The 57,671-nt window shown below is 36.7% G+C and carries 43 protein-coding genes and 3 tRNA genes (1 of these 46 only partly in view); 12 read left to right on the plus strand and 34 right to left on the minus strand.

Annotated features, from left to right (window positions below; translation table 11 throughout):
* Together BXY75_RS05180 and BXY75_RS05185 are read right to left on the minus strand one after the other, a co-directional pair.
* Positions 1-142 carry the start of a DUF3822 family protein gene (locus tag BXY75_RS05180; protein WP_121906665.1) on the minus strand. It extends 683 nt beyond the left edge of the window, so only the first 142 of its 825 coding nucleotides appear in the window; its start codon is at positions 140-142; its stop codon lies beyond the left edge, outside the window.
* A complete protein-coding gene (locus tag BXY75_RS05185) occupies positions 120-782 on the minus strand; it encodes a hypothetical protein (RefSeq protein ID WP_121906666.1) in 663 nt (220 codons plus the stop codon). The genes BXY75_RS05180 and BXY75_RS05185 overlap by 23 nt, the downstream gene beginning before the upstream one ends.
* 127 nt (positions 783-909) lie before the next feature.
* Here BXY75_RS05185 and BXY75_RS05190 point away from each other — a divergent pair, with 127 nt between their 5' ends.
* The 4 genes from BXY75_RS05190 (at position 910) to BXY75_RS05205 (ending at position 5,434) form a co-directional block, all read left to right on the plus strand.
* On the plus strand, positions 910-2,337 hold the full coding sequence (locus BXY75_RS05190; RefSeq protein ID WP_121906667.1) for an ATP-dependent DNA helicase: 1,428 nt from the start codon (positions 910-912) through the stop codon (positions 2,335-2,337).
* Between the two features lie 4 nt (positions 2,338-2,341).
* On the plus strand, positions 2,342-2,920 hold the full coding sequence (locus BXY75_RS05195) for a DUF4126 domain-containing protein (RefSeq protein WP_121906668.1): 579 nt from the start codon (positions 2,342-2,344) through the stop codon (positions 2,918-2,920).
* Positions 2,921-3,047: 127 nt separating this feature from the next.
* The gene (gene kdsB, locus BXY75_RS17385; RefSeq protein ID WP_394347327.1) at positions 3,048-4,877 is read left to right on the plus strand and encodes a 3-deoxy-manno-octulosonate cytidylyltransferase; all 1,830 of its coding nucleotides are present in this window, start codon (positions 3,048-3,050) and stop codon (positions 4,875-4,877) included.
* A 20-nt stretch (positions 4,878-4,897) separates the two neighbouring features.
* Positions 4,898-5,434 carry a 1-acyl-sn-glycerol-3-phosphate acyltransferase gene (locus tag BXY75_RS05205; protein ID WP_121906669.1) on the plus strand — a complete coding sequence of 179 codons (537 nt, stop codon included), beginning with the start codon at positions 4,898-4,900 and terminating at the stop codon, positions 5,432-5,434.
* 223 nt (positions 5,435-5,657) lie between these two features.
* Here BXY75_RS05205 and BXY75_RS05210 read toward each other — a convergent pair whose 3' ends face one another.
* Genes BXY75_RS05210 through thrA form a run of 10 tightly spaced genes read right to left on the minus strand, consistent with a single transcriptional unit; the run spans position 5,658 to position 17,495 of the window.
* Complete coding sequence (locus BXY75_RS05210) at positions 5,658-6,380, minus strand: YebC/PmpR family DNA-binding transcriptional regulator (RefSeq protein ID WP_121906670.1); 723 nt, start codon at positions 6,378-6,380, stop codon at positions 5,658-5,660.
* Between the two features lie 44 nt (positions 6,381-6,424).
* Complete coding sequence (locus BXY75_RS05215) at positions 6,425-7,459, minus strand: hypothetical protein (protein WP_121906671.1); 1,035 nt, start codon at positions 7,457-7,459, stop codon at positions 6,425-6,427.
* A gap of 1 nt (position 7,460) precedes the next feature.
* On the minus strand, positions 7,461-9,530 hold the full coding sequence (locus tag BXY75_RS05220; protein ID WP_121906672.1) for a S41 family peptidase: 2,070 nt from the start codon (positions 9,528-9,530) through the stop codon (positions 7,461-7,463).
* Between the two features lie 19 nt (positions 9,531-9,549).
* Entirely contained in the window at positions 9,550-9,831 is a 282-nt protein-coding gene (locus BXY75_RS05225; RefSeq protein WP_121906673.1) for a 4a-hydroxytetrahydrobiopterin dehydratase, read from the minus strand.
* 60 nt (positions 9,832-9,891) lie between these two features.
* A complete protein-coding gene (locus BXY75_RS05230; RefSeq protein ID WP_121906674.1) occupies positions 9,892-10,755 on the minus strand; it encodes a sugar nucleotide-binding protein in 864 nt (287 codons plus the stop codon).
* Positions 10,756-10,783: 28 nt separating this feature from the next.
* Complete coding sequence (locus BXY75_RS05235) at positions 10,784-11,698, minus strand: glutaminase (protein WP_121906675.1); 915 nt, start codon at positions 11,696-11,698, stop codon at positions 10,784-10,786.
* A 1-nt stretch (position 11,699) separates the two neighbouring features.
* A complete protein-coding gene (gene gcvT / locus BXY75_RS05240; RefSeq protein ID WP_121906676.1) occupies positions 11,700-12,782 on the minus strand; it encodes a glycine cleavage system aminomethyltransferase GcvT in 1,083 nt (360 codons plus the stop codon).
* A 48-nt stretch (positions 12,783-12,830) separates the two neighbouring features.
* Complete coding sequence (gene thrC / locus BXY75_RS05245; RefSeq protein ID WP_121906677.1) at positions 12,831-14,132, minus strand: threonine synthase; 1,302 nt, start codon at positions 14,130-14,132, stop codon at positions 12,831-12,833.
* Entirely contained in the window at positions 14,129-15,055 is a 927-nt protein-coding gene (locus BXY75_RS05250) for a homoserine kinase (protein WP_211331809.1), read from the minus strand. Before BXY75_RS05250 ends, thrC begins: the two co-directional genes overlap by 4 nt.
* A 1-nt stretch (position 15,056) precedes the next feature.
* The gene (gene thrA / locus BXY75_RS05255) at positions 15,057-17,495 is read right to left on the minus strand and encodes a bifunctional aspartate kinase/homoserine dehydrogenase I (protein ID WP_121906679.1); all 2,439 of its coding nucleotides are present in this window, start codon (positions 17,493-17,495) and stop codon (positions 15,057-15,059) included.
* Positions 17,496-17,738: 243 nt separating this feature from the next.
* Here thrA and BXY75_RS05260 point away from each other — a divergent pair, with 243 nt between their 5' ends.
* Positions 17,739-19,280, plus strand: a complete 1,542-nt coding sequence (locus BXY75_RS05260) for an NAD(P)H-hydrate dehydratase (protein WP_121907356.1) — start codon at positions 17,739-17,741, stop codon at positions 19,278-19,280.
* Positions 19,281-19,328: 48 nt separating this feature from the next.
* On the opposite strand, the gene BXY75_RS05265 is transcribed toward BXY75_RS05260, so the two are convergent.
* From BXY75_RS05265 to BXY75_RS05275, 3 genes are all read right to left on the minus strand, one after another.
* Positions 19,329-20,159 carry an endonuclease gene (locus tag BXY75_RS05265; RefSeq protein ID WP_121906680.1) on the minus strand — a complete coding sequence of 277 codons (831 nt, stop codon included), beginning with the start codon at positions 20,157-20,159 and terminating at the stop codon, positions 19,329-19,331.
* A 14-nt stretch (positions 20,160-20,173) separates the two neighbouring features.
* Positions 20,174-22,681 carry a phospholipase D-like domain-containing protein gene (locus BXY75_RS05270; RefSeq protein ID WP_121906681.1) on the minus strand — a complete coding sequence of 836 codons (2,508 nt, stop codon included), beginning with the start codon at positions 22,679-22,681 and terminating at the stop codon, positions 20,174-20,176.
* Positions 22,682-22,939: 258 nt separating this feature from the next.
* Complete coding sequence (locus BXY75_RS05275) at positions 22,940-23,965, minus strand: TlpA family protein disulfide reductase (protein ID WP_121906682.1); 1,026 nt, start codon at positions 23,963-23,965, stop codon at positions 22,940-22,942.
* Between the two features lie 106 nt (positions 23,966-24,071).
* Here BXY75_RS05275 and hutH point away from each other — a divergent pair, with 106 nt between their 5' ends.
* Positions 24,072-25,583 (plus strand): histidine ammonia-lyase, encoded by a 1,512-nt coding sequence (gene hutH, locus BXY75_RS05280; protein WP_121906683.1) that lies wholly within the window; start codon positions 24,072-24,074, stop codon positions 25,581-25,583.
* Here the strand turns inward: hutH and BXY75_RS17105 are convergent.
* Positions 25,580-25,960: a hypothetical protein gene (locus BXY75_RS17105; protein ID WP_170152852.1), complete on the minus strand. Its 381-nt coding sequence runs from the start codon at positions 25,958-25,960 to the stop codon at positions 25,580-25,582. The genes hutH and BXY75_RS17105 overlap by 4 nt on opposite strands.
* Before the next feature lie 146 nt (positions 25,961-26,106).
* Here BXY75_RS17105 and BXY75_RS05290 point away from each other — a divergent pair, with 146 nt between their 5' ends.
* On the plus strand, positions 26,107-26,994 hold the full coding sequence (locus BXY75_RS05290; RefSeq protein WP_121906684.1) for a T9SS type A sorting domain-containing protein: 888 nt from the start codon (positions 26,107-26,109) through the stop codon (positions 26,992-26,994).
* Between the two features lie 9 nt (positions 26,995-27,003).
* Here BXY75_RS05290 and BXY75_RS05295 read toward each other — a convergent pair whose 3' ends face one another.
* Positions 27,004-27,333, minus strand: coding sequence for a TraR/DksA family transcriptional regulator (locus tag BXY75_RS05295; protein ID WP_245962919.1), 330 nt, complete (start codon positions 27,331-27,333; stop codon positions 27,004-27,006).
* Positions 27,334-27,533: 200 nt separating this feature from the next.
* Complete coding sequence (locus BXY75_RS05300; protein WP_121906685.1) at positions 27,534-30,086, minus strand: ATP-dependent Clp protease ATP-binding subunit; 2,553 nt, start codon at positions 30,084-30,086, stop codon at positions 27,534-27,536.
* Between the two features lie 260 nt (positions 30,087-30,346).
* On the opposite strand from BXY75_RS05300, the gene gyrA reads away from it, so the two are divergent.
* Together gyrA and BXY75_RS05310 are read left to right on the plus strand one after the other, a co-directional pair.
* Complete coding sequence (gyrA, locus tag BXY75_RS05305) at positions 30,347-32,896, plus strand: DNA gyrase subunit A (RefSeq protein ID WP_121906686.1); 2,550 nt, start codon at positions 30,347-30,349, stop codon at positions 32,894-32,896.
* 15 nt (positions 32,897-32,911) lie between these two features.
* Positions 32,912-34,174, plus strand: a complete 1,263-nt coding sequence (locus BXY75_RS05310) for a tetratricopeptide repeat protein (protein WP_121906687.1) — start codon at positions 32,912-32,914, stop codon at positions 34,172-34,174.
* Between the two features lie 111 nt (positions 34,175-34,285).
* Here the strand turns inward: BXY75_RS05310 and BXY75_RS05315 are convergent, their stop codons facing one another.
* Together BXY75_RS05315 and BXY75_RS05320 are read right to left on the minus strand one after the other, a co-directional pair.
* Complete coding sequence (locus tag BXY75_RS05315) at positions 34,286-35,035, minus strand: C40 family peptidase (RefSeq protein ID WP_121906688.1); 750 nt, start codon at positions 35,033-35,035, stop codon at positions 34,286-34,288.
* Between the two features lie 30 nt (positions 35,036-35,065).
* A complete protein-coding gene (locus BXY75_RS05320; protein ID WP_121906689.1) occupies positions 35,066-36,244 on the minus strand; it encodes an acetyl-CoA C-acyltransferase in 1,179 nt (392 codons plus the stop codon).
* Positions 36,245-36,449: 205 nt separating this feature from the next.
* On the opposite strand from BXY75_RS05320, the gene BXY75_RS05325 reads away from it, so the two are divergent.
* A complete protein-coding gene (locus BXY75_RS05325; RefSeq protein WP_121906690.1) occupies positions 36,450-38,495 on the plus strand; it encodes an HD family phosphohydrolase in 2,046 nt (681 codons plus the stop codon).
* 16 nt (positions 38,496-38,511) lie between these two features.
* Here BXY75_RS05325 and BXY75_RS05330 read toward each other — a convergent pair whose 3' ends face one another.
* Positions 38,512-42,462, minus strand: a complete 3,951-nt coding sequence (locus BXY75_RS05330) for a hybrid sensor histidine kinase/response regulator transcription factor (RefSeq protein WP_121906691.1) — start codon at positions 42,460-42,462, stop codon at positions 38,512-38,514.
* Between the two features lie 404 nt (positions 42,463-42,866).
* Between BXY75_RS05330 and BXY75_RS17110 the strand changes: the two genes are divergently transcribed.
* Complete coding sequence (locus BXY75_RS17110; RefSeq protein WP_170152853.1) at positions 42,867-43,004, plus strand: hypothetical protein; 138 nt, start codon at positions 42,867-42,869, stop codon at positions 43,002-43,004.
* A 298-nt stretch (positions 43,005-43,302) separates the two neighbouring features.
* Here BXY75_RS17110 and BXY75_RS05335 read toward each other — a convergent pair.
* From BXY75_RS05335 to tsaD, 11 genes are all read right to left on the minus strand, one after another.
* A tRNA-Arg gene (locus BXY75_RS05335) sits at positions 43,303-43,376 on the minus strand.
* Between the two features lie 86 nt (positions 43,377-43,462).
* Positions 43,463-43,537: transfer RNA gene (locus BXY75_RS05340), tRNA-Pro, on the minus strand.
* 99 nt (positions 43,538-43,636) lie between these two features.
* Positions 43,637-43,721 (minus strand) — tRNA-Ser (locus BXY75_RS05345).
* 174 nt (positions 43,722-43,895) lie between these two features.
* On the minus strand, positions 43,896-45,062 hold the full coding sequence (locus tag BXY75_RS05350; RefSeq protein ID WP_121906692.1) for a THUMP-like domain-containing protein: 1,167 nt from the start codon (positions 45,060-45,062) through the stop codon (positions 43,896-43,898).
* A gap of 7 nt (positions 45,063-45,069) precedes the next feature.
* Complete coding sequence (locus BXY75_RS05355; RefSeq protein ID WP_121906693.1) at positions 45,070-46,158, minus strand: AI-2E family transporter; 1,089 nt, start codon at positions 46,156-46,158, stop codon at positions 45,070-45,072.
* A gap of 34 nt (positions 46,159-46,192) precedes the next feature.
* Positions 46,193-46,693, minus strand: coding sequence for a TrmH family RNA methyltransferase (locus BXY75_RS05360; RefSeq protein ID WP_121906694.1), 501 nt, complete (start codon positions 46,691-46,693; stop codon positions 46,193-46,195).
* A complete protein-coding gene (locus tag BXY75_RS05365) occupies positions 46,693-47,337 on the minus strand; it encodes a DUF4159 domain-containing protein (RefSeq protein WP_121906695.1) in 645 nt (214 codons plus the stop codon). Before BXY75_RS05365 ends, BXY75_RS05360 begins: the two co-directional genes overlap by 1 nt.
* 42 nt (positions 47,338-47,379) lie before the next feature.
* On the minus strand, positions 47,380-47,592 hold the full coding sequence (locus BXY75_RS05370; RefSeq protein ID WP_121906696.1) for a hypothetical protein: 213 nt from the start codon (positions 47,590-47,592) through the stop codon (positions 47,380-47,382).
* 139 nt (positions 47,593-47,731) lie between these two features.
* Positions 47,732-48,442: a 16S rRNA (uracil(1498)-N(3))-methyltransferase gene (locus BXY75_RS05375; protein WP_121906697.1), complete on the minus strand. Its 711-nt coding sequence runs from the start codon at positions 48,440-48,442 to the stop codon at positions 47,732-47,734.
* A 29-nt stretch (positions 48,443-48,471) separates the two neighbouring features.
* Entirely contained in the window at positions 48,472-48,804 is a 333-nt protein-coding gene (locus BXY75_RS05380; protein WP_121906698.1) for a TfoX/Sxy family protein, read from the minus strand.
* A gap of 10 nt (positions 48,805-48,814) precedes the next feature.
* Complete coding sequence (tsaD, locus tag BXY75_RS05385; RefSeq protein ID WP_121906699.1) at positions 48,815-49,837, minus strand: tRNA (adenosine(37)-N6)-threonylcarbamoyltransferase complex transferase subunit TsaD; 1,023 nt, start codon at positions 49,835-49,837, stop codon at positions 48,815-48,817.
* A gap of 127 nt (positions 49,838-49,964) precedes the next feature.
* Between tsaD and BXY75_RS05390 the strand changes: the two genes are divergently transcribed.
* Positions 49,965-54,329 (plus strand): translocation/assembly module TamB domain-containing protein, encoded by a 4,365-nt coding sequence (locus BXY75_RS05390; protein ID WP_245962920.1) that lies wholly within the window; start codon positions 49,965-49,967, stop codon positions 54,327-54,329.
* 185 nt (positions 54,330-54,514) lie between these two features.
* Here BXY75_RS05390 and BXY75_RS05395 read toward each other — a convergent pair whose 3' ends face one another.
* Positions 54,515-54,895: a RidA family protein gene (locus BXY75_RS05395; protein ID WP_121906701.1), complete on the minus strand. Its 381-nt coding sequence runs from the start codon at positions 54,893-54,895 to the stop codon at positions 54,515-54,517.
* Between the two features lie 10 nt (positions 54,896-54,905).
* The gene (locus BXY75_RS05400) at positions 54,906-57,620 is read right to left on the minus strand and encodes a putative LPS assembly protein LptD (protein WP_121906702.1); all 2,715 of its coding nucleotides are present in this window, start codon (positions 57,618-57,620) and stop codon (positions 54,906-54,908) included.
* Positions 57,621-57,671 lie beyond the last annotated feature (51 nt).

A 57,671-nucleotide genomic window follows, 5' to 3' on the forward strand; every position in this document is an offset into this window, starting at 1 on the left:
TGGCAGAAAACCTTTTCTTTGTAAAGAATTGAGAAATTCCAGAATTAGTATCCGTCACTAAAAAAGAAAGTCCGGTCAATGAAACTTGAACGGACAATCTATTTGTATGTTTTAATATGTTATTGTTCTCCTGCAGCGTCATAGAGTTTTGGCCAGTTTCCACTGGTATTGACTTCTGTCATAGATCCTACTTTGATGTCAGGTCCGTTAACACCTTCTACAGATACTACCTGCTTTTCTTGTCCAATTAAATCTTTGTCTAAGCCAGCAAGTACAACGTCTTTGGACACTTTTGCTTCAAACACTGAATAAGTAGCATTACTTTTTACGATTTTTCCAGCTTTCAATTCAAATTTTGCATTTGCACCTTCAATTGGAACGTTCATCATAGTCTTATAACGATCACTTTTCTTATAAAGTGAATCTTTAACAGGTATAAAGCCTAATGTATCTAAAATCGTAGTTTCAATATAATAACCTTCAGAAATACCAAAAGCTTTATTCTTTGCAACATCTGCAAAACTTGTGTCTCTTCTTTCCACATTTGCAAAAAGCGCTGTGTCGATAAAACGAACCAGGCTATCGAAATCACCTGTAAAAGCACCTGTAATTTCCTTGTGAGCCAACTCAGCTGCTTTAATATCTTTTAAATTCTTGATAACCTTGGTATATCGCGTTTCTTTCGCTTCATTAAATTTAACCGGTCCAATAACAGATGAATAAAGCTTCCACCCAAGAAAGATAATGACTAGCCAAAGAAGTAACTGAATAATGTATTTCATTTTACGATAGTTTATGTGTTTAAAATGATAAAAGGTCTATCGCAAATCTACAATTTTTTTTTGTTCGTTAAAGTATATTCTGAAAAAATCATAGCTATCTTTAAACCCTTATAACTAATATAGGTGCATGGATGTTTCACATTTTTACGGTCTGTTAAAAACCGATTTTCCTCATAATACCACTATTAAACAAGATATTGCACTTCAATTACTCGCTAAATTTGTACTTAGTGAAGCCAAAAATGAAGTATTTCTTTTAAAAGGTTACGCAGGAACAGGAAAGACAACAACGACCGGAATATTAGTAAAAAACCTTTGGAAGGCAAAAAAATCGGCTGTTCTACTCGCACCAACTGGAAGAGCTGCAAAGGTGATTAGTAATTATTCCAATAAAGAAGCATTTACGATCCATAAAAAAATATACTATCCAAAAAGCGCAAAAGGAGGGGGAGTGACATTTACATTGCAGGCCAATAAACATAGGAATGTCATTTTTATAGTAGACGAAGCATCTATGATTCCAGATATCAATCAGGAGTCGAAATTATTTGAAAATGGTTCGCTGCTCGACGATTTAATGCAGTATGTGTACAGCGGTCATAACTGCAAGTTGATGTTAATTGGTGATACGGCACAGCTCCCTCCTGTAAAATTGGATATTAGTCCGGCGTTGGAAAAACAAATTCTAGAGGATCATTATAATAAAGTCGTTATCGAATTGGAATTGGATGAAGTGGTGAGACAACAGGTAGACAGCGGAATACTAGCAAATGCCACCCGATTGCGGGAATGTCTGGACGATGGTTTTTTCGAGAATTTTAAATTCACACAACTTGATTATCCCGATATTATTCGACCTATGGATGGCCAGGAGATCATGGATGCCATAAGTGATAGTTACAGTGAATTGGGAAATGAAGACACGGTAATCATTGTAAGATCCAATAAACGTGCTAATTTGTACAATCAAAGTGTTAGAAATCGAATTCTTTTTCAGGAAGAGGAATTATCTGCCGGAGATTATTTAATGGTGGTAAAGAATAATTATTTCTGGGTAAAGGCCGAAAGTGAAGCTGGGTTTATCGCAAATGGAGATATTGTTCAGGTATTAGAAATACTGGGGTTTAAGGAATTATATGATTTTAAATTTGCTGAAGTGTTGGTGCAAATGGTGGATTACCCAAAAATGAAGCCTTTCGAAACGGTGCTATTACTGGATACACTAACTTCTGAAACTCCTTCCTTGCCTTATGAAGATTCTAATAAACTGTATCAGAAAGTAATGGAAGATTATGCTTCTGAAAAATCGAAATACAAAAAATTTCTTGCCGTTAAGCAGAATAAATATTTCAATGCCTTACAGGTTAAGTTTTCCTATGCCATTACTTGTCATAAATCCCAGGGGGGACAATGGAACACTGTTTTTGTGGAACAACCATATTTGCCAAATGGCATTGATAGAGATTATTTAAGATGGTTATATACCGCAATTACGAGGGCAAAAGAAAGGTTATACTTAATCGGATTTAAAAATGACTTTTTTGTAGATTCGTGATAGTATGGAGTATACCGAAATAATCTTTAGTGTTTTTCTAGGCATCGGACTAGCCGCTGCTGTTGGATTTAGAGTGTTTTTGCCATTATTAGTATTAAGCTTGTCGGCTTTTTATGATATCATTCCATTAAATGAAAGTTGGGTTTGGGCTGGAAGTCTTTCAGCTGTTATTATATTGGCTGTTGCCACAATTGTTGAGATTCTTGGTTATTATATTCCCTGGTTTGATAATGCGTTAGACACCATTGCGATTCCTTTGGCCGCAGTTGCAGGAACGGCTGTTATGATGGCCACGCTGGCAGATATGGACCCTGTAGTTACCTGGGCGCTTGCAATAATAGCCGGTGGAGGTACAGCTGCCGTTGTAAAAGGAAATACATCTGCATTGCGATTAACTTCAACGGCTACGACAGGCGGTTTAGCAAACCCCGTAGTTGCCACTGTAGAAACGGGTACATCGACCCTAATGTCCTTAGTATCAGTTTTTATAGCGCCACTTGCCTTTTTGTTCGTTGTATTGATTTTCTTCGGAATTTATAAATTTTATAAAAAGCTTAAGAAAAAGAGGCCTCCAAGTGCATAATCTTTTTATTTTTGGGACAATTATCAAACTGAAGCACAATGAATCTGCTTCAGTTTGTCTGTTTAATGAATTATAAGAAGCAACCTTATATAATAAGAGACATCTTATAAATAATGTAAAACCTCACATGAAGATAATAGCAATGATTCCTGCGCGTTATGGCGCCTCCCGTTTTCCGGGTAAGTTAATGCAGGACCTCGGTGGAAAACCAGTTATTGTACGTACTTACGAAGCAGCTAAGGAAACTCAACTCTTTGACGAAGTCTATGTGGTTACAGACAGCGAGGTTATATTTAATGAAATAGAGCTCAATGGTGGTAAGGCAATTATGAGCCTTAAAGAGCACGATTGCGGAAGCGATAGAATTGCAGAAGCTGTAGAACATATGGATGTTGATATCGTGGTGAACGTTCAAGGCGATGAACCATTCATTAGCAAGGAAGGCTTAGAACAGGTGCTTAGTGTTTTTGATGACCCGGATGCGGATAAAATTGATCTTGCTTCATTAATGACCGAAATACATGATTGGAAAGAAATTAGTGATCCCAATTGTGTTAAGGTAATAGTAGACAAGGAAAATTTTGCTTTGTATTTCTCACGCTCACCAATCCCTTATCCTCGTGACAAAAATGCCTCTATGCAATATTTTAAGCATAAAGGAATATATGCTTTTAGAAAGCAGGCGATCCTGGATTTTTATAAACTCCCAATGCGATCGTTAGAAGCAGTAGAAAAAATTGAATGTATTCGATACTTAGAATATGGAAAAAATATAAAAATGGCGATTTCAAACACACAGGGGATCGAAATAGATACTCCCGAAGATCTGGTTAGAGCTAATAAAGTGCTCAAAGAAGAAAAAAAGATAGCAGTTAATAACAGGTATCGAAACTTTCCTATGGTTCCAAAAGTAGTTTTTGGACCAGGTTGTTTCGATCAATTGACTTCAATTTTGGCTCCGCAACGAAAGGATAAAGCACCATTTATCTTCTTGGTAGATGATGTTTTTAAAAATAACAGAGAATTTATCGATAGGATTAATCTTAGGTTTAACGATAAGTTGTTGTTTATATCTTCCGATGAAGAACCGAAAACAACCCAGGTTGATCAATTAGTGAAAGATATAAAAGCCGAATTCACCTACAAACCTTCCGGTATCATCGGAATTGGTGGCGGAACTATTTTAGACCTGGCAAAAGCCGTTGCTATTATGCTTACTAGCAAAGGTAGTGCAGCAGATTATCAGGGATGGGATCTTGTAAAAATAAAGGCGATCTATCACGTAGGAATTCCAACCATTAGTGGAACAGGAGCCGAAGTGTCTCGTACTACTGTGTTAACTGGACCGGTAAAGAAATTGGGAATAAATAGTGATTTTACACCCTTCGATCAGGTGATACTCGATCCTGAATTAACGGTAGGTGTGCCTAAAAATCAGTGGTTCTATACTGGAATGGATTGTTTTATCCACTGTGTAGAATCTCTTAATGGAACTTTCTTAAATGCTTTTAGCCAGAGTTATGGCGAAAAGGCATACGATTTATGTATGGAGATTTTTCACAATGGGACCCTTTCTGAAGAAGAATCCAGAGGGAAACTTATGATGGCTTCATGGCATGGTGGGATGAGTATAGCCTATTCTCAGGTGGGTGTAGCCCACGCTATGAGTTATGGTTTATCTTATGTTTTAGGAACCAAACACGGAATAGGCAATTGTATTGTTTTTGATCATTTAGAAGATTTTTATCCTGATGATGTTATTATTTTTAAGGAAATGGTAGCAAGTCATGGAGTTGAAATTCCTAAAGACCTTTGTAAGGATCTTTCAGACGAACAGATGGAAACCATGATCGATATTGCCCTAAGCTTGGTGCCTCTGTGGGAAAATGCTCTTGGTGACAATTGGGAAAGTATTATGACACGAGAAAAATTGAAATCTTTATATTTAAAGATGTAGTGCATACTATTGCCTAATCTATGTACATAACTAAATTTTTTTACGAGAAAATTCTCGGCTGGAAAGTTCAAGGTGATTTTGACCGTAGTATTAAAAAATCTCTGCTCATAGTTGCTCCGCATACCAGCTACTTCGATTTTATTCTGTGCATTTTAGTAAGACGTTTCTTGAAAATACAAATCAACTTTGTTGGAAAAAAGGAATTGTTTAAGTTTCCGATTGGCTGGTATTTTAGATGGATGGGAGGGGAGCCCTTAGATCGAGCCAAGAATCAAAACAAAGTGGAGGCAATTGCAAATGTATATTCAAAGCACTCCGAATTTAGACTGGCTATTTCACCCGAAGGTACACGTAAAAAGGTAGAAAGATGGAGAACAGGCTATTATTATATCGCATTAAACGCAGATGTTCCCATCATTCCTATTGGCTTGGATTACACTACGAAAACAATGTTTATTGGGAAAGAATTTTATCTCAGTGGGGACATAGAAAAAGATGAGCCTCAATTAAAACAATTTTTTAAAGGTGTGGTTGGCAAAGTACCTGAATGGTCTTGATGTTTTCTTCGGAAGGGATTGTTACAAGGATTTAAGTCGCAATGCTGTTGCTTCAGAAGAACCGAAAACAAAAGAGCCTTAAAGTCGCGTGTACTGCTGAAACTTTTTAAAATTCATTCACAAACTCGCTACCCAAATCTTTCCGAAGAGAAAAGAAAAAAAGAAGAAAGAAGCAAGAGCAGCAGAGACTTCTCTATAAATTTGAAGTTTTTAATACTATAATCTACTCATCGGCTGTTTCCTCCATGGTGTGATATACGTTTTGGACATCATCATCTTCTTCCAGTTTTTCCAGCAATTTTTCCACATCGGTAGCTTCGTCGGTACTTAATTTTTTAGTCACTTGCGGAATGCGTTCAAAGCCGGAAGAAAGGATTTCAACCTTATTCTCCTCCAAATACGACTGTATAGCACCAAAACTCTCGAAAGGAGCGTAGATAAGTACTCCATCTTCGTCTTCAAAAATTTCTTCTATTCCATGGTCGATAAGTTCCAATTCCAATTCTTCCAAATCCAAACCTTCCCCGTCAATTCTGAAATTACAAGTATGGTCGAACATAAAAACCGTAGAACCGGAGGTACCAAGATTTCCGTCCGTTTTGTTGAAATAGGAGCGTACATTAGCAACGGTTCGGGTGTTATTATCGGTAGCCGTTTCGATTAAAACAGCAATTCCATGTTGTGCATAGCCTTCGAATAAGATTTCTTTGAAATCGCCTAAACTCTTGTCACTTGCACGTTTAATAGCACGTTCAACGTTATCCTTTGGCATGTTAATAGCCTTGGCATTCTGAATTACAGCACGCAGACGCGAATTCGCATCGGGATCGGGGCCACCTTCTTTAACGGCCATAACGATATCCTTTCCAATACGTGTAAAAGCCTTGGACATAGCCGACCAACGCTTCATTTTTCGTGCTTTTCTAAATTCGAACGCTCTTCCCATAGTATCTAGTGCTTATTTTGATTTTGACAAATTTATAAAAAGTGTTAGTCGTTTGGAATGTGTCTCGCTAAAAACTTTTCATTTGCAGTATTGATCTTTCCAATGACAGCATTCCTTGTTTTATTCTGTTCAGTTGTAATTTTATTGTAATTTTTAACGGCTTTGTTAATCTCCTTTACCTTAGCATTATACCCATCGATCTGCTTTTTGGTGCGTTTACGTTCGGGTGTATTTTCTATACTTTCATTAATGCTAGTAACTTCGTCATTGAGAATAAGGAAACTAATAATTTGAGGAATCTTGTTTTCAGTTTCATCGGTAAAGTAGTCGAACATAGACATCGTAGCCTCAACCAATGAATTGTCTTCTTTATAAAGTGTCACGGACTTTAATCGCTCTTTCCCTTCTTGAGTCGCTTGCTCCAAGGCATTGGCATTTTGTTGAATGGCACTAACATCGTTTTTTTCGATGGCTTCCCATAAGTACAATTCGTTAATATTCACTTTAAAGAAGATAAGATACACTTCGTTATAATGATCGAAAACCTCACCCGATATTTTCATCTTCCGGCTTAAATCTGATTTGTTTTCCAGAATTTCGATATTGTGCTTTTTGGCAAATGCCATGAAGTGATCTTCGTACTCTTGTTGGACCTCTGCCATTTTTTCATCGGCCATTTCACGTGCCAATAAATAAGCCTCCATTTGGTCATAGGATTGCTCGGCGACCGCTTTCATATCGATGATCTTATCGTAATCCTGCTTTAAGAGGTTTTCATTTAATCGTATGTTTTTAAGTACTTGCTCCTTATATTCATCATCTTCATAACTATCTGCTTTTTCAATTTTTGCAATAGCTCTTTCAATAGATTTTAAAAGTGAGTTAAGTTTTGTATCCACATTTTTTTCATTCTTACTATGTGCGATCGCCTTGGTATATGTCCACATATTATTAGTGATCACTTCCTGTTCACTGGATATAAACTCTAAATAATCTAAGGGAGATTCAAATTTCTGCCCAAATGTAATGCTACTTATAAGCAGTGTAAAAAGGAATAGATATGATATTTTCAAATTCATATTAGTTCTGATTTGATAATTTTAAGTAATCTGATAAAATTGTAAATGCCTCTTCCAATTGTGTATCTCCGGCTATTTCTTCTAATAAGGTACTATTCGTAGCTTCTTCTTCCAGATTATAAGACAAAAGCTCTGTAGTTGAAGTTGTATTTGTGACTATCAGCTTCGGATCATCGTTCTTATTAAGTTTATAAAACTGCTTCCAGAGCTCTGTGAACGATTGTTGATCGTTATAAATGTTTTCAAGTGTAAGCAAGTACTCAGTTTCTTTGGTGAAATAATCGGCCACCAAAATAGCGTTAATATCCCGAATTCCCTTAAACCTTGAGTCTGAATTAACTCGTGTCTCGCTATTGTTCTTTATCGTTGTAAGATTCAGTGGTTTTAGAGGAATATGCTTTAATGTAATCGCGACCTCATCATTTTCAAGCGCATATTTCTGAAACCCTTCGCTCGTTTTAAAATTGTCGTACAAATCGGGTAACACTATATCGGGTATAACGCCTGTCGATTGCGTGCTTTTTCCGGTAACTCTATAAAATTGATCGGTGGTAAGCTTACAATATCCCAAATCCTTTATTTCATTTAAAGGTAAAATAACTTGAGCACTTGCCTTTCCATAACTAGGAGTACCTACTATGATGGCTCGATTATAATCTTGTAAGGTGGCAGCAAAATATTCCGAAGCGGAAGCGCTAAAGCCATTTATGAGAATCACAATCGGGTTTGAAAATAGCATTCCTCGTTTGGCATCTTTTACCGTATAAGTTTCACCTGTCTTATATTTTAATATCGATAAAGGACCTCTGTTGATAAACATGCCACTTAAATCGGAGGCTTCTTTCATAGAACCACCGCCATTATATCTCAGATCTATGATTAGACCTTTAATGTTTTCTTTCTGAAGTTTGTAAAGTTCCTTGGCCATGTCGTTGGCGAGTCCAAGTCCGTCCGGATTCTCGAAATCTGTATAGAAACTAGGTATGTTTATATAGCCAATTCTGGTTTTGGATTCCAAAATATAAGCTCTAGTAAGGTTTTCTTCTACTTTTATAACTGCTTTTTCTAAACTAACATTAATAATTTGTCCGTCCTGTTTTTTAATTTTGAAAGTTATACGGTCGTGATGATGGTCATTGGTAAAAGCCTGGATATCTTCATCGCTAACGCAGTATGTTTCTAGTACGTCCTTACCTGATGTTAGTGTTTTAATAATATCGTTTTCTTCGAAATTCTCATTTTTGTACGCGACGCTTCCCGGAACGATGTAATTTACGACCAAGTCTCCGTTACTGTTTTTTGTAGTGGAGAACCCAAACGACATCTGATTACTGGAAAGAGAGGTTTCAAATAAGTCTTTATTCGAGTTATTAAAAAATATTGTATTCGGATCCTGATAATTTGCAAGGGCATTTAAAAAGGCTTCTCTTACGAAAGTTTGAAGCCCACCATTTGTTTTTTTAATGCCATCTAAAAGGCAAAGTTCATTGCTAATGATTTTAGGTTTGGCATCTCGTTCAAGTTTTTTGAATTTCTTCTGAATGGTGCCTAAAACCGAATCTTGCTCGATGAGATCGGTTAGTAGCTTGTACCTTACTTTTTTATTCCAGTACAATTGAAGTTCTGTTTCAGATTTAAAATATTGAAAATCCGATTTTGATTGAAAATGAAGTGTGTCTTTGCCCGAATAATCAAGTTCTGTCTTGTACAGCGTATTCAGATAATCTTGAGTGAATTGAATACGTTGTTGTAACGTAGTGATATATTTATTGATAAAATCGCAATCATCTGATAAAATATAGTCGTCGATTTTTAATCTGTCCTGCTTGAACAAAGCAATATCGCTGGTAACAAAAAAACGTTTTTCGGGATCCAAGCTTTCCAGAAAAAGCTCAAAAACACCGACCGACAAACTATCATTAACTGCCTTGGGTTTTGCGTGCTCTTGTTTAATAAGATTCTGCAAAGCCGATACTTGTTCGCAAAATTGCACAGCTTCCTGACCAAACGAAATGTTAAGTCCGAATGTGAGAATTAAAAATAATGCAAAAAAGAATCGAGATAATAGCATTGGCAAAAAATACAGAAATTTAACTTACAAGATCATCTATAATCTTAGCCAATTTAAAATCTTTTTCTGTCACACCACCGGCGTCATGTGTGGAAAGCGTAATTTCTAATTTATTATATACATTCGACCAGTCCGGGTGATGGTTCATTTTCTCCGCTTCAAAAGCAATGCGTGTCATTACAGTGAAGGCATCTTTAAAATCATCGAACTCTAACGAGGTGTGAATGGCATTCTCTTCGTATCCCCATCCTTCCATGGAAGCCAGTCTTTCGTTAATTTCAGTTTCGCTCATTTTTTCCATAGTGTTGTTGTTAAAAGTAAATTTTCATTGTTATTATACAACAATGAAGTTTACATGAATCTATAATTGATTTTTTAAAGTTATAATTTCTTCCTTTAATGTGCAATCGTCAATGACTTCTGCGACAGTAATTCTGTATTGCTGGGGAAGTTTGTTTTTCTTCTGAAGTATCGCCAAATAGCTATCATCGTTAGATCGATACACACTTTTAAATATAGGCGTTTTATCACCTAGTTTAGAAGTAATTTCTCTGAAAAGATCTTCATGATGCACCATGTCGGTACTAGCAAGGTGATAAATACCATCCAGTTTCTTGCTTATTATGTAGTGCACTTGTTGCGCAATTTTGTCGGCAGTCGTAAGGCTTATCGTAAGATTAGGAAAAACTTCAAAACTAGCCTTGTGTTTTATCGACTGTCGAAGCTGGGCAATTCTAGGTGACTGAACTCCTAGTACAATTGGCAATCTTAGAATTGTTGTCTGCGCAGGAATTTGTTCTGAGAGCATTCGTTCTACAGCAATTTTAAACTTTCCATAGCGACTTTCTGCCAAGGGTTTATCACTTTCATAGGATGGAAGATCAAATTTGCCATCAAATACATTCGCCGATGATAGAAACAACAATTTGCAAAAATGGTGTTCCTGCACGTATTTTGCAAGAACACTATGTGCTTTTAACTGTTCTTTAAAATCCCCTCTAAGTGCTGAAATAACAACACTGGGTTTTACTTTTTCTAGAATAGAAGCGAGTTCATCTTCTTCTACGCAATACCTAAAGTACGCATGATTTGATGCGTATTCTGCCACATTACTACAATAAGTGCCATAGGTATCGAAGTACGACTGTAACTCTTTATATAGACTCTTGCCAATAAAGCCACTGGCACCAAGGATTAAGATTCTATTTTTTGAAGGTTGCTTCATTTGGGGGAGTGCTTCAGCTTAAGTTATATTAAAAAATAGATTTTCCTGTTTTGGTGGTAAATTGTTCAAGTGCCTGCATTCCCAAATAAGAGTTTCCTTTCGGATTTAAACCGGGAGACCAGGTCACTATCACAAACTCGTTTGGCAGAAGAGCCACGATTCCACCACCAACGCCACTCTTACCCGGTAATCCAACTTCAAAGGCAAATTCTCCCGCTTCATCATAAAAACCGCAGGTGAGCATAATTGCATTAATTCTTTTTACCTGAGTTAGGCTGAGATGGGCTACATCCCGCATACAGTTACCTCGATTGGCAAACAGATAAAAGGCATTGGAGAGTTGTTTACATGTCATTTCCAAGGCACATTGATGAAAGTAGAAATCAAGAACTGTTTCCACATCGTTTTTTAAGTTTCCGAAGGACTTCAATAAATTTGCTGTGGCATAGTTTACAAAGCCTGTATTTTTTTCTGAAAGCGCTACTTTTTCATTAAATGCAATGGTTTGATCATTTGTAATATCGCGTACAAATTGCAAGAATTCATTTTTTGGATCTTTTAATTCTGAAACCAATATATCTGCAATCACAATAGCTCCTGCGTTGATCAACGGGTTGCGCGGGATGCCTTCTTCCAACTCAAGTAAAGACAAATGATTAAAAGGATCGCCTGAAGGTTCTACATCCATACGTTTCCATACATCAGTTCCAATTAGTTGTAACGCTTTTGAAAGTGTAAGGACCTTGGAGATACTCTGAACAGAAAAGGGAATATTATAATCCCCAATATGCTGATCTTCACCTTTAAGGTTGTTTAAATAGATTCCGAAGTGTGCTTTATTAACATTCGCCAATTCCGGTATATAAGAAGCTACTTTTCCGGTGTCTTCTATGTTTTTGACATATGTATGAATTTCTTCTAAGCTCACCCGATAGTCCTGCATATTAGCCTTTGTAAAATGGAAGTTTCACTACAGTCGCAGGTACGGCATTCTTCCGAATCTGAATGTATATTTTCGAGCCCGGATCTCTAAATACCGGCGGTACGTATCCTAATCCGATGCCTATCCCTAAAGAAGGAGACATGGTTCCACTAGTTACAATACCAATTTTGTTACCGTTGCCATCAACAATATCATAGTCCTGGCGAGGGATTCCTCTTTCATCCAATTCGAATGCGATGAGTCTTCTTTCAGGACCGTGTTCTTTTTCTTTTTTGAGTGCTTCAGAATTAACGAAATCTTTGGTGAATTTTGTAATCCATCCCAAACCTGCTTCAAAAGGAGAAGTGGTGTCTGTGATATCATTTCCGTAGAGACAATACCCCATTTCAAGACGCAACGTATCTCTGGCAGCCAATCCAATCGGCTTAATTCCAAAATCGGCTCCAGCTTCCATCACCTTTTTCCAAACCTGTTCCACTTCGCTGTTTTTACAGTAGATTTCGAATCCGCCGCTGCCGGTATAACCCGTCGCACTTATAATTACATGTTCAATTCCGGCGAAGTCACTCACCTTAAACGTATAAAATTTAATTGCCGAAAGATCTTCCGAAGTAAGTGATTGCATAGCTTCAATTGCCTTAGGCCCTTGAATTGCCAATAAAGAATAACCTTCCGAAAGATTTTTCATATTGGCGCCCATGCTATTATGACTTTCAATCCAATTCCAGTCTTTCTCAATATTGGAAGCATTTACCACCAAAAGCCATTGATCTTCTTTTAATCTGTAAACAATAAGATCATCTACAATTCCGCCTGTATCGTTAGGAAGACAGCTATACTGCGCCTGTCCATCGACTAATTTGGAAGCGTCATTAGAAGTAACTTTTTGAATAAGCGCAAGGGCGTTTGGGCCTTCAATAATAAATTCACCCATATGAGAGACATCAAACACGCCAACACCTTTTCGAACGGTTTCATGTTCAGCATTAACGCCTTCATAAGAAACAGGCATATTGTAGCCCGCAAACGGTACTAATTTAGCTCCTAATTGCTCGTGTATATGTGTGAGTGCAGTGTTTTTCATACTATTGAATTTGAAATTTTTAAGGATTGCAAATGTATAAATTAAGCATTAGCTATCCATCATATAGGTCTTGAATTCCTGATAATTTTTTATTAAAATTGATTCTTTTTTCTTCTGAATTAATTCTGAAATACTTTCCGGTAGCGTTACTTCCGAAGCTATTGCCTTTTCAACAACATCCAAAAACTTAATTGGATGAGCAGTCTCAAGGAATACACCTTGAACGCTCTTATTCTTTTTCAAATATTCTACTAAGCCTAAATAACCAACAGCTCCATGCGGATCGGCTATATACTTATACGAATCATATAAGGTTTTTATTGCATTTCGCGTTACAGTATCATTAAAAGAGTAGGAGGTAAGAAGCTTGGAAAGCGAATCGAAATCATTATCGAACAATTCTCTAATGCGAACAAAATTACTAGGATCTCCAACATCCATGGCGTTCGATATTGTTGCTATCGAAGGTTTTGGAAGGTATTCACCATTTTCCATATATCGAGGCACCACATCATTTTGATTCACAGAAGCAATAAATTGATGTACGGGCATTCCTAATTTATAAGCCATCATACCGGCACAGATATTTCCGAAATTACCACTAGGAACAGAAAATACTAATGGTTTTGAAATTTCTTCGAGCTGCTTCAATGCAAATATAAAATAAAACGACTGCGGCAACCATCTTGCAACATTGATCGAATTGGCAGAAGTTAGTTGTCGTCTCGAAGTAATTTCGTCATCTAAGAACGCGGTTTTCACCATCGCCTGACAATCATCGAATGTGCCATTTACTTCCAGGGCAGTGATGTTTTGACCAAGCGTTGTAAGTTGTTTTTCTTGTATGTCACTTACTTTCCCACTTGGGTATAGAATAACTACTTTCACGCCTTCAACACCTAAGAAACCATTTGCTACGGCACCTCCGGTATCACCACTAGTTGCTACCAAAACCGTTACATCCTGTGGCTTACTTGAAGTTTCAGCAAAATATCCAAGACATCTTGCCATAAATCTAGCTCCAACATCTTTAAAAGCCATAGTGGGACCGTGGAATAATTCCAGTGTCGAAATGTTTTCTGTAATGTTTACAAGTGGAAAATCGAACGAAAGAGTTTCTTGAACAATCTGCTGAAGTGAAGTAGGATCGATCTCATCTCCCACGAACTGTGAAATTGTACGATAGGCAATCTCCTCATTCGAGTAGTCTTTGATGTTCTTAAAAAAAACAGGCTCTAATGGCGCAATGTTTTCAGGGAAGTACAGGCCTTTATCCGGCGCTATACCTCTAATGACTGCTTCTTTAAATGAAGCTTTAGGTGCATTATGTTGTAAACTGTAGTATTTCATTCGTTTAAAATTTTACTGCCTGTTTTGCTTAACTTAGACACTATGGTGTCGATTTTATTATCAGATTTACAGTATAAGTCGATCAATGCAGCTTCAATTGAGGTTGCAGTTTTTTCACCTTTGCTTAATGCAAACATAGAGGGTCCTGAGCCACCAATTCCAAATCCGAGTGCTTTCGCTTCTAACGCGACTTTTTTAGCATTATCAAATAAAGGAATCAACGGTTTTCGATGTGGTTCTATTAAGACATCTATGAGACTACGTTTAATAAGTTCGTAATTAGATGTGTAAAGCCCAGAAATGAGTCCTGCCAAATTTCCACTTTGTTTTATTGCATCTTGTAAAGGCACCATTTTAGGTAAGGCTGCTCTAGAGTCCTTAGTGTTAATTTCTATATGTGGATGGATGATGGTAACAAATAAATCGTCCGGAACTGGTAAAGAAACGACTTCAAAAGGATCATAGCCCGGAATAAGTGTAAAGCCACCAAATATTGCGGGTGCTACATTATCTGCGTGTTCATTTCCACTTGCGATTGCTTCACCTTTCATACCAAAATAAGCGAGTTGTTGTAATGATAGAGGTTTGTCCAAAAACTGGTTGATGCCAAATACAATTGCAGCCGCACTTGCAGCGCTTCCGCCGATTCCACTACCAATAGGAATTCCTTTCTTAATTTCGATTTCGAATCCGAAATCCGCATTCAGAAATTCCAGCATCGCCATTCCGGCAACGCCGGCAACGTTTTTGGAAGCTTCCATAGGAAGATCGGCTCCTGTTATTTTGGTGATAGATATACCTTTTTGCGGCACTTTCCGAAGAAAAATTTCATCACCAATGCCTTCCAGAGCAAAACCTAGAACATCAAATCCACAATTTACATTAGCGACTGTAGCAGGCGAAAAAACTCGTATACATTCCATATTAATAGGTTCTCATTCTAATAATGTCTGAAAATAATCCCGATGCGGTAACATCACCACCTGCACCGGCGCCCTTTATAATTAAGGGTTGTTCGTTATATCGATTAGTATAAAACAGTACAATATTATCTTTCCCCTCCAGATTAAAAAACGGATGATTAGGCAGAATTTCTTCCAACCCAACTTTGAGTTTTCCATCGTGTAACTGAGCAACATATTTTAACTGAGCCCCATTTGCATTAGCATTTGAAACTAATTTTTGAAAATGTGCGTCGTCTTCAATAAGTGTTTCATAAAAATGATCAACCGAACTACTTTTTAGATTTTTAATCGTCAAGAAAGGTTCATTTATCACATCGTTTAAATCGAGTTGTATCCCACTTTCACGAGCCAGAATAAGGATTTTACGTGCCACATCCACACCGCTCAGATCTATTCGTGGATCAGGTTCTGTATAACCTTCGGCCTGTGCTTGTTTTACGACGTCGTGGAAACTATCACCTTCCTTAAAATTGTTGAAGACGAAATTCAAACTTCCGGATAAAACCGCTTTGATAGAGATAATTTCGTCTCCTGAAGCCATTAGATTATTCAAGGTGTCGATAATTGGTAATCCCGCACCTACGTTGGTTTCGAAGAAGAATGGTGCGTTGTATTGGTTCGATAAACTTTTAAGAGCTTCGTATTGTTTGTATTCAGAAGAACAGGCAATCTTGTTGCATGCCACCACAGCGATACTACTTTTTAGAAGTTCCGAATAGCTTTTTGCAACCGATTCATTTGCCGTGACATCTACAAAAACACTATTCCGTTTGTTAAGATCGATTATTCTTTGATGGAATCCTTCGATGCTGGTTTTCTCTCCGTCAGCCAGATGCTCCTTCCAGTGTTTAAGCGAAATCCCATCCGAATCGAAATACATGGTACGCGAGTTGGTGATTCCAATTACTCGAAGGTTAAGGTTTAATTTCTCTTTTAAATAGTGCTTTTGTTGTGCGATTTGCTCAAGTAAGCGAGCCCCTACATTCCCTACACCGGCAATGTATAGATTAATTTGTTTGCGTTGGTCTTCAAAAAACCGCTCGTGAAGCACGTTCAATGCTTTTTTGACATCTTTCTTTGCAATTACCGCCGAGATGTTCTTTTCACTCGCTCCTTGGGCGATTGCTCGAATATTGATATTGTTCTTCCCGAGTTTGCTAAACATCTTTCCGCTAATTCCCTGGTGGTTTTTCATCTTATCGCCTACCAAAGCAATGATAGAGAGATCTGTTTCAACAAGTAAGGGATTCATTTTACCCAACTCAATTTCATTACCAAATTCCCGATCAACCGCCAGTCTGGCGATTTCGGCTTCATCATTTATAATTCCAATACAAATACTGTGTTCACTGGAAGCCTGTGTTATAAGAATTACATTTATTAGTTGTTGAGAAAGAGTTTCGAATAAACGCTTCGAAATCCCAGGAATACCTACGATTCCAGTGCCTTCCAATGTAAGCAGTGCTATATTTTCAATATTACTTAATCCTTTTACGGAGTTGCCATTTGTCGAAGCTTCTGATGTGATAAGTGTTCCCACATCTTCTGGTGCGAAGGTGTTTTTAATAGCTATAGGAATGTTTTTTTTCATCACCGGCACTATAGTTGGCGGATAGAGAACCTTTGCGCCAAAATGCGAGAGCTCCATAGCTTCCTGATAAGAAATACTTTGAATAGGTCGGGCTTGTTTCACCATATTTGGATTGGCGGTGAACATTCCACTAACGTCTGTCCAAATTTCTAATTGAGAGACCTCCAAAGCCGCAGCAATAATTGCCGCAGAAAAATCGGAACCTCCTCGTCCGAGTGTTGTTGTTTCACCTGTTTCATTGGTGGCTACAAAACCTGGAACAATAGTAATTTGTTCTGTTTTAGTAGAAAAATAATCTACTATTTTTGAATTCGTAATTAAGTAGTTTACAGCACCTTTAAGACCTCCTTTTAAAGTAACGATTAAATCAATTGCGTTTTTGCGTTCGACTTTTAGTTTCTTTACTTTAAGTGCTTCGGAAATGATGGTAGAAGAACATAATTCACCAAATGAAGCAAGCCTGTCTGTGGTACGTGGAGAAAGTTCATTAATATAATAAACACCCTTTAGTAAATCCTCTAGCTGATTGAGATATGCATGCAATTCCTTTAGCTTCGTCTCAGGAATATTAAGCTGTGAAGCCACATCAATATGTCGCATTTTGATGGTGTCGAAAATCCGGATAAAATTCGAGTCTTTTGAAGCGGCCAATGATCCAGCTTGCAATAGTTGATCGGTAATGCCTCCGAAGGCTGAAACTACAATGATGACCTCCTCTTTTTTAGAAGTGTCTTCAATGATCGACATAACTTTTTTTATATTTTCAAGTGTACCTACAGATGTACCGCCAAATTTTAAAACCTTCATTTTGTGTAAATTAAAAATGATTTAATAAAGTAACCGATTTTCTTCTTTCAGAAAAAGAAAAGTAAATAGAGTGATATGTTTATAGAATTACCCCAAAGGGGTTGAGAATGTTGTGAAATAAGAAATGCCTCCAAGTTTTGAGGAGATAGAGTAAGAGGCGATATCTAAGATGCGACTTTTCATACGAGTGTACTGTAAATGTATTATTTTTACAGAAAACAGCAACATTTTTTAAATTATAATATGAAAATATTTAGTTCAGAGCAATTATACGAAGCCGATAAAATAACTACAGAGAAGCAGGAGATTGCTTCAATTGAATTAATGGAACGGGCAGCCACGCAGATTTTTAGCTGGTTACATGAACGAATGCAAGGTGCGCAAGTACCTATTCATATTTTTTGTGGGATTGGAAACAATGGTGGTGACGGATTGGCAGTGGGTCGCTTATTGATTGAAAGTGGGTATAATGTAACGATGTACGTTGTGAATTGTAGCGACAAGCGCTCTAAGAATTTTTTAATAAATTACGATAGGGTAAAAAATGTCACGAAATCATGGCCTTTATTAATGACTTCGGAAGAAGATTTTCCTGATATTGCGGATGAGGATATTATTATCGACGCTATCTTCGGAATTGGCTTGAATCGATGCCCGGGGGGTTGGGTTAAAAAACTTATACAGTATTTAAACGGCAAGAAAGCTTTTAAACTAGCTATCGATATCCCAAGTGGATTGTATGCCAACGAACCAATGGATGATGTTGAAGCTGTTTTAAAAGCGAATCATACACTTACTTTCCAATCGCCTAAAATGGCATTCTTCTTACCTGAAACTGGGGTGTTTGTGCCTTATTTTGAAGTTTTAAATATAGGTTTGGATGAGGAGTTTATACTTTCACAAGAGCCACTTGCACAGCTAATCGAAAAACCTGAAGCACAACGATTTTATAAACAACGACAGAAATACGATCATAAAGGTACTTATGGCCATGCATTGATCGTCGCCGGAAGTTACGGGAAAATAGGGGCAGCGTTTTTGTCGGCTAAAAGCGTATTAAGGGCAGGAGCGGGGTTGGTAAGTTGTTTTATCCCTGAATGCGGGTATGCAATCATTCAAAGTAGCCTTCCTGAAGCCATGGTGATTACCGACAAAGAAGATGATCTTATTACCGATATAAAAATAAATTTCACACCTTCAGCCATTGGTATTGGTATGGGGATTGGAACGAATAAGGAAACAGTTGCCGCTTTGGAGAAGCTTCTGAAAGAGACAAAATCACCGCTCGTGATAGATGCAGATGGTTTAAATTGTCTGGCAGAGAATAAATCCTTGTTGAAACTCCTTCCGAAGAACACTGTACTAACACCTCATTTAGGAGAATTGGAGCGGCTTGTCGGAAAATGGAAGAATGATTACGACCGCATTAAAAAAACGAAAAGTTTCGCTAAAAAATATGGGGCTGTAATGGTGGTAAAGGGTGCGAACACCATGACAGTATTTGAAGATAAAATTTATATAAACACCACTGGAAACCCGGGAATGGCTACCGCCGGAAGTGGTGATGTGTTAACTGGATTAATTACAGGACTTTTGTCACAAGGTTACGATCCTTTATTGGCATCGGTATTTGCTGTGTATCTTCATGGAAGTGCCGGCAATATTGCTTCACAGGAAATTAGTTTTGAAGCTGTAATGGCAAGTGATATTGTAGATAGAATTGGACTCGCATTTATTGAATTATTTGCTCAAGATCCGATGCCACTATCTGAACCGAAGGAATAAGCGCTTCCGAAGAACATTTTATTCGAATATCTAATGGCTAAGGAAGTCTTAGTAACCGTATAGTCTTAACGCAAGTGTTTCGTCTATCACGAACGGATTAACTTTTTCAGATTGGTATGTAGCAATAAGATAGGTTCTTTCCAGTTCCAATGCATCTATAGGATCCTCTTGATGCCATTCGAGTAATGTTCGCCGCTGTAACTCAAAAAAGGCATCATCCTCAGTCATGGCCTCATCCCGATACATGGTAAAAAAATAGAAGACTGCACGTGCTACATTTCCTTTAAAATTATCCTGTGGTTCGAACGCTTCTTTAGCCTTCTTCGCATATTTACTAAGGTCTCCAACCGGCTTAGATTGAAATCTGTCAACATCGTTATACCAGCTCAAGCAGTCATTATCAGAAATATTCGCAAAAGGATGTTTATATCTGGCAACATTAACCCCTAGTCTCACCGGAAATAGATGGTGCATATCACTTTTTGCATTTCCATCTTTAGCTCCTTTACTTTTGGGATAGGAGTGTTCTGCAATTATGCTTTTGAGCGGATTTAATTTTAATAATTTGGAAATCGGATCCTCTTCAGATTTAAGAACCGGTAATTTGTAATTTGAATAAACACAGCGTATAGTATCATTCTCATTATAAATTTCTGTGAATAAAACTTCTCGTGCGGTTTCATAATCCAATACTTCTGAAGGCTTGTATTTAGCGACTAAGCCTTCAATTGGTATTTCTTGATGGTTAAATAAGTCCTTACTCGAATTTTGATGTGCATCGTAGCTTTCATTAGTGTCTTGACAAGCTCCCTTATAAAAACCAAAGAGCAGTAAAACGACTGAAACCAGTATATGATTATAAAAGTTAGCTTTTCTCAAATGTTGTGTTTTTTCTAGAAGACTTTAAGCAACTCATCCAATTTTGAGCGGCCTTCTAGTTTTTTCTTCTTCAAACTGCGTTCCATTTCGACAGATACCTGATTTAAAATTTCGTATAATTGATTAATAGTATACTCCAATTGTTCTTTCCGACTCTTAAGAAAGCTTCTGTCATCCATTGCATATCGATCACGTAACTCGGCAAAGTCTTTTACTTCCTGTTGATGTAATTCTAATAAGTCGGAAAACTTCAAACTATTTTTAGCATCCCCAACAATGTTTTTATCTTCTAAATTTTTTAAGATCTTTTTATATGAAGCCACTAATTCCGGCACATCCTTGATGAAAATTCCATTATTGGTATCCATCATATAACTTCTGAATTCGGCATTAGAAGATCCAATGTAGATATCATCATCAAATAGAATCACTTTCGAATGCAAAGAAAAGGATCCAGTTCCTTTAACGCCATTTTCCAGTAAAAAATTGTTAGCTACGATCGAATCCAGGACTGCCTTGTTGTATTCAAAATACTCAAATTTATCTGAATCGAAATTTTTGTTTTTTTGAAACAACTCATGCATTTGACGTCTTCCAATAAAATTAACCGGCGTGAGATCTGTTGTTGTTATAGAGTTGGTGTAAATTTTTAGTTTCACATTCTTGCAAATTTTCTCATTCATCAACATGTTCATTTGATGTACAACGCTTTCAGTTGGCGCAAAATAACCTTGGTGAATGATCACTTCGACTGGCTCTTGAGTCTTTTCACTTTTTTCGCAGGCGGCTATAAACGCATCTTCCCAAACCTTATGAATCATTTTGCCATGTTCTATTTCTTCGCCATGAGCAGCGCCAAAGTGCCTTTGTCTTGGTAAATTTCTTCCTTTAGTACTAAGGTCGTACGGTACATTTTCAACATAGTAAATATTCTGAGACTTCATTGGGATTACATTTGTAGTATGTAAACCATTTTCGATCGTTGTATTTTGAACAAAACCATTATTTGCATCAAATAATTCGTTGAGTTGAGTCCAGCTTTTCTTATTGATGGTTTTTGCTAAATAATCGTTTTCATATTTATGTAAATAGGATGTAAATTTTTCGCCCCATTCCGCTTGCTTTATTTGCACTAATTCTGAATAGCCTTGATCCAGTAAATTATAGAATACTTGCCCAGAACACCCAAGGCGTTGAATTTGGTCCTCAATTTTCGAGCATTCAGTTTCTGCTATGGTATTTGCTTGATTAATCATATATAGAAATCCGATAGGAGCGTGTTTTTCTATTTCTGAAGTGGTTGCAACCATCTCTGTAAAACCCCATAAATCTTCGAATGTCTTCTTAAAAAGAGTACCCCCTTTTGGTTCCAGATCCAAATAAACATCGGTATCCATAAAAATGTATTTCTTTTCCAGCTCGTTAGGTCGCATATGATAGGCGTTTGCACAGTTTCTCCCACCTACTTGCGCTGTCTTTGTATCGGCGAGAATAAATTTATGATGGGTATAATCTGTTATATATGCAATTTCCGGGTTGGTCATTAAGGCCGTTTCATCGGCATCTTTAAGTGAAAATGGCAGCAAGGTTTCTAGCCCATTTAAAAATGGTTTGAGTTCTTTTCCGAAGAATAAACCAGCGATGGAAAGCTGGATTTTAGCCTGAATTTTTTCCGAAGTGCTCCCTGTTTTTGCATCCCAATACAACTTCATTACTTTCATAAGAGTCTGTTTTTGGGCTTCATCTATTTTAGGAGTACCACCGGGACTAGACATCATTGTTTGAAGGTCTCTACCATACCCGAGTTGCGTTCCGAACAAAATACCATTAGGGTCTTTTGCATAAAACCCTGCTAAGAATATTTTTGCCTCGATACTCATTACCTCTTCTGCTTGAGGTAAGCTTAAACCGTCATACTTCTTCAAATAGTTAAGTTTTTCTTCAGTACAATCCAATCCATTACTTTCAGCACCTTGTTTGGCATTAGCACACCCTAAAGTCATAAACTCTGCGAATTTTATAACAGAAATCGCCGGACGATTGTAAAAGCGAATTTCTATTTGCTGAATACCATGCGGTTGCTGACTTTCTAACCATCTAAAAAAGTCTAAGTTCTTGTAATTCCATTGATAATCGGTTAACAGTTTTACTCTGAAATCTTTATCCTCCTTTATTTTTTGAAGAATCTCATTGGTCATATATGCGGTTGATTCGTCTAGATCGAAGATGTAATAAATAAGCCGAAGCTCTTTGTCAGCATTGCGAATGATATCGATTTTTGAAGCGAATGCTTGATCATTATCTTTTAGAATAAATGCATTTTTAACTTGAAATTCATTTACTTGAAGATAATCAGGAATTACAGTATTTAGAGTAGGACCAACAATCCTCTGACTACAACCGGACAGAACCATTATTGTTAAGAACAGTGACAGCTTTTTATAGAAATTAACTTTAATGTTTAGTAACAGAAAGCAAAAAAACTTGTTCTCTTTGGCCGCTCTGGTTAACTTGTTTGGCATAACTTGGTTATAGTTTGGTTAGTCCTAATAAAGTTACATTAAATTATATCTATTTTACTAAAATTATTAGAAATGGTTTCTGAAATAGCAAGCTTCAGAAAAAATGAATTAACTCTTTCCTTAACCATTTGATCGAAAACAAAAAAGCTTCCGAAGTGGGAAGCTTTTTTGTAATAAATTATATAAAGAGTTTATTTTAATGCATCAAAATAATACAATTTGAAAGTAAAGCCTTCATTATAAAAGTCCGCTTGAGTTCTATAGAAAAGCATTGAACATCTCTCTTAGTGCCGGGTCTGAAGGTCTGGGTGCGCTGGCATCTACGATATTTCCACTAGGATCGACCAAGATAAAACGTGGAATTCCGTTTATTTTATAATCTGTGATAAATTTAGACTTCCAACCTTCAGGTGCAAAGATTTGAATACCTCCAAGGCTTTTGTCTTTTACCATGGCTTTCCAGTTTTCATTTGCTAATTCCCATGATCCTTTGTGGCTTCGGTCATCGTCAATTGACATGCTTACAAAGGCAATGTTTTTTCCGTGATAATCTTTTTCAAGTTTTTTTAGGGAAGGAATTTCGGCTTTACATGGACCGCACCAAGTTGCCCATACGTCTATATAAGCGAATTTTCCTTTCAGATCGGACATTGAAGTTTTAGAACCATTTATATTCTCATAACCTTCAAAAGTAGGCGAGGGGGCTCCTTTTGGCAGATCTTTTTTAATTGCAAGAATACTTGCGTAATATCCCTTCGTCCCTTCAATCATCGGATCTACGCCCCTTAAACTTTGATTTATCACCAACGTATCTAAATTTTTCGATCCGTTTATAAATTCTGTTATTTCAGTTTTGATAGACGACATGCTTGTGTTTAATTCTTTTTCAGTCATACTATCAAAGTTCTTATCCATTTGCTTCTCTTCAAAAAGAGATTTTTCTGCTAAGAAATTACTGTTTTCAGATCCTATTCCAGTGTATTTCGCTGTCTCATCGAACATTTCAGTATCTAGAGTCATATAGATATCATATCCGTTTTGGAGATAAATATTTGTCGATTCTCTTCCATCATAGAAATTATAAATGCCTGGTGTCACTTTAAGTGTGTCTTTAAAGCTTCCGTCTTCTTTTAAAGCTATGGATTTAGAGAAGTCTCGTGTTCTTATGGTGATGGAATCACCGTATTTATTGGTAATCTTACCTGAAAAAGTAACAAAGTCTTTAGGCTCTTCTTTACACGCTATTATTGAAATAGCAGCTAATAATAAAAGTAGTTTTTTCATGATCAAGTTTAGTTAAGACTACAAAAATACAAGATAATCACTAGGTTGATAAAAATTAGTAAAACCTTAACTAGAATTTGGTACTTTTGCGAAAACAACCCTTCGCATGCAGGAATTACATTACATAAGCGCTGACATACTCGATTTGCCTACAATTTTTGATATAATTGAGATGGATAAAAAGCTGGAACTTTCAGAAGAAGCTTTGTTGAATGTTAAGAAGTCTAGGGAGTATTTGGCTGCAAAAATTAAAGATAATGAAACACCGATATACGGTATAAACACTGGATTTGGCTCGCTTTGTGATGTCAAAATATCTTCGGAAAACCTTTCCAAATTGCAGGAAAACTTAGTGATGTCGCATGCTTGTGGAACTGGAGAATATGTACCTAAAACTATAATAAAATTGATGCTTTTGCTGAAAATTCAGTCTTTGAGTTATGGCTATAGTGGCGTACAGATTGAGACAATTCAGCGACTCATCGATTTTTACAATAATGATGTACTTCCTGTGATTTACACACAAGGTAGTTTAGGAGCATCAGGAGATTTAGCTCCATTAGCTCATTTATCGCTTCCGTTAATTGGGAAGGGTAAAGTTTATGATGGTGATGATATTGTGTCTTCAGAAAAAATTCTTAAAAAACACAACTGGGAACCGATTACTTTGATGGCAAAAGAAGGACTGGCATTGCTTAATGGGACTCAATTTATGAGTGCTTATGGAGTTTATTGTTTGTTGAAAAGCTTCAAGTTATCTTATTTGGCAGATTTAATTGGATCAGTTTCCATAGATGCATTTAATTGTAATATGAGTCCGTTTAATTCCTTGGTACATCTGGTGCGACCACATAGAGGTCAGGTAAAAACGGCCGAACAGGTATTAGAGTTTTTAACAGATAGTGAAATAGGAGCTTCCGAAAAAGTGAATGTCCAGGATCCTTATTCTTTTAGATGTATTCCTCAGGTTCATGGTGCCACCAAAGATACTCTTGCTTTTGTGAGACGAACTTTAAAAACGGAAATGAACTCGGTTACTGATAATCCAAATATCTTTATTAAGGAGGATCTCATAATTTCGGGTGGAAACTTTCACGGACAGCCGTTGGCTCTGTCACTTGATTATTTAAGTATTGCTATGGCCGAGCTTGGTAGTATTTCAGAAAGACGAACTTATCAATTGGTTTCCGGGCTTCGAAATCTTCCGGCCTTTCTTGTCAATAATCCAGGTCTTAATAGTGGATTTATGATTCCTCAGTATACTGCTGCCGGAATTGTAAGTCAGAACAAACAATTGGCAACGCCTGCTTCTGTGGATTCGATAGTATCTTCGAACGGGCAGGAGGATCATGTGAGTATGGGTGCCAATGCAGCGACAAAATGTTTACGGATTGTGGATAATATTGAAACAATTCTAGCTATCGAGCTAATGAACTCTTCACAGGCACTTGCATTTAGAGCTCCTCTAAAGTCGTCTCCTTTTGTTGAATCCTTTATATCATCTTTTAGAGAAGTGTCTCCATTTGTTACAGAAGACAGAATATTGGCAAATGATATTCATGCATCTATTGAGTTTCTTCAATCGCTCAATATTGATAAGGAATTATTGTTTAATTAAGCAACAGTAGTGTCTTTGATGATATGTTTTGCCCAATAAATTGCTTCATCCAATGTTTCAAATTGTTGAAATGGTTTTTTTAGAAAAATTTTTTCAACCTCCACATTAGACATGTTTATCGCTTCTTTTGTCACCACAGCAAAAGCAACTAAATTTTTGATTTTTGACGTTTCGATGTATATTTTTGGATCGACCGAATAAGAATTTACTCTATTAGTAATATAGGCAAAAGGCTTATTTTTAAAGTATTTATTAGCAACATTGATAAGTTCATTATTGTATTCCGGAATCACAATGATTCCCTCTTTCATTGTAGTCACAATATAAAAATCAAAAATTTCGACTTTACCAAATTCAAATTGTAAAACTGTTGTCATCGTGGGGGTTAGTTAGATGGTTCAAATATATTCGCTTGTTATACAGTAAGTTATTACTATTTTCTTTTACATCGTAATCATTTCTCTATTTTTGTGATTATATTATCCTTTTTAACTTAAATTATTATAAAATAATATTTTTTTCAATGTATAAATTTTTCCCATTCATATTAGCTTTAGTATCTACTTCTCTCTTTTCGCAGGCATACAAACCCTTACTGGATAATGTAAATGAATGGCAGTTTACTACCTGTAATTTTGGGTGTCTTACCGATAAGTATTTTACAGATGGTGATACAATTGTCGATGGCAATACTTTTAAAATTCTTGACGGATTTCATTATATATCGCGAACGTTTTTGTTGCGAGAACAGGTCCCGGAAAGAAAAGTCTTTATGACATTTGCTTCTTCTTCTGGAAATACAGAGTACTTATTGTACGATTTCTCAATGGAAGTAGGGGATTCAATCGATATGAAAAACCCAATTAGTCCTTTTATAACTGATGCCGGTTATTATGAAGTCGATTCTATAATACCTAGACCTTTAGTGGATGGAAACGACTACCGACATTTCTATTTGTCTCCAACACTTTCGAACACAATTAGCACAGACAATGCTGTATGGGTAGAAGGAGTTGGCTCCATGTCATTAATCAATGCTCCTGGAGGATTTCCAGATATTAATGAAGTAGGTAATTTGAGTTGCTTTTTTAAAGATGGGGAGTTGTTTTACTCTAATCTGGATTCGATTAGCGGATGTGTTTCTATCCTCGATCTAACCGAAATTGGTGCTCCATTGCGTGACCTTATAGTGTCAACCTCTCTTTCAGAAGGGATAGGTTTAATGTCGAATGCTTCGGAAGTTAAATATGTAGATATTTTTGATCTAAGTGGTAGGAGGGTGCAATCGATTAGTAATAGCGCTAGTCCAACTCTTGTCTTAGATTTTTCTAATCTTCAGGCGGGTGTTTATTTGTTGGTTGCATATAACAATCGCTTTCAAAAGCGCAGCTTTAAAGTTGTGGTAGATTGATTTAACTTACTAATTAGCGCAGTTTACACATTTTACAACCTGTGGCATAAGTAGAAGTCTTCCTAAAGGAATTGGCTGTTTGCAATTTCGACAAATTCCGAAGTCGGTATCATCAATTTTTGATAGTGCTACTTTTAAATTGTTGAGTTTTAATTCTGCTTTTCTAAAGGCAACGTCATTAATACTTTTATTGTTAATAGCGTCCATTCTAGAAACCCTGCCAATTGCATTTTCGGGTGAAATGGGTTTAGTAAGTTCTCGGTATTCTATTACTTTTTGTTCGGTAATTATTATTTCTTCCTTGATTCTTGATTCGATTACGCTTTTATCCATCATCATATTAAATGTTCAAACAATAACTTTTTCTGAAAAGTTCTAAACACCTAATGTACAATATTTTTAAAGGTTTTAAATTTCTATTTCTTAGATTCTACCAATATCTTTCACTTCGGAAAGCACTTGATTCCCTTCAAATAATCGTATAAAAAAAGAGCATCCTGTATAAAAGGATGCTCTTGTAAACTATTCCGAAGAAACTATTAAGATTCAGTCGGTTTTTTCTGCTTTTTGATCTTAATGGTAAGCTCATTGGTCTTTTCATCAAGATCCATCGTGATAGCATCACCTTCCTGAAGGTTCGAATTTATAATCTCTTCAGCCAAAGCATCTTCAATATATTTTTGAATAGCTCGTTTTAAAGGTCTTGCACCATAGTCCTTATCGAAACCTTTATCGGCTATGAAATCCTTAGCTTTATCAGTTAATTTTAAGGTATACCCCAGATCTTTAATTCTCATAAACAATTGATCCAGTTCAATATCGATAATCTTGTGAATATCTGCTCTATCTAAAGTATTAAAGACCATCACGTCATCAACACGATTCAGAAATTCCGGAGCGAATGCTTTTTTCAATGCATTCTCGATGATACTTTTAGAATTCGCATCTGCCTGACTTTCCTTTGCAGAAGTTCCGAAACCAACACCTTGTCCAAAATCCTTTAATTTTCTTGCTCCAATATTTGAAGTCATGATAATAATCGTATTTCTAAAATCGATAGTACGTCCAAGGCTATCGGTAAGATGACCATCATCTAATACTTGAAGCAGCATATTAAATACATCTGGATGCGCCTTTTCAATTTCATCTAATAATACAACCGCGTATGGCTTTCTTCTTATCTTTTCGGTAAGTTGACCACCTTCTTCATATCCTACATATCCCGGAGGAGCTCCCACCAATCTGGAAATAGCAAATTTCTCCATGTATTCACTCATATCGATACGCACTAATGCAGTGTCCGAATCGAACAATTCACGCGCTAATACCTTCGCTAACTGTGTTTTACCAACACCCGTTTGCCCTAAGAAAATAAATGATCCGATAGGTTTATTTGGATCTTTCAATCCAGCTCTGTTACGCTGAATGGCTTTCACCACTTTAGCTACAGCTTCATCTTGCCCAATTACTTTTCCTTTAATTCTATCCGGCAACTTTGCAAGTTTGTTGCTTTCAGTCTGTGCAATTTTATTCACAGGAACACCAGTCATCATTGAGACCACTTCGGCCACATTGTCTTCTGTCACCTCTTCTCTATGCAATTTAGATTCGGTTTCCCAGGCTTCTTGAGCCGTAGCAAGTTCCTTTTCTAAATTCTTCTCATCATCTCTTAGCTTGGCAGCCTCTTCGTATTTCTGTTTTTTAACAACCGAATTCTTCAATTCACGAACCTCTTCCAGTTTAGATTCTATTGTTAAAATCTTTTCCGGCACATTGATGTTCGTTATATGAACCCGTGATCCTGCTTCATCTAAAGCATCAATAGCCTTGTCCGGTAAAAATCGTTCAGTCATATATCGGTTCGTCAACTTTACACAAGCAACAAGAGCCGCATCAGTATAAGTCACGTTGTGATGTGATTCGTATTTATCTTTTATATTCTGAAGAATCTCTATGGTTTCCTCAACAGTTGTAGGTTCTACTAGTACTTTCTGAAAACGACGCTCTAAAGCACCGTCTTTTTCTATATATTGACGATATTCGTCCAAGGTAGTGGCACCAATACATTGAATTTCTCCTCTTGCCAGAGCTGGTTTAAACATATTTGAAGCATCCAGAGAGCCTGTAGCTCCACCGGCACCAACTATAGTGTGAATTTCATCTATGAAAAGGATGATGTCTTCATTCTTTTCAAGTTCGTTCATTACTGCTTTCATACGTTCCTCGAACTGACCACGATATTTTGTACCTGCGACCAAACTTGCAAGATCAAGAGTTACTACTCTTTTATCATATAATATACGTGAAACTTTACGTTGAATAATTCGTAACGCTAGTCCTTCAGCAATTGCCGATTTTCCTACTCCAGGTTCTCCGATGAGCAACGGATTGTTCTTTTTTCTTCGGCTTAGGATTTGTGAAACTCTTTGTATTTCACTTTCACGACCCACTACGGGATCGAGTTTTCCTTCTTCAGCCATTACGGTAAGATCTCTTCCAAAATTATCCAAAACCGGAGTCTTGGATTTTTTATTGGTTTTAGTTCCACCACTTGTGAATAGGTTTTCCTTCTCGTTTTCTTCAGACGCTGCGTCATCTTCATTCGAAAATGATTCGGACGTAGGGCTGTCTATATAATCTTCGTCGTTTGCAATCATTAGTTTAAATTGGTCTTTAACTCCATCATAATCTACCTTCATTTTGTTTAATAGTTTTGTGGTAGGGTCGTTTTCATTCCGAAGAATACATAATAACAAATGAGCAGTATTAATAGAAGAGCTTTGAAATAACTTTGCCTCAAGAAAAGTTGTCTTCAGCGCTCGTTCTGCCTGTCTTGTTAAATGTAAATTCTTTTTGTCGTTACCACCAATACCACCGCTCGGATTGGCAGGACTCAATATTTCCACCTTACGGCGCAAATGGTTTAGGTCCACATCCAATGCATTTAATATAGTAACTGCTTTGCCATTTCCATCTCTCAATAAGCCTAACATTAAATGCTCAGTACCAATAAAGTCGTGGCCTAAGCGCAGAGCTTCCTCCTTACTATAAGCAATTACATCTTTTACTCTAGGTGAAAAATTATCATCCATACACGTTCTTCCTATGCCTCTAAAATTAATAAAATTACCTACATAAAGGCAAAAACTATTCCTTTATTAATACAATAGTAGTAAAAGGACAAAAAAACTTACGTATTTCAAAGGATAACTGTTGATAGTTATTAACGGTTTTCACGGCGATATTTGTTAATAAATTCGTGAATAATGCATATCTAAAAACCTTCCTAAACCTTCAAAATAGTGTATCTTGCCTCATTAGTTTTATAACCTATAATTAAAGAAAATATTTTATGGCTGAAGGAGAAAAAGTAATCCCTATCAACATCGAAGATGAAATGAAATCGGCTTATATCGATTATTCGATGTCGGTCATTGTGTCACGTGCTTTGCCAGATGTTAGAGATGGTATGAAGCCTGTGCACAGACGTGTTCTTTTCGGTATGCATGAACTTGGAATTAGAGCCACAGGAGCACATAAAAAATCTGCCAGAATTGTGGGAGAGGTACTAGGAAAGTATCACCCGCATGGAGATACTTCAGTTTATGATGCGATGGTGCGTATGGCGCAGGAATGGAGTTTACGATATATGTTGGTCGATGGACAAGGTAACTTTGGTTCGATTGATGGTGATAGTCCGGCAGCAATGCGTTATACGGAAGCCCGTATGCAGAAGATTTCCGAAGATATGCTTGCAGATATTGATAAGGAGACTGTAGATCATCAACTAAATTTCGATGATACGCTACAAGAGCCTACAGTTTTGCCTACAAGAGTTCCCGGTCTATTAATAAACGGAGCATCAGGAATTGCAGTTGGGATGGCTACAAATATGCCACCGCATAACCTAACGGAAGTTATTAATGGAACGATCGCCTATATCGAAAATAACGATATCGAGATTGATGAATTAATGCAACACATAAAAGCACCCGATTTTCCAACTGGAGGGGTTATTTATGGTTATGAAGGGGTTAAGGATGCATTTCATACAGGAAGAGGACGCGTGGTTATGCGTGCTAAAGCAACTTTTGAAGAAGTTCAAGGAAGAGAATGTATAATCGTTACAGAGATTCCTTATCAGGTGAATAAGGCAGACATGATTAAAAAAACTGCCGATCTTGTAAACGATAAAAAGATTGAAGGAATCTCGAACATTCGCGACGAGAGTGATAGAAATGGAATGCGAATTGTATACATCCTTAAAAGAGATGCAATTCCTAATATAGTATTGAACATGCTGTTTAAATACACAGCGCTTCAATCGAGTTTTAGTGTTAATAATATTGCGTTGGTAAAAGGCCGACCTCAGATGTTAAATCTGAAACAGCTCATCCACTATTTTGTTGAACACCGTCACGAAGTAGTAGTAAGACGGACAGAATATTTACTTCGGAAGGCAAAGGAACGCGCACATATATTAGAAGGTTTAATAATTGCGTCAGATAATATTGACGAAGTTATCCGCTTAATTAGAGGGTCAGCCAATGCAGATGAAGCGAGAGAAGCATTAATAAAAGCGTTCGATCTTTCAGAAATACAGGCGAAGGCGATAGTTGAAATGCGATTACGTCAATTAACCGGTCTGGAACAAGACAAACTTCGTACAGAGTATGAAGAATTGATGAAGACTATCGAAGATTATGAAGATATTCTTGCGAGAGAAGATCGCCGAATGGCCATTATAAAAGAAGAGCTTGAGGAAATAAGAAGCAAATATGGTGATGAGCGTCGTTCTGTGATTGAATATGCAGGGGGTGATGTGAGTATTACAGATCTTATTGCAGATGAACAGGTGGTACTAACAATTTCTCATGCTGGATACATAAAAAGAACTTCATTAACAGAATATAAAACTCAAAATAGAGGAGGAGTTGGGCAAAAAGCTACAGCTACACGAAATGAAGATTTCTTAGAACATCTGTTTATTGGTACAAATCACCAGTATATGTTGTTCTTCACTCAAAAAGGAAAGTGTTTCTGGATGCGTGTATTTGAAATTCCTGAAGGCAGTAAAACTTCCAAGGGACGGGCTATTCAGAATTTAATAAACATCGAACCGGATGACAAGGTAAAAGCATTTATCTGTACTCAGGATCTTAAGGATGAAGAATACATCAATAAGCATTATGTGATTATGGCTACCAAAAATGGGCAGGTTAAAAAGACGCCTTTAGAGCAGTATTCGCGACCAAGAACCAATGGTATTAATGCAATCACTATTAAAGACAATGACGAATTGCTTGAAGCTAAGTTGACTACAGGTGACAGTCAGGTGATGTTAGCGCTTCGTTCTGGTAAAGCCATTCGATTCGAAGAAGGTAAAACACGACCTATGGGAAGAAATGCTTCAGGAGTTCGTGGAATTACTTTAGCCGACAAAAATGATGAAGTAATAGGGATGATTGCCGTAGACGATAAAGAGTCTAATATTCTGGTGGTATCAGAAAATGGCTATGGAAAGCGCTCTAACATAGATGACTATCGTATTACCAATCGTGGTGGTAAAGGTGTAAAAACTATTAATGTTACCGAAAAAACAGGTAAATTAGTAGCGATAAAGAATGTTACGGATGAGGATGACTTGATGATCATCAATAAATCCGGAATTGCAATTAGAATGGCTGTAGCAGATCTACGAGTTATGGGACGTGCAACTCAAGGAGTACGACTTATTAAAGTGAGAGGAGATGATTCTATTGCTGCAGTTGCCAAGGTAATGCCAGATGATGAGGAATTGGAAGTATTAGAAGGCGAATCGGAAGATGGTACTACTATTGATAATTCGGATGATGGCACTAATATTGATAATGATGAGACACAAACTGAAACTGAAGAATAAATTAAACTCACAAAAATGAAAAAACATTCAATCTTAGCCGCGTTGTTTATGGTCACGGCTATTTCTTTCGGACAAAAAAAGGAACTGAAAAAAGCTGAAAAGGCTCTTGCATCTGGTGACATCACCGAGGCAATGAGTCAATTGGATATGGCAGAATCTATGATGTCCGGGGCCGATACAAACCAACAGGTTCAATTTTATACGTTAAAAGGAGAAGTACAATCGCAAAAAGCCGGTGATGATATTGATAAGCTGAAAATGGCGGCTGATGCATTTTTAAAAGCGAAGGAATTATCTGGAGATTCTGATTCCAGAGTAGAAGAAGGAATTCAAAACCTAAGAGTTAATTTGGTGAATAGTGCGATTAAAGATCAAAACACCAAAAACTTCGATCGAGCTGCTAAAAAATTGTATACAAGTTATACGATAAGCAAAAAGGATACTTCAGATCTTTATTATGCGGCGGGTAACGCTTTGAATAATAAGGATTTTGATTCTGCATTGAAATACTACGAGATTCTAAATGATTTAGGGTATTCGGGTATAAAAACCGAGTTGGTAGCAACCAACAAGATTAGCGGGGAAGTGGAAGTTTTTAATTCAGAAGTGGAAAGAAATCTAATGCTTAAAAGCGGTGAATTTATTAAGCCTGAGGCAAGAGTAACTTCATCCGATAGAGGTGAAATCCTTCGAAATATGACCTTGATCTATTTGGAACAGGGAAATGAAGAGAAAGCAAAAGCACTCATGAAAGTTGCCAGAAGTGAAAACCCCGACGACCCTTCTTTGGTTCGTGCAGAAGCAGATATGGCTTATAAAATGGGAGACATGGTAAACTATAAAAGACTTATAAAGGAAGTTGTAGCATTAGATCCTGAGAATCCTGAACTGTATTTTAATTTGGGAGTTAGTAGTGCCGAATTAAAGGAGTTTGAAGAGGCAATGACCTACTATGAAAAAGCACTTGAACTTGATGACACCTATAATAAAGCGCGTATCAATATAGCAACTCTAATTTTAAAAGATGAAACGGCTATCGTTGATGAGATGAATAATCTAGGTACATCCCGTGCCGATAATCAACGATATGATGTATTGAAAGAACAACGTAATAATGTTTATCATAAGGCGCTTCCGTACCTTGAGACTGTAGTGAATGCAGGAACTGATAAAATCGAAATCCTTCGAACGTTGATGAATATTTACAGTCAGACCGGTGAAGACGTAAAATATAAAGAGATGAAAGCTATAGTACAGCAAATGGAGGGTGGACAGTAGTCTTCACGTTTGCAAAAAAAAAATAAGAATCCCTTCTTTCAATATGCCGAAAGAAGGGATTTTTTATTTAGTTTATTTAGACTTTATACCTTGAAGTATGCCCGAAGTAGTTTATATAATTCTTTTTATCACTCTTAATTTGTGGGTATGCGTTCTAGCTTCATAGTTGAATATTCCTGAATGATCAATGCGATCAATACGTACTTTTCCATGCGCATGAATAATGTAGTTGTCATTCATAATAATGCCAACATGAGTGATAACCCCTTCGGCATTATCAAAAAATGCCAGATCTCCGGGTTCACTTTCTTCAATAAAACTTAGTGCTTCTCCCTGAGTGGCCTGCTGACTTGCATCCCGTAAAAGCTTATAACCGTTTAGTTTGTAAACCATTTGAGTAAAACCACTACAATCTATACCAAATGGTGTTTTTCCTCCCCATAAATAAGGAGTATTTAGGTATAATAATGCTGTTTCTATTAAATGGTCCTTCGGAAAAGTCTTCGAGAGTGATTTCCCTTCAAATTTGTGATTTAAAAAGTCACAGCGCTCTATGTTACTTCCAAAGCAGATTGAAAGCAATTGGTTTTCCGAAGCTGTTACAAAATCAACCAAATCTGAAGATAACTGAGGCTTGTCTTTATGTAATTTTTTGTATTCCTCTTCTGTAATGCTCTTAAATTGTTTGTTGTCAATCCAACCTTCATAATTATCGAATGCCAAACGTATTCGGCTCCATTTAGCTCTGATTTCTAATATCTTAAAAATCTCACCATACAGAATCTGACTCACAAGCTCACTGCTGTCGGCAGTTTCAGCTCGTAAAGGGACAATACTAAGTTCACATATACCGTAATCCATGAATGGTAACCGAAAAGGTTTTAATGTAAGTTATGCTCTTTCAATTACCATGGCAGAAGCACCGCCACCGCCATTGCAAATAGCTGCAGCTCCAAGCTTCGCGTTGTTTTGTTTTAAAACATTTAACAAGGTAATCACAATACGAACACCACTACATCCTAGTGGATGTCCTAATGAAACAGCTCCACCGTTTACATTTACATTGCTATCATTAAGTCCGAGAATCTTCATGTTAGCCAAGCCTACAATAGCGAATGCCTCGTTAAATTCAAAGTACTCTATATCCTCCTGACTGACGCCTGCTTTTGCTAATGCCTTCGGAAGTGCTTTCGATGGCGCCGTTGTGAACCATTCCGGCTCATGTGCAGCGTCAGCATAACTTTTAATAGTAGCCAAAGGTGTAAGTCCTAGTTCTGAAGCTTTTTCAGCGCTCATTAAAACCATAGCGCCTGCACCGTCATTTATTGTAGATGCATTGGCGGCAGTAACAGTTCCATCTTTAGTAAAAGCAGGTCGTAACGAAGGAATTTTATCCATACGCACGTTCTTAAACTCTTCGTCTTCTGAAACAATTACAGGTTCTCCACGTCTTTGCGGTACAGAAACCGGAATTACTTCTTCAGAAAATTTTCCTTCTTTCCATGCTTTTGCAGATCTTTCATACGATTGTATCGCAAATGCATCCTGATCTTCTCTACTAAATTTATACTCAGTTGCACATGCATCGGCACAAACACCCATAGCATTTTGATCGTATGCATCAACTAATCCGTCTTTTTGCATACCGTCAATTAGGGTAGCAGGACCAAATTTCACACCATTTCTCATGTGTACATAATGCGGAATATTGCTCATACTTTCCATTCCTCCAGCAACAACAATATCTGCATCACCTAAAGCGATCGCTTGTGCGCCATTCATCAAAGCTTTCATCCCCGAAGCACAAACCTTGTTAACTGTAGTGCAAGGAACCGTATTTGGGATTCCTGCGCCTAAGGCTGCTTGTCTTGCTGGTGCTTGTCCTACACCGGCTTGAACGACATTTCCCATAAACACTTCTTCAACCAGAGAAGGGTCGAGTTTAATTTTATCCAATGCTCCTTTTATAGCAGCAGAACCCAGTTGGGTTGCAGTTAAGGAAGAAAGACTCCCCATAAAACTTCCAATCGGCGTTCTGGCTGCCGCGACAATTACAACGTCTTTGCTCATGTGATAATTTTATTTTTAAAGATCTGCTAATCACTTAAAATAGAAGCATGACCTATAGATTTTCGTTTGGTTCTTCGGAAGGCTTATCACTTCTGAAAAAGTGTTGCAAATTTACATATTATAAATTGAAATATCAATCTTTGAAGTTGTTGGATACGGTATAAATCGATGGTTATTTATACCTTTACTTTTCGGCAGTAATTATATGAAAAACCTTTTTGTCTTATTTACAAAAAATCAGCCCTTCATCTATAAGGTGTTTCTTTTTGTAATTTCCACGTTTCTAATTATTTATTTGCTTCCGAAGGGAGGCCAGTTCAAATATAATTTTCAGAAAGGAAAACCCTGGCAGTACGAGAACTTGTATGCGCCTTTTAGTTTTACTATCAAAAAAGATGCGGAAACTATAAAGAAGGAAGAGGAAAACAGTATTGCTAATGTAATTCCCTATTTTGAGTATAATTCGGAGAAGGCCACACAAAGCCGAGTTGATTTTTCAGATTTACTGGATAATGTTTATGTGGATAGTTTGTACAGCACCTCCAAATCAGAAACGAAACGAATAGGTTTATCTATCTTAAATGAGGTCTATACCAATGGTGTTATTAATGAAATCTATCCATATGCTCCCGATAAAATTGTTTACTTAACAAAAGGTAATGGAATTGAAGAGATTGCTTATTCACAGCTATTTAAAGAGATCAACTTAAAAAATAAGATTAATGCTGAAATAAGTAAAACTGCTTCAAAAGATATTAATCCCTTATTACAAAAACTACTTGGGAGAACGCTGGTTTCTAATGTTGACTTTAATTCTAATCTTACACAAAAGGCAATAGATTCCGAAGTAAAAGCAATAAATCCTAACCGCGGAATAATTGAAAAAGGTGGAAGGATTATCGCAAAAGGAGAAGTAGTTGAAGGTGATAAGTTTCAAATCCTGAATTCACTTAAATCGGAATATCAGTCACAGGTGTGGAGTGAATCAAATTTACTGTGGTTGCTTATAGGGTATTCGTTGCTGGTATCGCTAGTGTTTTTAATGCTTTTTCTCTTTTTAAAGAAGTATCGACCCGAGATTTATGAAAACAACAATAAGGTCACCTTTATATTTTTCAACGTATTTCTCATGGTCTTGCTTACGACCTTTGTTGTAAAACTAGACGCGAAATACGTATATGTGGTACCATTATGTATCCTTCCTTTAATTCTGAAGGCATTTTTCGATCCGCGACTTGGGCTATTTGTACATGTATTGACGATCTTATTACTCGGTTTTGTTGTGCCAAATAGTTTTGAATATATGTTCCTTCAAATTATCGCAGGTATTGTTACTATTTTAACTGTTTCAGAATTGTACAAACGCGCGAACCTGTTTATTTCAGTAGGACAAATTACACTGATATACATTATTGGGTATTTTGCATTCTTTTTAATTCAGGAAGGAAATATACAAAGTCTGGAAGCTGAAACTTTTGGGTATTTTATTTTATGTGGATTGGCAACTCTATTCGCCCACCCGCTTATTTATTTCTATGAAAAGATCTTCGGATTGGTTTCGGATGTATCATTGCTTGAATTGAGTGATACCAATTCTAAATTACTAAAAGAATTGTCGAACAAGGCACCCGGAACATTTCACCACTCACTCAATGTAGCGAACTTAGCCGAAGCTGCTGCCAATGAAATTGGAGCAAACGCCATGCTAATTAGAGTAGGGGCGCTTTATCATGATATTGGAAAGATGCTCAATCCAACGTTTTTTACTGAGAATCAGGCAAATTCAATTAACTCCCACACCGAATTAGATCCAAAAGAAAGTGCGCAAATAATAATCAATCACGTAATTCTCGGAATTGAAATCGCCAGAAAATATAATCTGCCAGACAGGGTGATAGATTTTATTAGAACGCATCATGGCACAAGTCTGGTCTATTATTTCTATAAAATGGAAAGAGACATGAACGGTTCGGCAAATTTGGAGGATTTTACATATCCGGGACCTATTCCTTTTTCAAAAGAGACTGCTATACTAATGATGGCAGATAGTGTTGAGGCTGCGAGTAAGAGTTTAAAAGACCCGACATCATCAAAAATCGACAGCTTCGTTGAGAAGATTATCGATAATCAGATGGAACATGGTCAATTTTTAAATTCGAATATTACTTTTAAGGATATACAGGTTATTAAAAAAGTACTAAAGAAGAAACTCAATAACATTTACCACCTGCGAGTAGAATATCCCGAATGATTTGAAAATATTCACTTTACTTATATCCATTGGATTTCACATATTCGGTTGGGCTACAATCATAGAGTTCTTTAAAGCATTTAGTGAAGTAGGAGGGTGCGTTGAACCCTACAGAATATGCTATTTCAGATACTGTTAAATCCGAATCTACTAATAACTTTACCGCAGTTTTTAAACGCTGGGATCTAATAAATTCGGAAGTGCTTAAACCGGTGAGCGCTTTCAGCTTTCTATGTAATTGCATTCTACTCATATTCAATGCCGCTGCAAAATCTTCCGAAGTAAAATCGGTTTCTGTAAATCTTGTATCGATTAATTGCTGCACGGCTTCCAAAAATTCGGTATCCATATCAACCACAGCGATATCTTTGGGTCGTAAGTATACATTTTGGCTATAGCGTTTCCGAAGCTCAGCCATATGACTCACCATATTTAACGCTTTTTGCAATATGACATCCGCATTGAACGGTTTCGAAATAAAGTCGTCCGCCTTATTTCTTAGGCTTTTTAACTCTGTAGATTTATCCGTTTTTGCAGTGAGCATAATTATAGGAATATGACAAGTACGTGTATCCTCTTTTAAAGTCAAACAAAGTTCGATACCATTTTTCTTGGGCATCATGATGTCACTTATTATTAAATCTGGCACATGCTTAATTGCCTTTTTTATACCATCCAAGCCGTCTTTCGCCAGTATGATTACAAAATCTTCTTCAAAAATACTTTTAAGGTAGTTCCGCACTTCGTCATTGTCCTCTACCAGTAGTATTTCGGGTTTTTCTTCGGAAGAGTTCACGAAAATATCACCGTTTTCGTTCTTTAAAAAATCAAAAGGAATCGAGGTAGATTTTGAAATTGAATTTGCCTGATAACTATTTTTGGAAACTGGAAGTGATACGGCGAAAACGAGATTCGAAGGATCTTTTCTGAAGGCTTTTATAGTTCCGTTTGAAAGCATCACAAGTCCTTTTATCAACGAAAGTCCAATCCCAACACCTTCCGAATTTTTATCTTTTTTAAAGAAGCGGGTAAAAAGTTTTCTGAAATCGCTTTCTGAAAGATCTTCGTTAGGATTCTCAACTTCAATTTCAAGCGCGTTCCCTTTTTGGATGGCAGAAAACCCAACTACTGAGTTTTCAGGAGAGTATTTCACTGCATTTGATAAAAGGTTGAAAAGAATCTTTTCCAGCACATCTCTATCGTACCAAGTTTCTGAGATAACTAAAACATCGGCCTTAATTTTGATGCCTTTCTCGTTTGCACTTAGATTAAAAACTTCAAGAATCTGTACAATTTGAGCTTTTAGATCATGATTACCAACCTCCAAAGTCACATCTCCGGTTTCAAGCTGTGATAAGTTGAGCAACTGATTTACTAGACGTAACATACGCTCGGCACTAGATTCTATAATTTGTAGAGACGACTTGTCTTTATCATTTATTCGGCTACTTGAAATAAGTTGTTGAACCGGGCCTGAAATTAAAGTTAATGGTGTTCTAAATTCATGTGAGATATTGGTGTACAATTTCGTTTTTAATTCATCTAGACGTTTTAATCGTTCTGTTTCACGATGTTCCAGTTGCAATTGAATTTGCATATGCCAGCGCCATTTTAAGTATTTGTATATGGCAATAAGCAGCGCTAGAAAGATTAATAAATAGGCGATTTTAGCCCATAATGTCAGGTACCAGGGCGGATTTATCGTGAAGCTATACTGACTTGGACTTTCATCCCAGGCACCATCATAGTTACTTGAAACCACAGTGAATGTATAATCACCAGATGGTAAATTGGTGTAATGTGCTGCGTTTTCATAACTTGGTTCGGACCATCCCGCGTCATAGTTTATAAGTTGGTACTTATAAAGATTCCTCTCTGGTTGCGAAAAGTGAAGCCCTGCATAACTAAAAGTGAAGGTGTTTTCTTTATAATTAAAGATCGATTTTTTTGTGTAATCAACTTCTTCATTAAAGACTTCAAGTTTTGAAAAAACCGTCCTAGGTGGGATAGGGTTAGGGGAAAGCGAAGAAGGCTTAAACCAATTTAAGCCGTTTAAACCTCCAAAATAGAGGTAGCCGTTCTCGTCTTGAAAGGATGCTCCGGTGTTAAATTCTAAAGCCTGTAGGCCATCGTAATCGCTGTAATTAGTTATTTCTCTAGTGTCTTCGGAATCCAACATAGAGAATCGAGTGATTCCTCTATTCGAACTAAGCCAAAGATTATTATCTGAATCTGGTAATATGGCGTATATCACATTGTTGGGAAGCCCTTGCTTTAAAGAATACTGTGCATATTTTTTAGTTCCAGGATCAAAATGGATTAATCCCTTTCCGTTCGTGCCTATCCATAAGTTATTACGGTCGAAATAAAGGGACTTGACATTTTTAACCAATGGATTTTCTTGACGTTCGAAGCTTTCTTCAGAAATATTAAAACGATTTATTCCATCGTTTTCGGTTCCAATCCATAACTCATTGTTAGCTCCCTGTGTAATAACACGAATATTATTACTTGAGATACTACTTTTATTCTGTTTGTCGTAAGTATATTGTTTCAGTACCCCTGAGACTGGGTCAAACTGAATGAGTCCATCGTCTCTTGTTCCCAGCCAATAGCGTGATTTTGAATCCTTATAAATACACCAAATGGTAGCTGCAGTTAGCGCAGGTTGCGATTCGGAGTTGTATTTTCGAAAAATACCATGATTATAAATCATAAGTCCTTCGTCTTGAAAGCCTATCCAAAGTCCATTTTGATCATTATAAAGGCTCATTACCCGATCGGAACTAATACTGTTTTTAGTGTTTACATCGTGTTTAAATGATTTGAATGAACCAGTTTTTGGGTTGAACGATGTAAGTCCTTTTCCCGAAGTGCCAATCCAAAGTACTCCTTTACTATCCATGGTTATTGCTCTGGCCACATCAACTTCAATCGAAGAAGGGGTTGAAGCGTTTGTTAAAGTGTTGAATTTAGAGAGGTGTTCGTCAAAATAACTGAGACCTGTTCCATCAGTTCCTAACCAAACTGTGCCGGTGTAATCTTCGAATGAACTTAGAATATCATCATATTGAAGTGCTCTAGGGTTATTTGGTTGTGTTCTGAAAGCGTTTATACTTTTCGTTCTGAAATCTATTAAATAGACACCATTTCCATAGGTTGCTATCCACAATCTATCCTGAGAATCAATCAAAAGTGACAGAATATTTAGGTTTGGAGGGAGCTCATAGTCCTTTCCGAAGCCTTTAAATAAAGTAAGCGAAGTGTCGGTATTCGTTTTATAATAAAGACCGTAACCAAAAGTGCCCACCCATAATTTATTCTCACCATCCACGACCAGACTGCTAAAATTTACATCTTCATTTTCTGTTGAGAGTGTGATTGATTTATAGCTGAAATCATCTTTATCCATCTCAAATAAAGCCCCGGATGCCGCTATAGTTAGTTTATCATTATATTCTGAAATTGCAAAAATTCCTTTGATGATATCCGATCCTTGAAGCAATTGCAATGTGTCTCTTTCTGAACTTCTATAGAGACCATTACCATAAGTTCCAACCCAATTGGTGAATTGCGAATCCTGATAAATTACGCTAGGATCCTTAAATTTTGGAATACTTCTGAAGCTATCTATTTTAGGATCGTATTTCTCAAGTATTTTGTCTTTGGTAATTAAATAGATCTCATTTTTACGATCAATATAGATCTTACCAAGCTTACTGTAATTCTCTTTGGTAATATCTTCAAAGAGTTTGGGGTAATATTTAAATTCATTCCCGTTGTATTTATTTAATCCGTCCTGAGTGGCGAACCATAAATAACCAGTACTGTCCTGCGCGATACTTACAACACTATTTTGTGAGAGACCATCATTGACCGACAATTGGCTAAACGAAAATTGTTTCTGATTTTGTGAGAACAATACAGAGGTAATGCAACATAAGAAAATAACTAATGTGCTTTTCAAAATATCTAAGTGCTTTTGGCTTGTTCAGTTAAAGTTACGAAATAAAAACTGATTGCTTTGATACGCTTGGAATTTGAGTACGCTTTCATGTGTTAATCAAAAGCCTATAGATAGTAGGGGATTCGGGGTGATTTTATCAAAGTTGATAGTAAAAAGGACCATAGTTTCAATATCAATTCATGAGGATTAAAGTTTCGGTTTTGTAAATTGTTAAAAAGATGCAAATTATTCATGAACATTATTTCCATTTAAAATAAACAGGTATCTTTAGTTAGAAATACTTCAATTTAGTAGAAGATAACAGCGCCAATATAAAATGGCTGGCGTGCGTTATATTAAATTATTTTGGATTAAAACCAATTGATGTTTTCTGAATAATTTTCGGAGAATTAAATTCTCATTATATGAAAAAACTATTGCAAGTTATATTAGCGGGTTGGGGAGCAAAAAAAATAGGCGGTATGGGCTGTGGCTGTGTTGGAACGGTCGTTGTATTTTTAATATTGTTCACAATTTTGGGATATATTTTTGAATTGTTTTAATTTCTAATTATCCTTTTTTAAATTAGTGTTCTAGTTGCTTTCATATCGTTATGGTAAATTTATTGATTGAGCAAAGTTCTTAAAAACAAAAAATCCCTACCATAAGGTAAGGATTCGATGTGATCGCACCTGCCCCGAAGCATCGGGGGAGCCTAAGACCGCAAAAGGGTAAAAACAAAAAATCCCTACCATAAGGTAAGGATTCGATGTGATCGCACCAGCCCCGAAGCATCGGGGGAGCTTAAGACCGCAAAAGGGTAAAAACAAAAAATCCCTACCATAAGGTAAGGATTCGATGTGATCGCACCAGGATTCGAACCTGGGACCGCCTGCTTAGAAGGCAGGTGCTCTATCCAGCTGAGCTATGCGACCGGATAATTTGTTATTTGTCGGGGTGGCAGTCCCGAGTATTCGGGAGAACTTGCAACCTCCATTAATAGGGAATACCTATTATATTGTCGGGGTGGCAGGATTCGAACCTGCGACCTCCTGCTCCCAAAGCAGGCGCGATGACCGGGCTACGCTACACCCCGAGTGGTGTAATATTCAATTTTTCAATCACCATTTTTGACGACTTAATAGTATAAAGACTAAAAATAGTGTGTTTGCAATGTTTTGTAAAAGTACTATTGCGGAGAGTGTGGGATTCGAACCCACGCGACAGTTACCCGTCGACAGTTTAGCAAACTGCTCCATTAACCACTCTGGCAACTCTCCAATAAGTCATGAACTTCCCGCTTAATCTGCGGTCCAACCATTGCTGGTCAGCGAGGTGCAAATGTAACTTTTCAATTCTTATCACGCAAAAAAAAATTACCTTTTTTAAACCTTTCTATATTTACTTCAAAATTAATTAATTACTCACTAAAATCGCTCTATTTTCAACCAACTTCACAGTTTTGAACAATATATGACCACTTTTTTATTATTATTTATGGTTGTAAAAAACAGGTAATCGTAACCACCGTCTTTAATTTTCCACTTTTCACGGATTGTTGAGACGCTTTCAGGAAAATTTCTTATTGTGATGTTTGCTTTCTTCGGAAGTGATCCGGATTTCATTTCTTGTTTAGTATAGGGAATACATTTTTCAATTTTGAAACGTCTTCCCGGGAACGATTTAGGATTTTCACTTGTATACAAATGCGAGTTAATATGAAGTTTGGTTAATCCGTATGCTTCAGATAATAGATGAAATGCCCCACTTTTCATAATCGCAGCGTTCGGCTCATATAAATATTGCTGAGGTAGTCCATAATGAGTGTTCCCTTCAGAATTTAACTGAAAAGAAAAAGATTCAGAATTTTCGTTCCCAAGATTAACTGTAAAAACAGTAGTCGAACTATCTTTTTTGTTCTCAAAGATCCAAAGAAGCTCCTTTACTTCATTATCTAATGCCACGATATGAAGTTGAGAAGGAGCGCCAAGTTCATCAATTCCGGCAGAAACATCTAACATGGGGGACGTCTTAATCATAAGAGTATCACAGTGATCACGTAGCTTTCCTAAGTTTTCAACAACATTTGGTTCGCAATCCGTTAAGAAAAAAACTTTCCCTTTACTGTTATGACGGCGCGATGGATCAACATAAATAAAGTTTAGCTTCTCTTCGGAAAATCCTTCCATGCCGTCTTCTGACTTGCAAACAATATTATTTCTTTCAAGGACAGAAAAGTTGTGTGCGGCAATTTCTGAAAGTTCCTTGTTGAGTTCGTAATGGATAACGGTGTCAAATCTTTCAGAAAAATAGAATGTATCGATACCAAAACCACCGGTAAGATCTGCCATACTATTTCCATTGACTAAGGATGCTTTGTATTTGGCGGTTGCTTCGGAAGAAGTCTGTTCTAAGTTCAATTTAGGAGGGTAAATAATAGTTGCTTTTTCGAACCAAAAAGGTAGTTTCTTCTCTATCTTTCTTCTACTTTCAATCTGCTGTATAAGTTCCTGAACCTTAATTTTCGCAAATGGGCTTCCCGCAAAAGCAAGCTTCGATGTATCAGCTTTGTAATTTATTATAAAGTCCTGAACTTCTTTATGTAACAATTCATTATTCAAAGTAAGACTATAAGTTTTTTGTTAGGCGTTTTACGATTTTATATTCGGCAAAAAACTCTTTAGAGATAACTTTAAGGGCTGTGTATGTGGGTACTGCCAGTATCATTCCGGCGATACTAAAAAGATATCCGCCAATAAGAATTACTATAAATATCTCTAATGGATGTGATCGCACGCTTTTTCCAAATATCACTGGTTGCGTGATAATATTATCAAAAATCTGAGCGATACAATAGCCGATAAAGACATAAGATAATAAAGGTAATAGTTCCGTAGAAAAATCAGCACCGAGATTGTTTGAAACGACTACCAACATCATAACAACCCATCCCAAAACAGGTCCTAAATAAGGCACTAAATTCAAAAACGCACAGATCATAGCGATAGCCAGTGGGTTTTCTATGCCGAAAATAACAAGGATCACTGTATAAAATACAGTGAGTATTAAAATCTGAAGTATTAGCCCTACGAAATATCGGGATAATAGTTCTTTGATTTTCGACAAGACCCGCTCGAATCTTTCTTCTCTCCCCGGATCTACAAAGACTACAACGGTTTTTGTAAATAACCGATCATCTTTCAGCAGAAAGAAGGAAATAAACAAAACTGATCCCAAACCAATAGCAAACGAACCTATATTCTGAAAAAAGATATCGATAAAACTAGGTATAATTTCGAGACTAAAGTTTTGTACAAACTCCGTTCTTTTAATTGCTTCGACAATATTAATCTGTTCGACACCCAGATAGTCACTTGCTTGAATATTTAGTTCGTTAAGATCCGTCTTCACAAGATCGAAATCGATCTCAGAAATATTTTTACTCTGTTTAACGATTATGGGAATGAAAATAGAAAGCAATAAAATAAAAGAAGCAATCACCATTAATAGGGTAGTAACGGACGCTAAAGTATTTGAAAACTTGATTCGTCTCTTTAAAAAATTGACTATTGGTCTTCCAATTAATGAAATAACCGCAGCAATTCCTATATAAAGTATTAATGCTTGTATTTTAAATACAAACCATAATAAAAGTAAAATTCCGGTGATAACCGCAATTGCTTTTAAAATTCCAACCGTAATATTCTTTGCATCCATGAAGTAAATATAGTATAAACAATTTCTAAATGTATCAAAGTTTTGTTAATGCAAATAACGCAATTGCCGTTGCTTGAATTACGTTCATACTGCTGTTTTCTCCAAACATTTCAATATGAATATTTTGAGACAACTGTTGTAAAACCGCTTCGGAAATGCCATCTCCTTCGTTACCGATAAAGAGCGCTACTTTATCGTGACCCAGATGATAAGTCCGTAAAGGCTTACTATTGGCGGTGATTTCGAGTCCGATTAGGTAATATTCTCTTTGCTGTAAGCTTTCAATAGTAGCGCCTATAGAATCACTTTTAGAATAGAGAAAATTTTGATGTGTATTTCTGGAAGTTTTGTGTAATCTTCGAGAATTGAAATTGACAGCAGTATTGCAGAAAATAATTTCTTTAACTCCCATGGCATCGCATATCCTAAATAAAGCGCCAACGTTTGAAGGGCTCTCTAGGCCATCACAAACAACGATAATTTCAGATTTTTTCTTTTGAAACGTAGTTTGCTTATGAGAAAGTTGAATGGACATTAGTTTTCGAAGACGTACTTAATAATATTTGCACCCATTCGCAATGCTTTTAGTCTTACTTCTTGTGGGTCATTATGTACTTCAGAATTTTCCCAGCCGTCGCCAAGATCGCTTTGATAGGTGTAGAGTAGAAGGAGTCTTCCTTCATCAAAGAGACCAAATGCCTGTGGTCGCATATTATCGTGCTCATGAATTTTAGGTAATCCTTCTGGAAAATCGAATTCATAATTAAAAAGCGGGTGATCAATTGGAATCTCTTTTAATTCTTTATCGGGAAATATTTTAACGAGTTCCTTCCGAAGATATTGGTCCATCCCATAATTGTCATCAATATGTAAAAATCCACCACTTAAGAGGTATGATCTTAAATTTTGCGCTTCTTCCGAAGTAAAAAAAACATTCCCATGACCAGTCATGTGAACAAAAGGATGATCGAATAAATCGACACTGGATGGTGTTACTGTTTGGGGAGTAGGAGAAATACTAGTTTGAATTCTGTCATTACAGAATTGAATCAGATTTTTAAGGGAAGTAGGGTTGCTATACCAATCACCGCCGCCACCATATTGCAGCAATGCGATTTCCTGTGCAGATATACTGTTCAATGGAAGAGCAAGCAATAAAATTAATATTTTCAAACGCATAGCATCCAAAAATACGAAGAGGAAAAGGATTAGTAAAGGTATTTATGAAGATATTTTATTGAACATATCTTTATTCATTTCATCCATAAAAAGCATCCATTCTGCTGTAAATAAGGTAGAAGAATTTTTCTTTTTGAGTTTTGTCTTTTTTAATTGACTTTCGACTCTGGCATTGAAGACTACAATTGGCTTTCTTTCCGAAGGCCCTTTAGAGATAACTGCAGGCTCTAAAACCTGTTTAAGTAAAATTGACATTAATTTGGGGGTTTTAATTTTGGCAATTTAGGTTTGTAATATGTGTACAAAAGTAATAAAAAAAAGTCCGAATTGTAGGAATTATTATAAATTTTTACTAAATTTTAACGTTTAAGTGTTAAAATTTTACGTTAAAGCGCTATTTATTTAACATAAAATAAACACTATGACAAGCTACAATCGCGGCGGTTTCGGTGCGTAGTCTACTGTTTCCAAGGCTAACTGGTTTAAAACCATTAGTTATAGCTTGTTCTATTTCATTTTCTGAAAAATCACCCTCCGGCCCAATTAGTATCAATATTGAAGTAGCATCTGTCACCAATTCCTTTAGGTTTTTCTTTTCTGAGGGCTCACAATGAGCAATTAATTTTGTCGTTTCCAAATGCTGAAGCTCCATAAATTCTTTGAAACTCACGGCTTGGTGTAATATTGGCATATATGCTTTTAAAGATTGCTTTGCCGCACTCTGAATGATTCTTTCGTATCGATCGGTCTTAATAAACTTTCGTTCGCTATGTTCACAAATTATTGGGGTTATTTCGGTAATCCCTATTTCGGTGACCTTTTCCAAAAACCATTCGTAACGATCATTAAGTTTAGTAGGAGCGACTGCCAAATGCAGTGAATAGGGGAGTTGACTTTGTTTTTCTGAGTTTAGAATCCGGGCGATGCATTGCTTAGGATTCGCGCTCTCAAGGATCGCTTCATAAAAAAAGCCCTTACCATCGGTTAGATGTAAAACGTCTCCTTCATTTTTTCTCAAGACCTTTCCAATATGTCTGCTTTCTTCTTTGTTGAAGATGATTTCTTTGGAGCCTTCAGAAATATTTGGGTTATAAAATAGATTCAAAATTAGTTTGGTTTTAAATTTCAGTTAAATCAAGAGCTTTTTAGAATAGCATGTTCAATACCCAATTCGACCCACTGTTGTAATTTTTCCTCCGTATCAAATCCTTTTTCAGAAACAAAAATAAACTCTTTCATCGGTTTACCAGTAAAGTCCATTGGTAGAACTTCGGGATTATTAAGTGCCCTTTCCATTTTTTCAGAAACCACTCTAACCATTAGCCTCTCCTTAGTTTCTCCCACAGACATTTTACCTTTATATAAAAAACAAGTGCCACCAAACATGCGTTTTTCAATTATCTCTGCTTCCCATGGTTTTATTGCAATTCGTATCCTTCTTAGAATATCTTCGGAATAATTACTCATAGCGATTAGTTTAAAATTTCATTCTTGCTTTTGCAACAACATCAAAGCTCGCAAAATCTCCGGACTTGTATTTTAATTCCCCCACCATAGCAATCATCGCAGCGTTATCTGTACAAAACGCAAAATCGGGTATATGTGTTTTCCAACCGTATTTTTTTTCTGCTTCTTTTAAAGCTTGCCTAATTCCACTATTAGCTGAAACTCCACCACCAATTGCAATTTCCTTTATACCTGTATGTTTTACGGCGTTTTTAAGCTTGTCCATCAAATAATCAACTATGGTAAACTGAATGCTTGCGCAAATGTCCTTCATATTCTTCGCAATAAAATCAGGATCGTTCTTTACCTCTCTTTGAATAAAATAAAGGACTGCCGTTTTTAATCCGCTAAAACTGAAGTCCATTGGATTCACTCTAGGCTTTGTAAATTTAAAAGCTTTCTTATTCCCCTGCTGAGCATATTTATCCAATAATGGGCCTCCAGGATAGGGTAGACCTAATATCTTTGCGCTTTTATCGAAGGCTTCACCTACAGCATCGTCTATTGTCTGTCCCAGAATTTCCATATTGAAATAGTCAGTTACTTTTACAATCTGCGTGTGACCACCACTTATCGTCAATGCTAAAAATGGAAAGCTAGGCATTGTTTGACCTTCAATTTTGATAAAATGAGCTAAAATATGCGCTTGCATATGATTTACATCTATAAGCGGAATGCCTAAACCGAAGGCAAAAGACTTTGAAAATGAGGTGCCTACCAATAAAGATCCCATGAGTCCTGGACCCCTTGTAAAAGCTATGGCTTTTAACTGTTTTTTATCGATATTTGCTATGCGAAGAGCCTGATGGACCACAGGAACAATATTTTGCTGATGGGCACGGGATGCCAACTCAGGGACAACACCACCGTATTCCTCGTGTATTTTTTGAGTGGCGACAACATTAGATAATACTGTACCGTTGTTTATTACAGCAGCCGCAGTATCATCGCAAGATGATTCGATACCTAAAATAAAGCAGTTTTTGTCTTTCACAATTTAAAAAAAGGCATGTTATTTGGGTGTAAAATTAAAACTTTAATAGCGTATCAAAAAACTTAGGAAAATAATACTTCGCACATTCGCAATACTTGTATTGCTACTCGTGCTATTGGTTATTATTTTGTCGATACCCTCGGTTCAAACAAAAATAGCACATAGAGTTACTACCTATCTTAATGACACATATGGAACTAGTATTCATATACAACGGCTAGGCTTAAATTGGAAGGGTCAGGTAGATATTCGGGAAGTTTATATTGAAGATCATCATAGTGATACCTTGATATATTCTCAGGAATTACAGACCGAGTTGCTTGGTATTCGCAGTATACTCAAAAATAAACTTGTATTAGGAAGTACGCTACTCACCAATGCAAAATTGAATTTCCGGCATTATAAAGGAGAACCGAACGACAATCTTTCTGTTTTTTCAAGTAAATTCGATACAGGCGCGCCACCAAGTGGAAATGTGTTTGTTATAGATATTGATGCTCTTGAATTAAATAACGGTCATATTACAATTGTAGATGAAAACTTGGATGATCCGGATCTCTTCGATCTTACTGACTTGAATTTAACGGCTGAGAGTTTCCACTTAGAGGGACCTAATCTAACTGCCCAAATAAATTCACTCTCGCTTATCGCTGCCAGAGGCTTTATAATTAATAATCTTAAGAGTGATTTTACCTATAATCAGGATGGAATTATCTTAAATGAGCTATTGTTGGAAACTGCAGGTTCCAAGATACAGGGTGATATAGCACTTTTTCATGGCGGGAAATTATTTGGTGATTTTGCTAATGTCGTTGAGATTACTGCAAATTTGGAAAACACAGAGATCTTATCTGATGATATTAATGCCTTTTATCATGAATTTGGGCCGGGCTTAATGATCGATATCAATGGTAAGATTGAAGGAAGATTAAATGATTTCACCTACAATGATGCTAATATGCAATCTGGAATCACCAGAATTTTAGGGGATTTTCATTTCAAAAACCTTTTAAAGGGAAATGATACTTACGCCATTTCAATAAAAAACCACAGCATTACGACCAGTTATTATGACCTAAGACGATTTATGCCACGAGTGTTAGGCCAGGTTCTTCCAGAGGAAATAAAGGATCTTGGGACGTTTATATTTTCCGGAAACACGAGTATTTCAGCAACAGATCTCAATACCAATAGTGCTATTAGAAGTTCAATTGGTAATGCCGAAGTAGTACTTGAAATGGCCAATATCAGCAATTTTGACAATGCTGTTTATAATGGTAATATAATTTTAGAACAGTTTAACTTAGGAAAGATTTTAGGGACTATTTCCCTCGGAAAAACAACCGCCAACCTTGACTTCAACGGTAGAGGATTTACGCAGAACACTGTTAATACGAGTATAAAGGGGAAAATATCTTCTTTTAATTTTGAAGGATATAATTATCAAAAAATTCAGGTTTCTGGAAATCTGAAGAATCCACTTTTTAATGGAGATCTCACTATCGATGATCCTAATCTAAAACTCGACTTTAAAGGATTAATTGATGTTTCAAAAGATTTTAATCAGTACGATTTTGAAGCTAATGTCGTCTATGCCGAGCTTAATAAGCTAAATCTCATTAAACGTGATAGCGTATCGGTTTTTGCTGGACGAATCGTTATGGATATGGATGGTACAACAATAGATAATGCCGCAGGAACCATTAGTTTGACACAAACATTTTACCAAAATGAAAGAGATGATTTCTATTTTGATGATTTTAAGATTATTTCCAGTTTTAATGGACCGGTTCGTACAATAGAAGTAAATTCTCCTGACATTATTAATGGAAAAATAAAAGGTGAATTTCTTGTGAAGGATATACCAGACCTTTTTAGAAATGGGGTTGGAAGTATTTATGCCAATTTTGTTCCAAATGAAGTCACCGTTAATCAGTACATTGATTACGAATTTGTTGTTTATAATAAGATTGTGGATCTCTTTGTGCCGCAATTAAAATTAGGTGAAAACACAAAAATAAACGGTTCCGTTTCTTCCGATAAGTCTAAATTCAAACTTAATTTTAAATCACCCGAAATTCTGATTTTCAAGAATTACCTGGGAAAGGTGAACTTACAAGTAGATAATGATAATCCGCTCTATAACACCTACGTTTCAGTAGATTCAGTATATACCGGGGTTTATAATGTCACGGATCTAAGCTTAATAAACAAAACCATAAATGACACCCTTTTCATTCGTTCAGAATTTAAAGGTGGCAAAGAGAATGCAGATTTATTTAATCTCTCATTATATCATACCATTAATCCTTCAGGAAAATCGGTGGTAGGTGTTAAGAAATCTGATATTACTTATAAGGAAAATGTTTGGTATCTCAATGAAGAGAACAACAACCTAAATAAGGTAGTATTCGACGACAATTTCAATTATATTAGAATTGATTCTCTCGAGTTAAATCATAACCGCGAGGTAATCCAATTCGCCGGTATATTGCGGGATTCTACTTATAAAGATCTCAAACTTCGGTTTAATAATGTGAATATTGGAAATTTAGTGCCTCCAGTAGATAGCCTGCGATTAGAAGGTAATATTAACGGAAAACTGGACTTTCTTCAGAAGAATGGAAACTATTATCCTAATTCCAATGTTACAGTAGATAACGTAATAATTAATGACATCCTTTTCGGAAATCTAGATCTTTCAATCACTGGAAACGAAGATCTCACCAGATACAATATCAATACAAGCTTGACAAACGATAATGTAAAATCCATTAATGCGGTGGGAGATATTGATGTATCTGTGAAAAACCCAAAGATCAAAATGGACGTTACGTTGAATGATTTTAACATGCAGGCCTTTAGTCCGTTTGGAGCTGATGTTGTGACCGATATTCGTGGTGTAATTTCCGGTAATGCAAAAGTATCTGGAAACTATCGATCCCCAGATATAAACGGTAGATTCTACATGGAAAATAGCGGGCTTAAAGTACCGTATCTCAATATCGATTTCGATTTGGAGCAGAATACTTTAGTCACCGTTTCTAAGAATAAATTTGAAGTAGGAATTACAGATATCACCGATACTCGTTTTAATACCAAAGGGGAGTTTACCGGTTATGCTACTCATAATAACTTCGGAAACTGGCAGTTAAATCTCGATATTATTGCTCCAGAGCGACTTTTGGTACTAGATACAAAGCCAGATGAGGATGCTTTGTACTACGGAACCGCATTTATAAGCGGGAATGCTAACATCCACGGACCTATTGATGAATTAAACATCGAAGTAGAAGCAACAACAGAAGAAGGTACAAGCTTTAAAATTCCATTGAGTGACACCGAATCTATTGGAGATGATTCCTTTATTAAATTCTTATCTCCAAAAGAAAAAGCAGCTCGCATAAGTGGTGAAACCTATATTTCTGAAGATTTAAAAGGTCTAAAACTCGAATTTGATCTCGACATTAATAACAAGGCTGAAGTTGAAGTAGTAGTCGATAAAGTTAATAATTCCACACTAAAAGGTAGGGGAGCAGGAACACTCTTGATTCGGATAAACACCCTTGGTAAATTTCAAATGTGGGGAGATTTTCAGGTGTATCAAGGCACCTATGATTTCAGGTATGGTGGCGTGATTCAAAAGTATATTCAGGTGGAACCCGGTGGAAACATAAACTGGGACGGTGTTCCTGAACGGGCACGACTCGATATTAGTGCGAAGTATATTACATCAGCGAATCCATCAATATTATTAGATAATCCTTCGGTTAATAGTAAAATACCCGTAGAAGTTGTTGTAGACTTAACAGGGGAGATCATTCAGCCGGATCTTAATTTTAAAATTGAATTTCCAAGAGTGAGTTCTACCGTTAGAAGCGAGTTAGAATATAAACTTCAGAATGAAGAACAACTTCAGAAACAAGCCCTATTCTTATTGGCATCAGGGTCATTTGTAAACGACAATTATGAAGGCACTAATGCATTTTCTGGAACATTGGTAGAAAGAGTTTCAGGACTAGTAAATGAACTTTTTGCAGATCAGGATAGTAAATTTCGAGTCGGACTTGACTATTCTCAAGGTGATAAAACTCCTAATGCCGAAACCGCAGATCGTGTAGGAATTACGCTTTCAACGCAAATTAATGAACGAATTCTAATCAACGGAAAAGTGGGAGTACCTGTAGGCGGCGTCAATGAATCGGCGATAGCGGGTGATATTGAAGTGCAATGGTTAGTTAATGAAGATGGATCCCTTCGGATGAACTTTTTTAATCGTCAGGCGGACCTGCAGTTTATTGGTGAAGACCAAATCTTTGAGCAAGGTATAGGGATGACGTATTCGGTAGATTTTGATACTTTTAAAGAGTTGGTGAATAAGCTATTCAATAAAAAACTTACGCTAGAATCGGAGGATGAACTTCCTGTTGTTCCAGATGATAATACGGCTCCGGTAGATTTTAATACAACTGCGAATAAGCAGGAAGAGTGAATACTAAGTTATTCGAAGAAAAAATACAGCTATGCTGATAGATCAAAGATCGCTGCGTTGTTAGAATAAAGATTACTTTGTTCAAACTTCTTTCCTCTTTTTTCTATTTATTGTTTTTTACTCTAGCATCTAGCATCCAGCATCTAGCATCCAGCATCTAGCATCCAGCATCTAACATCTTTTTATCACAAAGATGCAATAGCAGAAATCTCCACATTCACATACTTTGGAAGATTAGCAACTTCCACAGTTTCTCTGGCCGGCGCGGTAGCTTCATTAAAGTAGGTGCCATATACGGCATTTATAGCCGCAAAATTCTTCATATCACTAATAAAGATCGAAGTTTTCAACACATTCTCGAAGGTCATACCTGCTTCAGCCAGCACCGCTTTTAAATTTTCCATTACGAGTTTAGTTTCCGAAGAGATATCAGAAATTTTTAATTCACCACTCGCCGGATCAATTGCAATCTGTCCGGATGTATATAGCATATTTCCCTTTAGTACAGCCTGATTATACGGGCCTATTGGTGCCGGGGCTTTAGAAGTATTAATGATCTTTTTCATAGAATTTGTATTAGAAGTTTTTATCAGATTCCCGACGTTTGTCGTATTTAATATCACTAAGTATGGACGATTTTATTCCAACGTAGAAATACCATGCAGTATTAATACTACCAATCGGCGTCCAGTTAAAGCTTAATTTCCAACTCTCCAAATCTCTTTGGAAACGTAGTTGAGTTAAAGTTACACCCTTGCTTTTAAAATCGTAACCCGACGAAACACCTACCTGCCAGCGAGGAGATAATTCCAAATTGGAACTAAACATTAAAGATTGAGATGAGATTTCACTTTGCCGAGCTGAATTAGAATACGTCATTGTGTACGCCAATCTTAGATCCCAGGGCAGGTCATAACCATACCAATCTCGAGATTTGGCATCTTCATTATCGTCATCCTCCTCGTAAAGATCTCCACTGTAAATATCGGACGATTGTCCAAACAAATCATCCTTCCGACCTCCATTTCTAAAGGTATCATCATCAATTTGATCTTTTTCCTTTTTACCTTCAAAATCCTTGCTGGAGAAACTATAATTAAGACTAATATTCGCATTTGTTAACCGAAACAAGCTGCCGCCATTTTCGATATTAAATTTGTCAATCTGTCTATTATTATTATCAAGGGCATAAGGATCAAGATTTCCACTAAAATTAAAGTCAAGCTTATTGACAATGGGAATACTACCGCTGAAATTAACAGCAGACCATTTTAAGGAATCTTTAGAAAGGGTATAGGACGTACCAAAGTTCAAGTTATTTAAGAGAATAACCTTTTTTGCTTCGGTGGCAGTAGTATCTTTATCCCTCACCTTGGCTTCAAGTGTGTTGCTAAGTGACAATCCAATACTACTGGAATAGGTATTTCCGGGAGCACCATATAAGGTTCCTGTAAAGCGGGAGTACTCAATAACTTCCTCATTAATCTCAGGATCTGCGGAAACTATAGGGATGGTATAATTGTCATAATATTGATCAAAACCCGGGTTAATATTATAACTAATGCTTGGACGTACAACATGCCGAACCGCCTGTATCTTTTTATCTCTTCCGAAGTTAAAAGTACCGTAAACCGTAGTTCCCAAACTTGTAGAAAAATTATAGGTTCGATAGCTGTCGAAGCCTGAAATAGTATCTATTACAACACCACCATCTCCATCGTTAGCCGTTTCGTCATAGCGTTGCTCAAATGTTTTTAAAGTCCATGTTTCCTGATAAGCAGTACTTGCGGAAGCACTCAAATATTTTAATATTTTAAAGTTTGTACTCAGAGGAATTCTATGTCTCATCCCTACCAAAGCATTTTCAAACATCTCTTTCTTAAAAAAGAGCGAATCCACCGTATTTATCCGGTTGTCACCAGTAAAATCGTACTGAAGGTTAATATTATCGATAATTCCTTTCTTTATGCCAGACTTCGGAGCAAAGGGAAATATTCTCGATACGGAGGTCGTAACCGATGGCAACGACATATTAATCTGCTGAGTGTTGGTATTTTGTGAGTGAGTAGCTGAAATAGCCGTGTTAACTTGAGGCTCGCCTTCAAATGTTTTGGAATATGAAATGGAAGAACTAAGTGTATTTACCAATGCACTCGCGTTATTCGTTTGGTTGATAGATTCCTGAAAATATTTGCTGCTACCTAAGTTTACCGAAGCTGAGAAGCGAGAATTCGGACTCGATTTCTGGTCCTGAGCATGGCTCCATCTAATATTATAAACTGCACTCTGACTAAAGTCTGGAAAACCACGTTCACTATTTATAAGACTTTCATAGCGCACACTAACATTTCCTCTAAATTTATATTTCAACACATAAGTCGACTCTCCTCTAAGTCCGTAGCTACCATTTGTGTAATAATCCCCAAGTAACGAGATATCCATATAATCGTTTAAAGCGATATAATATCCTCCATTTTGAAAGAAGAAACCGCGATTATTGTTCTCCCCAATGGTAGGTAGAATAAATCCGGAAGTTCGATCTTCAGTTAATGGGAAGTATGCAAATGGGAGTCCGATAGGAGTAGGGACATCGGCGATATACATATTGGTAAGTCCGGTGACAATCTTCTTATTTGGAACAAATTTCGCCCGTCTGGTGTAAAAATAGTATTCGGGATCATCTATATTCTTGGAAGTGGTAAACTTTACGTTCTTCAGAAAAACAACCGAATCATTTTCTTTTTTAGTCACTTCAGCAATTACATTAAATCCATTTTGTTCGGTGCGGGAATTGTAAACAAGTGCTTTCTGCGTATCGAAATTAAAGCGAATTGAATCGGGTTTAACGGTATTTCCAGCTTGGACAAAGACAGGCAATTGTGAATAAGCTCCGGCACTGTCTATTCCTTTGGCATACACTTCATTTTTATCATAATCCAAAATAATAAGCCCGGCATCGATACGCATATCTTCATAAATGATATAGGCCTTATTATACATATATACTTTACTTTTCTTCTGATCTATATAAACGTAATCTTCTCCATAATAAGTAACTACATCGGTAAGAAATTCTTTTTTGGGCTTTACTGAATCTCTTCGGATGGTATCCAAGTTTACTTCACTTCTTTCAGAAATAATAGGTTTAAGATTAAAACTTACAGTGTCTTTTGGTTCTTCGGAAGGGATATTTACTTCATTTTTAGGCGGGATATCCTGTGCATATAAGGCAGTACCGCATAGGAGCAGAAAAATTGGGAAAACAGTAAAAAATTGCCTTAGTGTTTGCAATGCTGCGCTTAGATTTTTGAAGTTCTCAGTGAGTTAACTTAAATGTTGATT

The organism is Ulvibacter antarcticus (assembly GCF_003688405.1).
Lineage (GTDB): Bacteria > Bacteroidota > Bacteroidia > Flavobacteriales > Flavobacteriaceae > Ulvibacter > Ulvibacter antarcticus.

What these genes read in the sequence shown, in the direction of transcription:
- BXY75_RS05260 (WP_121907356.1), top strand. Translation starts at nt 17,739, where the DNA reads ATGAAAATATTTAGTTCAGAGCAATTATACGAAGCCGATAAAATAACT.
- BXY75_RS05365 (WP_121906695.1), bottom strand. Translation starts at nt 47,337, where the DNA reads ATGCGTTTGAAAATATTAATTTTATTGCTTGCTCTTCCATTGAACAGT.
- BXY75_RS05195 (WP_121906668.1), top strand. Translation starts at nt 2,342, where the DNA reads ATGGAGTATACCGAAATAATCTTTAGTGTTTTTCTAGGCATCGGACTA.
- gcvT (WP_121906676.1), bottom strand. Translation starts at nt 12,782, where the DNA reads ATGAAAAACACTGCACTCACACATATACACGAGCAATTAGGAGCTAAA.
- kdsB (WP_394347327.1), top strand. Translation starts at nt 3,048, where the DNA reads ATGAAGATAATAGCAATGATTCCTGCGCGTTATGGCGCCTCCCGTTTT.
- BXY75_RS05235 (WP_121906675.1), bottom strand. Translation starts at nt 11,698, where the DNA reads ATGCAGGACTATCGGGTGAGCTTAGAAGAAATTCATACATATGTCAAA.
- BXY75_RS05270 (WP_121906681.1), bottom strand. Translation starts at nt 22,681, where the DNA reads ATGCCAAACAAGTTAACCAGAGCGGCCAAAGAGAACAAGTTTTTTTGC.
- BXY75_RS05230 (WP_121906674.1), bottom strand. Translation starts at nt 10,755, where the DNA reads ATGAAGCAACCTTCAAAAAATAGAATCTTAATCCTTGGTGCCAGTGGC.
- BXY75_RS05370 (WP_121906696.1), bottom strand. Translation starts at nt 47,592, where the DNA reads ATGTCAATTTTACTTAAACAGGTTTTAGAGCCTGCAGTTATCTCTAAA.
- hutH (WP_121906683.1), top strand. Translation starts at nt 24,072, where the DNA reads ATGCAGGAATTACATTACATAAGCGCTGACATACTCGATTTGCCTACA.
- BXY75_RS05185 (WP_121906666.1), bottom strand. Translation starts at nt 782, where the DNA reads ATGAAATACATTATTCAGTTACTTCTTTGGCTAGTCATTATCTTTCTT.
- BXY75_RS05220 (WP_121906672.1), bottom strand. Translation starts at nt 9,530, where the DNA reads ATGCTATTATCTCGATTCTTTTTTGCATTATTTTTAATTCTCACATTC.
- gyrA (WP_121906686.1), top strand. Translation starts at nt 30,347, where the DNA reads ATGGCTGAAGGAGAAAAAGTAATCCCTATCAACATCGAAGATGAAATG.
- BXY75_RS05295 (WP_245962919.1), bottom strand. Translation starts at nt 27,333, where the DNA reads ATGATGATGGATAAAAGCGTAATCGAATCAAGAATCAAGGAAGAAATA.
- BXY75_RS05355 (WP_121906693.1), bottom strand. Translation starts at nt 46,158, where the DNA reads ATGGATGCAAAGAATATTACGGTTGGAATTTTAAAAGCAATTGCGGTT.
- BXY75_RS05300 (WP_121906685.1), bottom strand. Translation starts at nt 30,086, where the DNA reads ATGGATGATAATTTTTCACCTAGAGTAAAAGATGTAATTGCTTATAGT.
- BXY75_RS05190 (WP_121906667.1), top strand. Translation starts at nt 910, where the DNA reads ATGGATGTTTCACATTTTTACGGTCTGTTAAAAACCGATTTTCCTCAT.
- BXY75_RS05210 (WP_121906670.1), bottom strand. Translation starts at nt 6,380, where the DNA reads ATGGGAAGAGCGTTCGAATTTAGAAAAGCACGAAAAATGAAGCGTTGG.
- BXY75_RS05250 (WP_211331809.1), bottom strand. Translation starts at nt 15,055, where the DNA reads ATGGAATGTATACGAGTTTTTTCGCCTGCTACAGTCGCTAATGTAAAT.
- thrA (WP_121906679.1), bottom strand. Translation starts at nt 17,495, where the DNA reads ATGAAGGTTTTAAAATTTGGCGGTACATCTGTAGGTACACTTGAAAAT.
- BXY75_RS05320 (WP_121906689.1), bottom strand. Translation starts at nt 36,244, where the DNA reads ATGAGCAAAGACGTTGTAATTGTCGCGGCAGCCAGAACGCCGATTGGA.
- BXY75_RS05315 (WP_121906688.1), bottom strand. Translation starts at nt 35,035, where the DNA reads ATGGATTACGGTATATGTGAACTTAGTATTGTCCCTTTACGAGCTGAA.
- thrC (WP_121906677.1), bottom strand. Translation starts at nt 14,132, where the DNA reads ATGAAATACTACAGTTTACAACATAATGCACCTAAAGCTTCATTTAAA.
- BXY75_RS05225 (WP_121906673.1), bottom strand. Translation starts at nt 9,831, where the DNA reads ATGGAAAAAATGAGCGAAACTGAAATTAACGAAAGACTGGCTTCCATG.
- BXY75_RS05275 (WP_121906682.1), bottom strand. Translation starts at nt 23,965, where the DNA reads ATGAAAAAACTACTTTTATTATTAGCTGCTATTTCAATAATAGCGTGT.
- BXY75_RS05395 (WP_121906701.1), bottom strand. Translation starts at nt 54,895, where the DNA reads ATGAAAAAGATCATTAATACTTCTAAAGCCCCGGCACCAATAGGCCCG.
- BXY75_RS17105 (WP_170152852.1), bottom strand. Translation starts at nt 25,960, where the DNA reads ATGACAACAGTTTTACAATTTGAATTTGGTAAAGTCGAAATTTTTGAT.
- BXY75_RS05380 (WP_121906698.1), bottom strand. Translation starts at nt 48,804, where the DNA reads ATGAGTAATTATTCCGAAGATATTCTAAGAAGGATACGAATTGCAATA.
- BXY75_RS05325 (WP_121906690.1), top strand. Translation starts at nt 36,450, where the DNA reads ATGAAAAACCTTTTTGTCTTATTTACAAAAAATCAGCCCTTCATCTAT.
- BXY75_RS05360 (WP_121906694.1), bottom strand. Translation starts at nt 46,693, where the DNA reads ATGTCCATTCAACTTTCTCATAAGCAAACTACGTTTCAAAAGAAAAAA.
- BXY75_RS05310 (WP_121906687.1), top strand. Translation starts at nt 32,912, where the DNA reads ATGAAAAAACATTCAATCTTAGCCGCGTTGTTTATGGTCACGGCTATT.
- BXY75_RS05215 (WP_121906671.1), bottom strand. Translation starts at nt 7,459, where the DNA reads ATGAATTTGAAAATATCATATCTATTCCTTTTTACACTGCTTATAAGT.
- BXY75_RS17110 (WP_170152853.1), top strand. Translation starts at nt 42,867, where the DNA reads ATGAAAAAACTATTGCAAGTTATATTAGCGGGTTGGGGAGCAAAAAAA.
- BXY75_RS05290 (WP_121906684.1), top strand. Translation starts at nt 26,107, where the DNA reads ATGTATAAATTTTTCCCATTCATATTAGCTTTAGTATCTACTTCTCTC.
- BXY75_RS05205 (WP_121906669.1), top strand. Translation starts at nt 4,898, where the DNA reads ATGTACATAACTAAATTTTTTTACGAGAAAATTCTCGGCTGGAAAGTT.